The sequence below is a fragment of the Pseudomonas sp. Irchel s3f7 genome (assembly GCF_900187615.1).
Classification (GTDB): Bacteria; Pseudomonadota; Gammaproteobacteria; order Pseudomonadales; family Pseudomonadaceae; genus Aquipseudomonas.
Genome location: NZ_FYDO01000004.1, coordinates 114,029 through 171,699 on the forward strand (window position 1 = coordinate 114,029; position 57,671 = coordinate 171,699).

The window sequence follows — 57,671 nt, forward strand, 5'->3', positions numbered from 1 at the left end:
GGCCCACGCCTTCCGTGCCCTCTCGCGACAAATGCCGCTGGACGATGCCGTCGTCGGAGTGGTCGATGGGGACACGATGATGCTGCCCGGTTGCGTGGGGAACGCGGTGAAGTTCTTCGCCTACCTGCCCAGCGTCGGTGGCATCACCACCAACGAATTCTGCGAAGTGGAAGGCGGCAAACTGGTACGCGAATGGCATTCGCTGCGCTTCGTCCAGCGACACATCAACATGTGCTCGATGTCACTGTCGCGGCGAGTGCTGACCATGACCGGACGGCTATCGTTTTTCCGCGCCCGCGTGATGATCGATCCGGGCTTTATCCGTGACGTCGAATCCGACTTCCTCGACCACTGGCGGCTCGGCCGCTTCCAGTTCCTCACCGGCGATGACAAATCCTCCTGGTTCAGCCTGATGCGCGCGGGCTGGGACACCTTCTATGTACCCGACAGCAACACCGTGACGGTGGAGCATCCGCCAGACAGCAACTTCTTCCGCGCGTCGCGCCAGCTGATGTTCCGATGGTACGGCAATTCGCTGCGACAAAACTTTCGTACCACCAAGCTGTTGGGCTTGCGTCAGTTGGGAGTGTTCACCATGTATGTGCTCTACGACCAACGCATTGCCATGTGGACATCGCTACTCGGGCTGGCTGCCTCAGTCATCGCCGGGCTGGTACTCGGTATGCAGTTTTTTATCGCCTACCTGTTCTGGGTACTGCTGACCCGTACCCTGGCGACGCTGCTGTTCAGCTTCACACAGCACCCGGTCGATCCGCTCTATCCGCTGGTGCTCTATTACAACCAGATCGTCGGCTCGCTGATGAAGGTCTATTCGCTGTTCCATCTCGACCAGCAAAGCTGGACGCGGCAAAAGACCACCCTCAGCTCCACCGGTTCGTCCTTTGATGTCGCCCTTAACCGCTGGTCCTCGAAAACCATGCTGGTTTCTGCGGTTTCGCTGTTCCTTGGCACAGTCGTTCTCCTGCTTGAGATTACTCAACGTTAGCCCCGAGGCCATCGTCCTATGAGCATCGCCACCAGTCTGTCTGCGAACGTAGTCCATGAAGCCACCGACGAACGCCAGTTCGTGCGAATCAAGATCCCGGCCACGGTAATCTTGCAGAGCTGGGAGGGGCCGCTCGAATGCGAAATCCAGGATATCTCGCTGGGTGGCATCAGCCTGCTCTGCGGCAAAGAGCTGAAGATTGGCTCAATGTACTCCGCCAGCATTCGTCTGAATCTTTCGACGATCAATATCAACATTGACGCCAGGATTCGCGTGGTCTCCCAGCGCGCTGATGAAGTCGGCGCCGAGTTCATCGAGCTCGACGCGCAGAAGCGGGACATCCTGCGCTACATGATCGCCGCCTATATGTCAGGCGAGGTCGCCGACTTCAACGGTCTGTTCAACGTGATGCAACGGGAAAACTACATCAAGGAGAGAAAGAAGGTCACCAGCAGCTCGCGCACCGTCTTCGAACGCCTGCAGGCCATGCTCGGCAGCCTGCTGTTCCTTGCCCTCGGCCTGCTGGTGATGAGCCTGCTGGCATACAAAACCTACCTGTTCTTCTTCCGTGTCTCGGCCGCCCACGCACAGGTCAGCGCCGAAGCCTATCAGGTGAACATGCCGGAAAACGGCTACGTGAAGTTCATGGTCGGAGGCGATGCCGGTGAAGTGAAGGCTGGCGAACCAATCGCCACGGTGTCGACCCAACTGCTCACCAACTTCAACAGCCCTGCGGACCTGCAGGCGTTGGCCAGCTTGTCGCAGAGCGATCTGCAGACGCTGCTCGGACGTTCACTGATCGAGACGGTAATCGCCAGCCCCTGCGACTGCTACGTTTATTTTCCAGGACGCAAGCTGGATAGTTACGCCTACAAGACTGACCCGCTGCTGCACCTGATACCCAAGGATCAACCCCTGGTAGTCAAGGCCAGCTTCCCCTTTGACAAGCTCAAAGACATCAACCGCATCCAGCGCGTCAGCCTGCGCGTGTCCGGTATGCCCGGGGCGTTCGGTGGCAAGGTGGTGGGCTCCGCGGTGGATAGCGTCAACCAGATGCTGGTGCTGAGCATCCTGCCAGAGACCACGCTGCCACTGTCGGCGTACCAGCATCCGGTGGCGGTCGATGTGTACCTTGACCTGCCCTTCGACCCAGGTTTCTAGGAGGCTGGTCATGCGCTTGAAGAACGCCTCTGCCTCCCTGATCTACTTGACCCTGGCGCTATTGCCGGGGCTGCCGGTGGACGCCGCGAGTCTGCCGGAGATCCGCTACCGTCTGTTCAAGGACAGCCAGGCCGACGTCGAGGCCGATCTTCGTGAACTGGCGACCCGTGGCGACTCGGCATCGCAAATGCTGCTGGCAGACCGTCTCGCTGCTTCACCGGACGCAGGCCGCGTGCAAGAGGCCGTCGAACTGTATAAGCGTTCATTCGACGATGGCCTCGGGCAGCTCAACGCGCTGACGGGGCTGGCCCGATTGAGCGAACGCAACCCGCGGTACCGCAACCAGAACCAGGCGTTCTTCAAGCATGCCATCGGCCTCTATTCGCACGAGCGAGACTTCAACACGCTGTCTTCGACACTGGAGGTCTTCCTGGCCTACCCGCAGGAGTTCCAGGGCGAGGAAGTGACGCGGCTGATCAACCTCTACGACCAGGCTTGCGTGGAGAACTGTTTCAGCTTGAGCTACCGTGCCGCGCTGGCGGAACTGCGCGGGCAGTACGCGCAGGCCGAAAGCTACTATCGCCGCGCCATGCTCGACGATGCCCGCGCGGTGGACCGTTACTATCGCTTCCTCGGCGAACGCCAGGAGGAAGTGTTCAGGGCCTATGCCAAGACTCTCGAAACCCGAATCCCGAACCTGCCTGTGGACGTGGTGCAGTCCATCGGCAACCACCTGAGCAGCCTCTCCGGCGAAAACGATCCCTCGGTGCTGCTCTGGCTCGACAACGCCATAGCCCGCGGTTCGGAGTCGGCATTGGTCACCAAGGCCAGCTACATGATGTCCTTCGCCGACAGCTACGGCTATGAGGACACCCTGGCCCTGATTGACCGCATCGAGGCCAGTCAGTCGCAGCAGGGCCGCGCTCTGCGCGCCTCCGCCTACATGGTGCGTAACTGGCGCATCCTCGATCCCCACAAAGCCTACGACATCATCCGCGGCCTGCTCGCCGAGGGGTACCAGAACGCCAACCTGAACCTCGGCGAACTCTACAGCATGGGCGGGCTCGATGAGGTCGACCAGCTCAAGGCCATCGAGACCTACGAACGCCTCGCCGATCAAGGCTCGGCCTCAGCCTTCTATCGCATCGCCACCATCTACGGACGCGGGCGCGGCATATGCAACGACAAGATTCGCGCCTATGCCTACGCAAAAATCGCCGTGGACTACGGCGAGCTCGGCGCGATCAAGTACCTGAATGAACTGCAAGCAGAGATCAGTCCGGCAGACATCAGCGCGGCCTTGCAGGCGCGGGTGAACATCATGAAACAGGTCAAGGTACAGCTATGACGAATGGACTCTCCAGCATCCTGTTTCTGTCGCTGCTGACTGGCAGTCTGAGTTCGGTACACGCCGCCGCCGAGGCGGACAACTCAGGCGCTGCGACTGGCGAATCCACTCGGGACGCCACCCAAATACCTCCCGCAGCGGGCACGGAAAACCTCGTCGTGCAGCAGAAACTCACCGTACAGGGTGGCTACGGACCGGATAACTCGACCCTCGGCGAGGATCGCAAGGGCTTCTACAGTCTGCGCTACGAGCCCTCGCTCACCTGGTACTCGCCGGATCGCCAGTTCCCCACATGGCAGGGTTTCGCACGCGCCTGGCTGAACTACGCCTCGGCGCAGACCACCTCGCCCCTCCAGGAGCCGAACGAGCAACAGCCCGAGTATTTCAGTTCCGAAATGCGCGAGTTCTACCTCAAGCGCAACCTGCTGGGCGGCGACCCGCGCTATTCGCTGAGCGTCGGCCGGCAGAAGTTCGCCGACCACTACGGCATTTGGTGGGACGATAGCATCGAAGCCCTGCGACTGGACTTCGTCGACACCTTCGCCACTGGCTTCGTAGCCGTGGCGCGCAAGTTCCATAACTACAACACCGACAACAACAGCCTGCGCGATAACGACCGTGACATCACCTACGGGATGGGCGAATACGCCCTGCGTTGGAGTGAAAGAAACTGGATCGGCACGCGACTGATGATCGAGCAGGACAGCTCGGGGGACGACCCGGACGATCGCAGTGATTTTCGCGGAGGCCGCCTCGGTCTGTTCGCCTACGGAGACAACTTGCGCGTCTCGCCGCTGTTCAGCGATTACCGCCTCGAACTGGCGGCGCTCAAGGGTCGTCTCGACCTCACCGACAGCGCTGGCGCAACCAGCAATGAACACACCCATGGCTGGGCGCTGATCGGCAACATCGGCAAACGATTCGATGAAACGCCCTGGAAGCCACGGCTTTCCCTGCGTGTCGGACTGACCGACAAGCCGTCCAACGAGAACGAAGGCTTCTACCTCAATAACATCCAGTCAGACCGCGTCACCAACAAGGAGACCTACACCAACGGCTTGCTCAGCTCTTTTCTCAGCGTCGACCTGCACAACCTGGCGTTCTACAGCGTCGCAGTGGAAACCCAGCCCAAGCCGCGAAACAGCTTCGACGTGCGACTTTCCGACCTTTATCTGCGCGATGCCGACGGCGGCATCCCGATCAACGTCGCCGATGACCTGACCGCCACCGGCAGCAAGTCTCTCGGACAGATCCTCGACACCAATTACTACTGGCAGATGCTCCCGATAAACCTGCACGGCCAACAGCTGCATCTCAACCTGCTGGCCAGTGCGGGGTATTTCTGGAGCGGGAATGCCGTCAAGGGCCTGGACGATGACTTCCAGGTCAGTCTGGGCGTGGTGCTGCGCTACTAAACATCATGAGAGGAACACCAACATGGTCTTTACCTCGAACATCTTCCTGTACCTGTTCCTGCCACTGTTTTTGCTGGTCTATTACCTGGCCAGAAACTCCTGGCGCAACTACGTGATAGTCGTCGCAAGCTACTGCTTCTACGCGTGGTGGCGACCGGATTTCCTCCTGCTGTTCGTCGGCATCTCCTATTGGAATTATTGGTTCGGCCTGCGCATCAAGGCGCGGCTGGATGCCGACGACAAGTCCGGCGCCGAACGCCTGCTGTGGCTGGGTATCATCGGCAACCTGTGCACCCTGGGCTACTTCAAGTACGCCAACTTCGGCGTCGAAGTGATAGCTGCAGCCCTGGCGCCGCTGGGGATCAATACCTTCACGCTGGAAACCATCATCCTGCCGCTGGGTATCTCTTTCTACGTGTTCCACGCACTGAGCTACATCGTCGATATCTATCGCAAGGATGCCGAACCGACCAACCGCTTCGTTGACTTCGCTGCCTTCGTCGCTTTGTTTCCGCATCTGGTTGCCGGTCCGATCCTGCGTTACAGCCTGCTGGCCCCGCAGTTGCGAGAACGCACCCACTCGCTGGAGCTGTTTTCCCTCGGTGTTTGCCGCTTCATGCTCGGTTTCGTCAAGAAGGTACTGATCGCTGACTCGCTGGCGCCGATGAACACCCTGTTCATGGCCGAGGGTTCGCCGCAGTTCATTGACGCCTGGTTTGGCGTGTTCGTTTCGCTGGTTCAACTGTACTTTGACTTCTCCGGCTACAGCGACATGGCCATCGGCCTGGCGCTGATGATGGGCTTTCGCTTCGCCGAAAACTTCAACCAGCCGTTCCTGTGCAAAAGCCTCACCGAATTCTGGCGGCGTTGGCACCTGACCCTGGCCGACTTTCTACGCGACTACGTCTACCTGCCGCTTGTACGCTCGCGCAAGGTCGGCGGTGATACCGCACTGTTCATCACCATGCTGCTCTCCGGTTTCTGGCACGGCGCCAGCTTCGCCTTCATCTTCTTCGGCCTGTACTTCGCCGTGATCATGGTGCTGGAACGCCGCCTGGGCATCGCCACCAAGGTCAACACACCGTACAACTTCTGGCACAACATGCGCGCGCTGCTCTTGTTGCTGCTGTGCATGCCTCTGTTCATCACCGGCAATCTGAGGCACTCGCTGGAGATCTTCTCCGGCCTGTTTGGCCTCAACGGTCTGGGCAGCCTGGACATGTACTTCCTCGGCACCTCCAGCCTGAGCATGTCCTTCGTGCTGCTGGCGGTTGTCTGGCTGGTGGTTGCCGGGATGATCAACAACCGCTTCTACCTGCGCAACCAGGAGCCCTACTTCATGCAGAGCGTCAGCGGGTTGACTGCACTGATGCTCTGGGCCGGCTTCGGCATCTCGGTCACGCGGCTCGCCGCGAATTCCTTTTCCCCCTTCCTGTACTTCCAGTTCTGAGGAGATCGCCATGTTCCCCGTCATGAAGAGCGCAAGCAAAGTCAATGGCATCGCTTTCTGCATCCTGCTCGCAGTGATGCTGGTGTACTCCATTCCCAAGGTGGTGAGCTTCCTCAGGACGCAGCCCGATGCCCTCGCGCTGTTCCTTGACGGCCGCCTGCTGCGACAGCTGGAGATGACCTACGACCGCGAGTTCGTCCTTCGTGATACCGCCATCCGCACCTGGGCCGACCTTCAATACCTGGTCTTCGGCGAAGGCAGCAAGGGCGTGGTAATTGGCCGTAACGGTTGGCTGTTCACCAACGAGGAGTACATGATCCCCAATGACTATTCGCACGCAGTCGCCCAACATGTGCGGAACATCGCCGAGATCGAGGAGCAGCTACGCCAGCACAACAAACGGCTGATCCTGATGCCGGTGCCGATGAAGCTCGACATCTATGCCGAGTACGCACAGCGGCGCTTCGATGCGCGCACCGCGGGTATCTATGATGACTTCGTGGCGCGCCTCGCCGAGCAGAAAATCGAGACGGCACCGGTTCGTAGCGCGTTCCTCAGTGCCAAGGACAGCACGCAGCTGTTCCTGAAAACCGATACCCACTGGTCGCCCTATGGTGCCAACCTGGCGGCGCACGAAGTGGCGCGCCAGCATCCCGAACTGATTGGCAAGGCGCCCTACGCCACACAGCATGTGGCGCAAAAGGGCTATCACGGCGACCTCCTCAACTTCATCCAGGTCAGCGACTGGCTGGTCCCCTGGCCGTTGCTTGGCGACAACATCCCGGTGTTCGAAACCATAAGCCGCAACCAGTCGCTGGATGATGCCTTTCTGTTCGACGACCAGTCAGAGTCGATCATGCTGGTCGGCTCCAGCTACACCAAGATCGACGACTGGAACTTCCCCGGTTTCCTCAAGGAGTCGCTACAGAATGACCTGCTTACCACCGCCGTGGAGGCTCGCGGGCCCTTCCAGGCGATGGACGACTTCCTTGCTGGAAAGCAACTGAGGAACGACAGCATCAAGACCGTTATCTGGGAGTTCCCTGTGCGCACCCTGCTGGCGCAGAAGCCCAGTTCCAATAGTTGGCAGGCCACCATGAACCAGTTTTTCTAGGCACGGCCTTTTCGCCCCCCCCCCCGAAACATGGAGATGACGACGATGAAAACCACGTTCCTTGGTAGCCTGCTCAGTTTGGTGCTGCTCGTCCCAAGCCCCGCCCATGCCGCCGACGGTAACGGTGGCCTCTATGCCAGCCCACCGCCGCCCGGTTCGGCCTTCGTGCGCGTGCTCAACCTGGCCGGCGCCCCAGTGGACGTTCATCTGAAGGGCAAGAGCAAGGCCCAGAAAGTCAGCGGCGGCCACCTGGGCGGCTACCTCTACATCACCCCCGGCAGCCAACAGTTGACGGTGGACAAGACCAGTCTGGACCTTGGCCTGAAATCCGATTCGGCAACCACTGTGATCTACGACGGCAAGGCGCTGAAGCCCATCGTCGACACCTATAGCATGGACCCGACAAAAGCTTTGGTGGCGTTCTACAACCTTACCGAGAAGCCATTGGCGCTCAAGACCCTCGATGGCAAGCATGCCATTGTCGACAACATCGCGCAGAACCAGATGGGTACGCGCCTGGTGAACGAGATCAAGATTGGCTTCGCCGCCTATAGCGGCGAGCAGAATGTAGCGAAGTTCGACGAGCAGTTTCTCAAGAAAGGCGGGTCCTACAGTTACGTGGCCATCGCTCAGGGCGGTCAGGTACGGACCCTGAGCCTGGCCAATTCGTTCGACTCTTTGCAGTGAAGCGACATGCCCGCCCGCCAACCCGAAGCCTGCGGTGACCTATGAAGCACACCTTCCGTACAGTCTGCACCTTACTGCTCGCCTGGATTGCCGTTGGCCTGCCGGCGAGCGCGCAGGAGAACTGCGACCTGCAGTGTCTGATTTGCCCCGAGCTACACGATCCGCAGCAGTACGCCGAAGGAATCATGAAGTCGATGAAGGAAGTGACTCCGGGCAAAGACAAGTGGCTGTTCCGCTCGGAAGTCGACCTCTCCAACGACTTTTTCATCCCCAAGGAAATGCAGCCCGAATATGCCCGGCTGATGGCGACCTTCGCCGCCAGGCAGATCAAGGTTGTGTTCGCCGTGCAGCCGACCCGCGGGCTGATGCACCGCGACAAGATTCTGCCAGAGCGCAGCTTCGGCTTTTCCTACCCCACCGCCTCGCGCAACCTGGAAAACTTCCTCGGCCAACTACGTGCTCCAGGTGCCCTGGTGCCGGACGCCATGGTGCTGGTGCGCAACCCGCCCAAGGAAGAGTATTTCTTTCGCCGCGATCACCACTGGACACCCTCCGGTGCCCAGGCCACGGCAAAGATCGTCGCCGCAGAAATCAAGCGACAGCCCTTCTACGCCGGACTGGCCAAGAAGAGCTACCGCACCGAGGCCGGGATGATACTGCCCAAGGACGGTACCATGAGCCGGGCGCTGAAGAAGATCTGCGGCAACAACTACGGCTTCCAGTATGTCCGCGGCTTCCAGACCGTCCCCGCGGCCGACGATGCCAGCGCACTGTTCGAACAAGCCGCCGCCCCCGAAGTGATACTGGTCGGCACCAGCAATTCGGCAGCGCGCGACGACGAAATGAAGAACTACAACTTCGATGGCTACCTGAAAGAATTCCTCAACGTCGACATCCTCAACTTCGCCCTGGCCGGTGCCGGCCAGGACGGTTCGCTGCTGCAATACCTGCAGTCCGACAGCTACAAGCCGGATGCGCCACCCAAGATGATCATCTGGGAGCTGCCGGCCAGCTTCCACCTGGAGACGCCGCTGATGTACCGCCAACTGATCCCGGCGATCAACGGCGGCTGCGCCAAATCGCCGCAAGTGCTCACCAGTAACAAGCTCGAGCGTGCATCGCTGGTGCCCGGCCAGCGCATCGAACTGTTGAGTAATAGCGGCACACGGCGCCTGGCAATGACCGGAAAGTACGGCTTCCTGGACATCAAGCTGTCGGACAAGAGCGTCAAGGACTTCTACATCATCACCTACTACGACAACGGCGCCCGCGATAAAGCCTGGTTCCGTCGCGAGGCTATTGTCGACGGTGGTCAGTTCTACCTGGAACTGAGCTCCGCCGCAGAGTTCAGCAACGCAAACCTGCTGTCGGTGTTCCTCGAACCGGTGCAGCCCCTGGACACGCCGATCTCGATGGATGTGAAACTATGTCTCTGAGATGCCTCCCCCTGCTCCTGCTCGCAGCGCTGCTACCAGTGACCCAACCCTCCAACGCAACCGCAGGCGGCACCCGGTCGATCTGGAGCCTGCCGACGAGTGTCACGGCGCCCTCCGTGCTGCCCGACTATCACTCGCTGGTATGCCCCAAGCCGGTGATAGAGCCCTTCACTGGCGCCCTGCTGGTGGACAGCAAATACGACCAGAGCGACCCGACCAAGTCCACACTGGGCAAGGGCCAATCCCAGGAGTCCCAGCGTATCCACGACAGCGTGGCCAGCTATGGCAAGATGCTCAGCCTGTTCGCCGACTATTACGCCAAGGCGCAAGACCCGCCGCACGCCGCTATGGCTCTGGCGTGCATGGACCAATGGCTGGAGGCCTGGGCCGCCGCCGGAGCCCTGGAAAACCGCGAAGCGAACAAGACGGGTATCGCGGTGCGCAACTGGGCACTGGCGGCAATCGCCTCCAGCGTTCTCAAATTGCAAGCCCTTAGCGGCAACCAACTGCAACTCAGCGAGCGGCAGAAGCAGTGGCTGGACCGCCTGGCCGGCATCATCATCGAAGAGTACGATCCGCGCCTCGCCCCGTCCTTCGGCTATTTCAACAACCACGACTACTGGGCCGCCTGGTCCATCGGCTCCACCGGCATGCTGCTCGGCAAGCAGAGCCGCATCGACTGGAGCGCCAAGGTGTTTCGCCGCGCCATGCAGCAGATCACCCCGTCGGTCGGTGGCGACTATGCCTATCTGCCCAATGAACTGGCGCGCGGGACGCTCGCCGCCAACTACACCCACTACGCTCTGGTACCGCTGACCCTCGTCGCCGAAACCCTGCGGCTCAATGGCGCCAGCGTCACCGCCGAAGACAGCCGCAAGCTCGACCTGCTCGCCAACTTCGCTGCCCGGATCGTGCTCGCCCCCAATGGCCTTCCGGAGTTGCAAGGGCAAAAGCAGCAGAAGGTGCCGCCGTACAAGATGGCATGGCTGGTCCCCTTCCTGAGCCACAACCCGCAGCACGTTTTGGCACGCCAGTTGTACGGCGCCGAACACGGCGATGTGGACGGCTACCGGCAGATCGGCGGACACATCAAGCCTTTCTACCCTAATGTCGAATAACCCAGGCCCAGGTGAAGCCCATGCCCAGATCGCTCCCCCCATCCGCTGCCCATGCCCTGCTCTGCTTCCTGTGCTGCACACTGCTACCACTGGCACAGGCGCAGAGTCTTCTGCGCCACCAGCTCAGCGACGTACCGGCCACCGAGCAACAGCAGGAAATCGAGCGCGTGCTGCAGGCCGCCGACCAGGGCGTGGACGCTAATCAGGTGCGCGAGTCGCGCCCCGTCGGGCGCGCCTCGGTGAGCCTGAGCAGTCTGTTCTCCTCGCAGGAGGGCAGCTGGCCCTTCGAACCCTTCGTGCACAACGGTCTGTTTCGCGTCATCGCCAGCTACCAGACAAATCACCCGCTGGTGGTGGTGGTACGCGGCGGCGGCATCGGTCTGGCGCAGTTGCACCAGGCACTCGGCGACGAGCGCGTGATGAGCCGGCACAACGACGGCTACTTGCTCAGCTACCCACTGCTGATCGCCCCCGGTGCAGCACTCAACATCGTGGAGAGCACCCTCTACCTTCGCACCCAGTCCGGCACTGCACTGATCAACCAAGGCGATCTGACCCTAAAGCACGCCACCCTGACCAGCTGGAGCGACGGCCAGCCTGCCGAAATCAAGCAGCCGTTCCGTCCCTTCGTCATGGCCTGGGCCGGCAGCCGCACCCGCATCATCGACTCCAGTCTCAGCCGCCTCGGCTACAACGCCCACCTTTCCCGCGGCCTGACGCTCGCGCGCAGCACCGAGCAAGCTCTCGGCCTGGCGCCGGCAATCCTGTTGATGAGCGGCAGTCGGATCAGCGAGCTGTCCAGCGGTGTCGAATTGCAGAAGGCCGAGGCGCGCATCGAAAACAATCGTTTCGACGACCTGCAACAATACGCCCTCGACCTGTTGGACAGTCGCGCCAGCCTGGTTGGCAATCATATCGCCACCGTGAAAAACCAGAGCGCCATTCGACTGCGCGGCACCAGCAGCGGCGTGGTGGAACGCAACGTGATACTCGGCGCTGGCAAAGCTGGTATTGAGGTGCTGGACCAGCATGGCGAACTGGTGCTGCGACAAAACATGATCGGCGCTACGCAAAACGGCATCTTTCTTCGCCAGCTTGTCGATAAAAAGGACACCCCTCTACTGCTCGCGCAGAACTACATCGCCAACACCGCCAGCAGCGGCATCGACGGCGAAGCGATCGGCACCGTCTATGTCATCGACAACCGCATCAGCACCACGCCGGAATACGCCATCAGCATGCGCAATCCGACAGGCCAGCCGTCGCGCCTGGTGCTGGTGGCTAACCGACTGGCCAATGCCGGCAAGGCGATGATCCGCACAGAGGGCATAGATCGGGTGGTGCTGGGGGACAACCACTACCAGATGGGACAGACTGATCAACAGTTGATGGCTGGCGACCTGATGCCCGTGCAGAGTCTGCTGGTGGAAGCCACGGTGATGAACCCTTGTATCGTCGAGGTATGGATCTGGGCCGAGGCCGGCACCAGCCCCCCCGCCAGTCTGCCCGGCAACTGCCTGCGCGGTAATGAAACCGGGGATCGAGGCGAGTTCCTGCGTCTGAGATCAAGCAGCGGAAACTGACGCAGGTCTGCCGAAAGGTAGGCAGTGCAGCAATGTATATCAGGCTGGATTCAATTTGGATTCAGCCTGATACGACCAAGGCAAGGTGCACAGGTCATCCTGTGCACCCTCGTTATCTAGCCTTTGACAAGCACCACGCCCCCTGGAGCAGCGGAAGGCTTGCCCCGAGATTCGTGTGTCCTCCCGTAGGCATCCTCCAATCGTTCGATATCGTCCTCGCCCAGATAACTGCCCGATTGAACTTCGATGATCTCCAGCGGGATTTTGCCGGGGTTGGCCAAACGATGCACCGAAGCGACCGGGATGTAAGTGGACTCATTTTCGGTGAGCAGGAAAACCCTGTCGCCGCAGGTTACCTGAGCGGTACCGGACACTACGACCCAGTGCTCCGCTCGATGGTGATGCATCTGCAGGGAAAGTTGGGCGCCCGGCTTCACGGTAATGTGCTTGACCTGATGACGGGTGCCGCTGTCAACCGAGTCATAGGCACCCCATGGACGATACACAGAGCTGTGGTTCTGAGTTTCCTGACGGCCATTGGCATCCAGGATACCGACCAGCTTTTTCACACTTTGCACGGCACTCTTGTGCGCGATCATCACCGCATCCTTGGTTTCTACCACCACCACATCGTCCAGTCCCAGCAGCGTCACCAGCTTGCCGCTGCTATGGACGAAACAGTTGTGACTGTTGTGGCTGACCACGTCACCCTTGAGCACATTGCCGTCTACGTCTTTCGCATGCACGTCCCACAAACTCGACCAACAACCCACGTCGCTCCATCCAGCGGCCAGCGGCACTACGCAGGCACTCTTGGTACGCTCCATCACCGCATAGTCAATCGAATTGTCCGGACAGCACTCGAAGGTCCCTGCATCAATGCTGATGGCCGCATCGCTACTGCGGCTTCGCTCCAGGGCCAGTACGCAGGTCTCATGAATATCCGGCTCATGTACGCGCAGCTCTTCGAGATACCGGCTGGCGCGGAACAGGAACATGCCGCTGTTCCAAAAATATTCACCGGACTGCACATACTCGCCGGCTTTTTGCAGATCCGGCTTCTCCACGAAGTGTTCGACCCGAAAAACGCCTTCGGGCAGATCGGGGCAAGGCTCTGCGAACGCCCCCTTTATGTAACCAAAACCGGTCTCCGGGCGTGTCGCGGGTATGCCAAATAACACCATGCCACCCTTTTCAGCGGCGGCCTGCGCCTGCTGAAGTCCAGAATGCAAGGCCGCCCCATCCGTGATCACGTGATCGGCTGGCAATACCAGCAGCAGTTCGTCACGCCCCTCGGCGAGCAGTTTAAGGGCCACCAGAGCGACTGCCGGAGCAGTGTTGCGGCCGAAGGGCTCCAGCAACATCGCCTGGGCTGTGCAACCGATGGCAGCGAGCTGCTCGTTGACGATGAAACGATGTTCCTGGTTGCAGACAATGATCGGCTTTTCCATGCCATCGAAAGTCAACCGCTGCAAGGTCTGCTGAAAGAGCGTGCGCTCACTGGTCAATGCCAGAAACTGCTTGGGATACAACTTTCGCGACAGGGGCCAGAGCCGCGAGCCGCTGCCGCCGGACAAAATCACTGGAATCATTTTTGTTTCCTCCGAATCTTTCATTGTCGATAGATATGAAAGCTCCGCTGGGATCGCATCCCGAAAACCGGAGGACTGCCCTTCTCTGTTTTCACCTGCAAAAACGTCCGACGGCGCTATCGCTCGAACGTCTGGATGGCGTTGTCGTGGTCCCCGTTACCAGCAGATACCTTCCGACTCGTGGTTGCTCGAATGGTCCATGAAGCCCACCAGATCGACGACTTTCTTGCCGGGTGGTACCTGTCGCGCCACGGCATCGAACATCTCGTCGCCGTTACCCAGGACGATGATGTCCGCATCCTCCACTATCTGAGTCAGGTCGGAGCGCAAGAGTGAGGAAACGTGGGGGATCTTCGACTGGATATACTCTTTGTTCGCACCGTGGACACGGGCGTACTCGACGTTGCGATCGAATATCTGCAGGTCATAGCCCTTGCCGATCAACATCTCGGCCAATTCCACCAGCGGGCTTTCGCGCAGATCATCGGTTCCAGCCTTGAAACTCAGGCCAAGCAGGGCGATCCGGCGTTTTCCATAACCGGCAATGAGGTTGAACGCCGTCTGCACCTGCACCGCATTGCTGCGCATGATCGCAGCCAGAAGCGGGTGTTCTACGTCCAGTTGACCGGCACGGTAGGTTAGCGCACGCACATCCTTGGGCAAACATGATCCCCCGAAGGCAAACCCCGGGCGCATGTAATAACGCGACAGGTTCAGCTTATTGTCCAGGCAGACGACGTCCATCACTTCACGCCCATCCACCCCGACAGCCTTGGAGATATTGCCGATCTCGTTGGCGAAGCTCACCTTGATGGCGTGCCAGACGTTGCAGGTGTACTTGATCATTTCCGCCACCTCGATGCTCTTGCGCACGATGGGCGCTTCCAGCTCTTTGTAGAGCGCTTCGAGCATGTCCGCGGTACGTTGGTCGAGTTCACCGATAACAGTCATTGGCGGGTGGTCATAATCCTTTATTGCCGTGCTTTCCCGGAGGAACTCCGGGTTGACGGCAACGCCGAAATCAATCCCCGCCCTCTTGCCCGAACAGCTCTCCAGAAGCGGGATCACCACGTTTTTCACCGTGCCGGGTAGCACCGTACTGCGCACGACCACCGAGTGCCAGGCGCTCTTGCTGCGCAAGGTCTCTCCTATTTCCCGGCATACCGACTCGATATAATTGAGTTCAAGGTCGCCATTCTTCTTGCTTGGCGTGCCAACGCAGATAAACGAGATTTCCGTATCCATGACGACGGACTCTACATCGGTAGCACCTCGCAGGCGCCCCGAACGCGCGCCCAATTCAAGCAAGTGCTCTAGGCCCGGCTCGACAATGGGCGACTTACCCTGATTGATCAGATCGATTTTCACCGCAGAGATATCCGCCCCGACCACGTCATGGCCGCGGGCAGAGAGACAACCAGCGCATACAGCGCCCACGTACCCAAGACCAAAAATGCTAATGCGCATTTGTACCTACTCCTCTCACGCCCCTAACAAAGAGCGGACTCTCGAGCATGGGAAACATGCTTGAAGTTCGCCCGCCACAGCAAGACAGTCAGGTACGGCTCGGTCCTGAGCCCACATTCGAAAGCGTCACGAATGCTGTACGGCATACTTCACATGGGCGCTGTCCCTGTAATTAACGGTGTTGCATCGGGTTAAACTCGACCCTTCAGCAGAAGCAAAGTAAATGCCAACAAAATAAATGCAGCCTATTTGTACAACATCGAAAAAAGTTATCCATAGAAAACAAGCAATTATAAACACCCCCACACCATCAATTTAATTACGCCACTTGACGACAGCACTAAAAAGAAGCAATAGATTTTCATGACGCATTCTAAGCGCGCACAAGAACAATCAAATATCAGCACAAGCAGACAATCTAATTAGATACGCAAGCAATTGATAAACAAGTATATTTATTAACAAACAGAAACACGCCAACATTCAGACGCCAATATAATGATGCGCGACCTGATCGGCTCGCTTATCGACATCGACAATAATCCTGAAATCACCCGTGCATTGAGTTTTCTGCAGTGTCCAGGTCGCTTCAAGAGGCAAACTGACGGAGTCGTCGAAGGACGTGGAGTTGGCAGACGTCAAACGGTCAGGCCCGGCAAAAGGTCTCGCTCTGCGCCTGCGCCATGCGTTGTATCGCAATGAGCAAAGTGCAGCCTCGACATTCAGAAGCGACAACGAAAAACGGATCAACATCAACTGCACGCTTAAGGTCTGGTGACCGACGGAAGAAACCCAAGGCTCATGACCAAGTCACCCGACAGCGACATCCATGTAACAGGATGTCGGTGTCCGGTTTTTCCTGCTGCAAGGGTCACATTGCAGCGCGCCGGCTACTGGCGAACGCACTCGTGCCGAGCCAGCGCCACAAATTTTCCGCATCCTGCACGGCGCCATCTACACGCAGCTCTCGCGACTGAAGAACCTCCTTGGGTGTGCGGTCGCCCGCCCACACCTCGGTCAACGCGCGCACGCTGGAGTCCACGACGAGCGTCAGTTCGCGTCCGGGGTCGTCGCGGCACAGATCTGCCACCCCCTCTTCGACCACCAGCCACCACGCTTGCTCGCCGGAGCGGGCGTCGCGGAACCTGAAGTGGATGATCACCGGCCGGGACGGGAACATCTCGATGCGCGCGAACCGGCGCACGTCCCACATCAACAGGCCCGCATCGAGTTCGTCATCGCGCAGGCGACTGCCGATCCAGCGTGCGCCCCAATGCCCCAGCGCCATGATGATGGGGCGCAAATCCTCGCCCGCCTCGGTCAGGCTGTACTCCCAGACTTTGCCGACGGCCTTGCGATGGACAACGCCGATATCTTCCAGATGGCGCAGCCGCTGCGCCAGCAGACTGGTGGACATCCGGGGTACGCCGCGGTGCAGCTCATTGAAGCGCTTGCTGCCGCAGAGCAATTCGCGAACGACCAACGGTGTCCAGCGCTCACACAACGCTTCAGCACCGCGGGCGACCGTGCAGAACTGACCGTAACTTTCGTCCATCGCCTGTCCTCCGAACCTGCAACGCTTCAGATTCTGCACTAGTCTCGCGACTTCTCCACGCGCACGCTGAAGCCTTCGAAAGCCAACCGCCACAGGAGAACGCCATGACCAAGATAGCCATTATCCAGCGCCCGCCCGTGCTGCTCGATCGCAGCGCGACGATTGCCCGGGCCGTGCAGTCGGTCGCTGAGGCCGCGGCGGCGGGCGCCTCGCTGATCGTTTTGCCCGAACAGTTCATTCCAGGTTACCCGTCATGGATCTGGCGGCTGGCGGCGGGAAGGGACGGGGCTTTAATGGGACAGTTGCATGCGCGGCTGCTGGCCAATGCCGTTGATATCGCGAATGGTGACCTGAGCGAATTGTGCGAGGCCTCCCGGGTTCATGCCGTGACGATCGTGTGCGGCATCAATGAATGCGACCGGCGCCATGGCGGCGGCACGCTCTACAACAGCGTAGTCGTTATCGGCGCGAACGGCGAAGTGCTCAACCGACACCGCAAGCTTATGCCAACGAACCCCGAGCGCATGGTCCATGGTGTCGGTGATGCGTCAGGGTTGCGTACGGTCGATACACCGGTCGGCCGCATTGGTGCGCTAATTTGCTGGGAGAGCTATATGCCGCTGGCACGCTATGCACTGTATGCCCAAGGAGTGGAGATCTACATCGCCCCCACGTACGACAGTGGCGATGACTGGATCTGCACGATGCGCCACATTGCACTTGAAGGCCGTTGCTGGGTGCTCGGCAGTGGCACCTTGCTGCGCGGCAGCGACATCCCCGATGACTTTCCGGCTCGCATGCAAATGTTTCCGGATCCGCAAGAGTGGATCAACGACGGCGACTCGGTGGTGGTCAGCCCCCAAGGCCGGGTCACCGCCGGCCCACTGCACCGGGAGGCAGGCATTCTGTATGCGGACATTGACGTCTCACTCGTGGCCCCCGCGCGACGGGCGCTCGACGTCACCGGGCACTATGCGCGCCCGGACATTTTCGAACTGCAGGTTCGGCGCACGCCGGCGACAGCGGTGCACTACATCGACAAGTGAAACCAGACAACGTTGAGGCGATGCCTCCCATCGGCGGCGGTATCGCGTAATCCCTGATCAAGGAGTCATCTCATGAGCGCTCAAAGGTCCTACACAGGCAGTTGTTTCTGCGGTGCCGTCGAGTTCACCGTCAGCGGGGAGCCCGCCGCGATGGGCTATTGCCATTGCGAGTCGTGTCGGCATTGGTCGGCAGGACCGGTCAATGCCTTCACGCTGTGGAAGCCCGAGGCGGTGCAGGTCACTCGGGGAGCTGACAGCATCGGCACCTACAACAAGACCGAGCAGAGTTACCGCAAATGGTGCAAACATTGCGGAGGCCACCTCTTCACCGAACATCCGGGGATGGGGCTGATTGATGTGTATGCCGCCGTTATCCCGGACCTCGCGTTTTTGCCAGGCGTTCACGTCCACTATCAGGAGACCGTGCTGCACATCAAAGATGGATTGCCCAAGCTCAAAGACGTCCCCAGCGAATTGGGAGGGTCGGGCGTCGGCGTGGAGGAATAGCGCATTATCAATCGGCGTACCTGGCATGAAAAAGAGGGATTTGCTTAAACCCTCAAGACAAATAGCCAAGTGACTGCCCCATCAGATCGAATGGGGTTTGTTTAGAGTGCACTTAGTTGAAAATCAACTAAGTGCGCCGAACATCTACTTATGCACCGAAACAAAATAGGCCTCATACTCAACCCTCGAGTTACTTGAGCAATACGCTCACCGCAGAGCAACTCGATCAAACGCCAGGATCTGGGTATCTACGTGGGTGGGGCCTGTGTGCGGACGCATTACATTGCAACCAGGCGAAACACTTAAGGCGGCAGACGTCCTCGAGTTCTGAGTGCCTGCAGCGCAATCGGCCTGAAGTAACGTAGTAACTTCGGCGTCGAGTGTATCGGCGGCGTTACAACTTATACCAATATAGTTGCAATCGCAGTAGCGTGCCAGTTTTGGCCAGTTCGATTTCAAGCACAATCAAACTGGCCAATACGCGCTCACATCGGCCGCGAGTGCCCGCAACCCCCATGAAGAAACTGTACTCAGCGCAGGAAGACACTCATGCACACCATTCGTAATACGTTGGTGGTAGTGGATTCGCAGCAGTCCAGGGATCTGATCTTGAACAGGGCAAAAATGATTGCCGGCGCTACCCGGTCGCACTTGCATCTGCTGGCGTGCGAAAAGGGAAATCACCACGGTGCCTACCTGAGCGACATACAAGACGAATTGCTACAGGAGGGTTATAGCGTCAGCGCTCAACAAGCCTGGTACGGGAGTTTTCACAAGACCATCATCGCGACCCAACATGAGGAAGGATGTGGTCTGGTGATCAAGCAGCACCTTCCCCAGACGCTGATGAAGTCCTTTCTCACCCCCGACGACTGGAAGTTGTTGCGATACTGCCCCAGCCCGGTACTGATCGTAAAAACCGCCAGACCGTGGACCGGAGGCAACATTCTTGCGGCCATTGATGCCGGTAACGGTGACGTCGAGCACCGCGTGCTGCATTCCGGCATTGTCAGCCACAGTTACGACATCGCCGCACTGGCGGGCGGCACGCTCCACATGATGAGCGCCCATCCCTATCCCCTGTACTCGGCAGCCGACCCCGTGCTCCAACTCAAGGAGAGCATTCAGGCGCTGTATCACGAACTGTGCAAAACCCTCCAGGACGAATTCGACATCAGCGACGACCGCCTGCATATAGAAGAGGGCTCAGCCGACGTGCTGATCCCATACGTCGCGCACAAACTTGAAGCCGCGCTCACGGTGATCGGCAGCGTGGCCCGTACCGGGCTGTCGGGAGCATTGATCGGCAACACCGCCGAGATGATTCTGGACACGCTCGACAGCGACGTACTGGTGCTCAAGCCGGACGACATCATCACTCACCTGGAAGAGCTGGCCGCCCCACCCCACAGCTCACCGGACAATGACGGTAGCGCGATATCCGCTTGGCCGTATAACCATCACAATCATCGACCACACTCGTAGGAGCACGTTAAATGCCTCCCGGAAAATCAATGGCCGTGCCCCCATCAGGCCATTCATGCAGACGCACTTCGTGAGTGCGATCGGCTGTCCATTAGCCGCTTTCGGCGAGCGGAAACACCTAAGACACATTTACTTACAAATGCGACCTTTGCTAAAAACCTGCTTTCTAACTATAGGTGATAGGTTACGCGCCTCGAATGGGCCAAGAGATGCCTAGCCTTAAGATGCGCATCAAATTCCCCAGTATTCCTGCCCTCGGTGCTTACCTTGCACTGACCTCCCTTTTTGCGGCCGCATGGTTCCTCAATCCTGGCCACACGCACTCTTCCTTTGCGTTGATGAATCCAGTGAAGGCCGTGGCCGACCAAGTGGCCAAGCCCATTTATACCAGCCGTTTCGCCTCTTCCGGGCTGGTGGACTTCGTGCATTCTTCGGCGGTAACCGCCCTGCCTGACGGTTCCTTGATGACCGTCTGGTTTGCCGGCTCTCGCGAAGGCGCCGCCGATGTGCAGGTACGTTCCGCCCGTTTCGACGTGAAAACCGGCGAGTGGGGGTCTGAACAAGTCCTGGCGACGCGGGATTCGACCCAACAAGGAACCCAAAGATACATCCGCAAACTGGGCAATCCGGTGATTGCCCTTGCGCCGGATAATCGCCTTTGGTTGTTCTACGTGTCCGTGTCCATGGGCGGCTGGGCCGGCAGTGCGGTCAACGTGATGGTCTCAGACGACTTCGGTGGAAGCTGGTCCGCTCCGCGCCAACTGATCACGTCCCCCTTTCTGAACATCAGCACCCTGGTCCGCTCGGCACCGGTGTTTCATGCCGACGGTTCCATCGGCTTACCGGTCTACCACGAATTTTTGGGCAAGTTTGCCGAGTATCTCTACTTGAGCGCAGACGGGAAAGTGATCGACAAGTACCGCATCAGCCACGGCATGAACTCGTTGCAACCCACGGTGGTCCCGCTGGACGGGCAGCGCGGCATCGCGTTGCTGCGTTATGCCGGCAACACCCATCACCGCGTTCTGGCGACCCGTACTGAAGATGCCGGGCAAACCTGGAGCGAGCCTTATCCGCTCAACCCATCGAATCCGAATTCCTCGCTGGCGGCCGTCGCGACCCCCGAGCACGGACTGCTGGTAGCGCTCAACGACCTGCAAGAGGGGCGTTTCAAGCTGAGCCTTTATGGTACCGACGCAAAAATGGTCGATTGGCGCTCGTTGAGTGATCTGGACAAGTCGCCTGATCCTGAAGGGGACCCGATTTCACCCCAGGTCTACAAGGAAATCATGGGGCATGAGTTCCGCGGTTCCAGTGGTGCGCTACGCCAACCGCTGGAGGCGCAATTCCTGAACAATCTCGACACCCGTGTCTGTACCGTCCGCGGGTGCGAATTCGAATACGAATACCCCTACTTCATCCGCAGTCCCGACGGCATGTATCACCTGGTTTATTCCTGGAACAACACTTTCATCAAACACGTCACCTTCAACGAGGCGTGGCTTTCCGAGCGTCTCAAATGATTAGCCTTTGGCAAGCCCACGTCAGCTTCGCAATGATCACCTTCCTGCTGCTGCCGGCATTTGGCTTGAACAGGGCTTTGCGCATCGCTGTGCTGTTCGCCTTGCTGGCCGTCAGCTTCATTCCCGTGGACGGGTTGTCGCTGGCCACGTATCTGCGTAGCCACATTGATGACCTGGCGATTACCTCAATGGTATTGATGGCGTGGGGCTGCTTGCGACGTCTGGGCGTCCTGCCGCCAGCGCAGCAAAGCAAAACCTGGGTGTTGATCCTGTTCGCCGTGTTGGCCCTGGTGCTGTATCCGGCAACGATGGGGTTGAGTGATCTGGACCCTTATCGGTTCGGCTTCAACCCGCGTCCGATGTTGATTTTCTTCGCACTGCTCACGCTAGGCCTGTTTTACCTGCGCAACCTGCTTGCCGTCGTGATGCTGGCCAGCGCGACCCTCGCCTTCGTCGCCGGGATAAAACCTTCGCAGAACTATTGGGATTACCTGATTGATCCGCTGCTGGGCCTGTATTGCTTCGCGTCACTCCTGATGCTTGTCATGCACTGGATGTATGGTTTGCTGATCAAGCGGCACCGTTCACCGCCGAATCGACCCGCTTGATTCAGCGAGATTCTTAACAGGGGAAACATAGATGGGTTGGCTGCATTCAAGACGTTTGCATTATTGGCTAGGCGCAACGGCGATTCTGTTTGCGCTGTTTGCCCTGTTGCGGGGTGTGTTCTTTTTCGGCTTTTCCGGTTTCGACGCCAATGCCCTGCTCAACGACGATGCCGTCCGGGAAACCTTGGGCATCGGCTTTCGTTTCGATCTGCGCCTGGCCATCCTGGTAGCGTTGCCGCTGGCAATACTGGCCTGGATTCCTCGCTGGAACCTGATCACGAGCCGCTTGCTTCGCCGCATCGCACGCCTGTACATCGTCACCGTCCTGAGCGCACTGCTGCTGATCTACATCATCGATTTCGGGCATTACGCGTACCTGGGCATGCGGATCAACGCCACGGTCCTGCGCTTCCTCGACGATGCACAAATTTCCCGTGACATGGTCTGGCAAACCTACCCGGTGATCTGGATTTCTCTGGGTTGGCTGGTAACCGTCGCGTTGATGACACTGGCCCTGGTACGCCTGGAACGCGTGACCCTCGACCGTCGCCGCAAACCGATTCACCGGCTCTCCGCCCTATGGGGTGGCACCGCGATGGTCATCGTGGTTTTGCTGGGTATTTTGGGTCGTGTCGAGAACATGAACTTTGAGAACCCGGTCCCGTTACGCTGGAGCGATGCCTTCTTCTCGGGCAACAACCAAACAGCCGCGCTGGGCCTGAACCCGGTGATTTTCCTCTACGACACACTCAAAGTCGGTCAGTCCCGCTATGACGAAGCGCAGGTGCGCGAGCACTATTCCGTCATGGCCAACTACCTGAGCGTTGACCAGCCTGATCCGCAGACTCTTAATTTTGTTCGCCACCAGGCACCACAACCCTACAAAGTGCCGGGTTCACGACCGCCGAACGTGATGTTTGTCATGCTTGAATCCCTGGGTACCAGTGCTGTCGGGGCTTACGGCAACCCGATCAATCCGACCCCGAATATCGATCGCCTGGCCACGCAGAGCTGGTTCTTCGAGCACTTCTATGTGCCGGTGACAGGTACTGCAAAAACAGTATGGGCCAGCATTAGCGGGGTCCCGGACGTGACGCGCCAGGAGACTGCGACGCGTAACCCGTTGATCACCCGACAGCACTCCCTGGTCAATGCTTTCACCGGGTACGAGAAGATCTACACCATCGGCGGCAACTCCGGTTGGGCCAATATGAACGCCTTGATCCGGCAAAGCATCGACGGCGTTCGCTTGTACGAAGAGCGGGACTGGAAGTCCCCGGTGGTGGATGTCTGGGGCATTTCCGATCTGGACCTGTTCAAGGAAACCGACCAGATCCTGCAAGCGCTGCCCAAGGACAAACCGTTCTTTGCCTATGTACAGACGGCCGGCAACCATCGCCCTTTCACGATTCCCAAGACCAACGACGGATTCGAGGTCAAGCACCCGACCCTCGAGGAAGTCCAGGCCGCAGGATCGCGCAGTGTCGAGCAATACAATGCCGTGCGCCTGCTGGACTTCAACATCGGACGCTTGATGGAAATCGCCAAGGCCGGCGGTTACTACGACAACACCATTTTCGTGCTGTTTGGCGACCATAACACCCGTATCGCGCAGATCCCTTACCTGGCACCGGCTTATCAGCAACTGGGTCTGGAAAGCAATGCGGTGCCGATGATCATTCACGCCCCGGGTCTGCTCGGGACGCGCAAGGTCGAAGAAGCGGTTGGCCTGGTGGACTTGCTGCCCACCGTGGCAGGCATGGCCGGTCTTGAGTTCCGCAACAGCGGCATGGGCCGTGACATCCAGCAACCCGCGCCCGAGGGTGAACGCGTTGTACCGCTGGTATTGCGCGAGGGAACGTTCCCGTTGATTGCCGGCGTGACTCAACACTACATGGTGCAAATGGAGCACGACGGCAGCTCGCCAACGCTCCACGACCTTGCGTCGAAGACCCCGCTGGACAACGTGGCTCAGCAAAACCCGGAAGAGTTCAAACGTCTGTCGGAGTTGACCCGCGCCATGCATGAAACCTCAAGGTTGATGCTGTATCAGAACGTCCGTCAGTAACCGTCTGTAGCAACCACCGCGCCTATCGTTCGATAGGCGCGGCCCGCCCAACCTCCCCGCCCTTCCCCGCAAAATTCTTTGAAGACCATTGCTTGCACCGAGTTTTTTTCAAACCTCGGAGTCAACCTGTGGCCCCCTATTTTGACATTCACGGGATCACTCGGGATCAGGCAGACGCCAAGTGTTTGTTAAAGTTTCACATTTGCGTTCAATTCGTATTCCGAAACCAGATGCACATGCGTATGATATCGATTCTCAAATAACACAAATTAAATGTGAGTTCGCATGTCCGCCCCCACCCTTCTGTGTTCACAAATCGCCGTTACCCCACGCTCGCCTTTGGCAATGCGCCCTCTGGCCCTGGCAGTACACATGCTTGCGGCCGGTATCGCCATTTCTGCGCCCACGCTGCAAGCGGCGGAACCGACTGAACAGACCGAGAAGGGAAGCTCGGTGGTCCTGAGTCCTATCGCTATCACCGAGACCGCCACCGCTGGGCAAGTCGGCGTTACCGAAGGCACCCACTCTTACACAACGGACGCAGCGCGCACGGCCACGCCGTTGAGCATGTCTTTGCGGGAAACGCCGCAATCGGTCAGCGTCGTCACTCAGCAGCGCATTCAAGACCAGGACCTGAAAACCATCCTCGATGTGGTCAACAATGCCACGGGCGTGTCGGTCAACCGCTACGAGACCAGCCGCGCACAGTTCAACGCCCGTGGCTTTGAGCTCAACTCGCTGATGATCGACGGTGTTCCCACCATCTATGAGCAGCCTTGGAGCTCGGGAGAAATCTTCAGCAGCCTGGCCATGTACGACCGCGTCGAAGTGGTCCGTGGCGCCAACGGATTGATGACCGGCGCCGGCGATCCTTCCGCGTCCATCAACATGGTGCGCAAGCGCGCCTACAGCACGGACCTGAAGGGTTCGGTAGAACTGAGCGCCGGCACATGGGACACCTATGGCGTCGAGGCCGATGTGGCCACGGCACTGAACTCGGAAGGCACTGTGCGTGCGCGATTGGTCGGGGAGACCAACGAGGGCGACACCTGGATCGACATGAACTCGACCAAGCGCCAGACCCTCTACGGCACAATGGATATCGACCTGACGCCCGACACCACGCTGTGGTTCGGCTTGAGCCATCAGGAAAGCAACGCCGACTCGCCGATGTGGGGTGGCCTGCCCGTCTGGTACGCAGACGGTAGCCGGACAAACTGGAGCCGCTCGAAGACGACTTCCGCCAACTGGAGCAAGTGGGACACCACCTACGATACCTACTTCGTCAACCTCGACCACACCTTCGCCAACAACTGGCAACTCAACCTCAGCTACAACCGTGGCGAGCGCACGAGCGACTCTTCCCTGCTGTACCTTTCCGGCAATCCGGGCCAGAACGGCAGTTCCGGCATGTCTTCGTTCCCGGCGACCTACAAGACCGAGACCACCCAGGACGACTACGGCATCCGCGTCAACGGCCCGTTCTCACTGTTGGGCCGTGAACATGAATTGGCCTTCGGTTACGTGGACAGCAAGCAGGAATTCGACGCCGATGCACTCAACGCGCAATCCGGGTTTGGCGGCGTTGCCAACTTCGATGCCTACAACGGCCACTTCCCGGAACCGATCTGGGGCCCACGGTCCGACTACGGCTATAGCGAGACCCGGCAGAAAGGGCTTTACGCCGCCACTCGCTTGAACGTGACCGACGATTTGAAAGTGATTCTTGGCGCGCGTGAGAGCTGGTACGAGAAGACCAGCGACGACATCTACTCGGAAGTGAGCAAGATCGATGTCGATCACGAACTGACCCCTTATGCAGGCGTCGTCTACGACCTCACCGACAACCTCTCGGCCTATGCCAGCTACACCGAAATCTTCCTGCCGCAGTCGGTCCGCGACAGCAGTGGCCAGCAATTGGAGCCGATCGTTGGCGAGAGCAGTGAAATCGGCTTGAAGGGCGAATACTTCGACGGCCGTTTGAACGCTTCCGCGGCGATCTTCCAGATCAAACAGGACAATCTGGGGCAAAGCACCGGCGTGCTGATCGATCCTTCGAACCCCGTCGGCGGTTATGCCTACGAGGCCAGTGAAGGCGCGACCAGCAAAGGCTTCGAGCTGGAAGTGTCCGGCGAACTCGCGACCGACTGGAACGCAACGGTGGGCTACACCCAGTTCACCGCCGAAGATGCCAACGGCGACGACGTCAACACTCTGTACCCGACCAAGTTGCTGCGTACCTTCACCACCTACCGCCTGCCCGGTGCATTCAACAAGCTGACCATTGGCGGCGGGGTTAACTGGCAGGACTCGATTTACACCTACGCCACCAACCCGGCAGGCAACTCCGAGAAAATCCAGCAGGACGCCTACGCCCTGGTCAACTTGATGGCTCGCTACGAGATCACCGAAAACCTGTCGGCTCAGGTCAACGCGGACAACGTCACCGACGAGAAGTACTTCGACATCTTCGATGCCTACGGCGCCCTCACATACGGTGCACCGCGCAGCATTACGGCGTCGGCGAAGTACCGCTTCTAACGCCCCCCACCCAGCGTAAACGATGCAGAAAGCACAACGCCGGCCTTGCGCCGGTGTTGTGCTTTTCGTCGATTGAAATTAGTAGCGCCTGTGAGAATCAGGCGAATCAAAATGTTATAGTATATCAACAAACCACCCGTTCAATCGGGATTGATCTTCCCTGCCAGCGACGTCCGAATGACTACCAACCAACGCCTTTCAACTCAAGCGAAATCAAGCCAGCGACTGTTGTCCATCGATGCCCTCAGGGGCCTGGTCATTCTCTTCATGCTGCTGGACCATGTGCGTGAGACGTTTTTTCTTCATCGCCAGGTCTCTGATCCGATGAACATCGACACCACCGAGCCAGCATTGTTTTTCAGCCGGACCCTGGCCCATCTCTGCGCGCCGGTCTTCGTGCTGCTCACGGGCCTATCCGCTTACCTGTTCGCAGAAAAGCATCAGGGCAAAAACGATGCGTCTGCCTTCCTGTTCAAACGGGGACTGATTCTGGTGCTGCTGGAAATCACCCTCGTGAACTTTGCCTGGACGTTCCAGTTCCCGCCCACCGTGATCTATCTACAGGTGATCTGGGCCATCGGGGTCAGCATGATTGCGCTCGCCGCGCTGGTCTGGCTGCCACGTTCGATTCTGTTTGCGGTCGCCGTGATCATCATTGCCGGGCACAACCTTCTCGACTCATTGCACGTTGCGCAAGGTTCGGCGATGCATGGGGTTTGGGCGATTCTGCATGATCGCGGCTGGATCGAACTCTCGGACACTGTGCGCCTGCGCACGTCGTATCCCGTATTGCCGTGGATCGGGGTGATCGCTTTGGGGTACTGCATCGGGCCATGGTTCAGCGGCACCACGCCCCCTGAACAACGTCGGCGAAAACTTTGGCTGGCGGGCGTCGGTGCCCTGCTCGGTTTCTTCGCACTGCGCTTGCTCAATGGTTATGGTGACGCGCACTGGACGAGTTACGACAGCACCACATTCACCGTGATGAGTTTTTTCAACATCACCAAATACCCGCCTTCCCTGCTCTTCCTCGCCCTGACGCTGGGCATGGGCCTGTTATTGCTCCTGAGTTTCGAGCGCAGCCGCCAGCGTCATGGGATCAGCGTTCTGGCCGTGTTCGGTGCAGCGCCGATGTTCTTTTACATCCTGCACCTGTACGTATTGAAAGTGCTGTACCTGGCCTGCATAGCGATACTCGGGTTGAATCAAGGCAGCTTCTTCGGCTTCGATGGCGTCGGGATGGTTTGGTTGACGGCGGTATCACTCGCCGTGGTGCTTTATTGGCCGGTGCGCTGGTTTGCGGCCCTGAAGGCGCGGCGTCGCGATATCACCTGGCTCAAATACTTCTGATCCGGCGTCAGGGTTTGCTTTGCAGCATGAGCCATCGGCTGCCGGCACGCTCGCCAGCTATCCTTTCTATTCAACCCATAACGCCGGACAGCGAAATGCCCGCCCCCGAAACCACCCTCCTCCAAAGCTGGCAGCGCAACGCCCAGGCCTGGATTGAAGCGATCCGCACCGGGACCATCGCCAGCCGCCAGCAAGTTACCGACCAGGCCATTTTGTGGGCAGTGCTCGGTTGCCAGCCCGAGCGCGTGCTCGACCTGGGATGCGGCGAGGGTTGGCTGTTGCGTGCGCTGGCTGCTCGGGGCATTACGGCGGTCGGCGTGGACGGTGATGCGACACTGGTCCACGCCGCACGGTCAGCAGGTTCTTCGCCGGTCCATCTGGCAAGCTATGAAGCTCTGGTCGAGGCGAAAGTAGACATCGGCCGCGACTACGACCTGATCTGCGCCAACTTCGCCCTGCTGCACCAGGACATCATCCCTTTACTCGCAGCGATGAACGCCCTGCTCGTTCCCGGCGGCACGCTGCTGATCCAGACATTGCATCCATGGACCGCTGCGGCGGGCGACTATCAGGACGGTTGGCGCGAGGAGTCCTTCGCCGCGTTCGAGGGCCAGTGGCAACCGATGCCGTGGTACTTCCGCAGTTTGTCGAGCTGGCTCAATGCGCTGGACATGGCCGGATTCCAACTCACCGCTTTGCAGGAGCCGCAACACCCGCAGAGCCCGGTGCCGCAGTCGTTGCTGCTGAAAGCAACGCGACGGGGCTGACTTCGCAGCCCAACGGGGGCAAGCCCCCTCGCTGCAACCGCTGCCGGAAGCCAATACCCCACGCGCCGATGGTGAAGTCGATGTAGACACCCTGCGCAGCGAGTGGTCGCAACTCAAGGACACCCACGATTTCTTCATGCTGCTCAAGCGCAACGACGTGGCACGTACCCAGGCCCTGCGCCTGGCCGGTCAGGAATGGGCCGAGCCTCTGGCCACCGTCGAGCTGACCCGCATCATCGAAGAAGCGGGCAAGCGTGAAGTGCCGATCATGGTGTTCGGGGGCAACAAGCATTGCATCCAGATTCACTCCGGCCCGGTCAGCAACCTGCGCTGGATGGACACTTGGTTCAACGTGCTCGACCCGATGCTCAACCTGCACCTGAAAACCACGGGGGCGACTGAACTGTGGCGTGTGCGTAAGCCGAGCGTCGATGGCATCATCACCAGCTACGAAGGTTTCGATGCCGAAGGCGAACTGGTCATCCAGTTGTTCGGCGTGCGCAAGCCGGGCATTCCTGAGCGTGACGACTGGCGTGCCCTGGCTGAAACCGCCACCCCTCTGATCGGCTAAGGAATAGTCCCGATGCGTATGAAAACACTGCTGGCCTGTGCCAGCGTGCTCGTCAGCCAGATGGCCGTCGCCGACGCCCTGCCCCAGCGCTGGGTCAGTGCCGGCGGCGCTTTCAGCGAATGGGTGGTCGCCCTCGGTGGCGAAAGCAAACTGGTGGGTGTCGACAGCACCAGCCAGTACCCGCCATCGCTGCGCAGCCTGCCCGGCGTCGGCTACCAGCGTGCGCTGGCGGCCGAAGACATTCTGACCTTGAAACCGGACATCCTGGTGGGCAGCGTCGAAATGGGGCCACCGCCCGTGCTGGAGCAACTCAAAGCAGCCGGCGTGCGCATTGAGTTGCTGTCGGCCAAGGCTGACGTACCCGCCCTTCAACATAACCTGTCCGAGCTCGGGCAACTGCTGGGCAAAGAGGCCGAGGCGCAAGCGTTGATGGGCGGTTACCTGACGCGTCTGCAAACCCAGGCCGACTGGGTCAGACAGGCACAGCAGCAATCCCCGGCACCGCGGGTGTTGATGCTGCTCAGCCATTCCGGCGGCAACCTGCAAGTGGCAGGCAAGGACACATTGGCCGCCTGGATGATCGAACAGGCCGGGGGCAAAAGCCTGGGCGAGCACAACGGCTACAAGCCGGTTTCCAATGAAGCCATGCTGGCGCTTGATCCGCAGGTGATCATCTTCGCCGGTGCTCGTCTGGAAGGCGACGCGGCGGGCAAAGCCCTGCTGGAGCAGAACCCGATCCTGGCACAAACCCGGGCCGGGCGTGACGGCCGGGTGCTGGTGATCGATCCGACGCTGCTGGTTGGCGGCCTGGGTCCACGCGTGCCGGATGCGTTGAACCGTCTCGCCACCGCGTTCTACCCGGACGTCAAAGTGCAGACCGCCGAGATCAGCCAATGACGGCCATTTTTCGGCCGCGTCCGACGTTGATCTGTTTGCTGTTGTTGCTGGTTGTCGTGTTCTGGCTATCCCTGGCCCTCGGGCCGGTCAGCCTGCCGCTGGGCGATACGCTACTGGCCGGAATGCGTCTGCTCGGTTTGCCGCTTGAAGGCGGCGACACGCAACAGGCGGAGCTGATCCTGGGTCAGATCCGCCTGCCGCGCAGTTTGCTCGGCATTGCCGTCGGTTCGGTACTGGCGCTGTCAGGTGTGGCGATGCAGGGGTTGTTTCGCAACCCCTTGGCAGACCCGGGCCTGGTCGGCGTCTCTGGTGGTGCAGCGCTGGGTGCCGCTTTCGCCATTGTCGGCGGCAGCATGCTCGGTGGAATGCCGCCGGCCGTAGAGCCCTATCTGCTGTCGGTCAGTGCCTTTGTCGGTGGCTTGATCGTGACGGCGGTGGTGTATCGCTTCGGTCGTCGCAACGGGCAAACCGACGTCGCCACCATGCTGCTGGCGGGTGTGGCGATGACGGCGATGGCCGGTGCCGGTGTCGGTCTGTTCACCTATCTGGCCGACGATGCGACCTTGCGTACCCTGACGTTCTGGAACCTGGGCAGCCTAAACGGCGCCAGTTATCCGCGGTTGTGGCCGCTGTTGATCGTCACCGTCGGCGTGGCGCTGTGGCTGCCACGTCGTGCGGCGGCACTCAATGCGATGCTGCTGGGCGAGTCGGAAGCCCGTCACCTGGGCTTCGACATCGAGCGGATCAAGATGGAGCTGGTGTTGTGCACAGCCCTGGGTGTGGGTGCCGCCGTCGCGGCTGCCGGGTTGATCGGTTTTATCGGTCTGGTGGTGCCACACCTGATGCGTCTGCTGGTCGGGCCGGATCATCGAGTCTTGTTGCCCGCCTCCTTGCTCGCCGGTGCCAGCCTGTTGCTGCTCGCCGATCTGGCTGCGCGCCTGCTGTTGGCGCCAGCGGAATTGCCGATCGGGATCGTCACGGCACTCATTGGCGCGCCGTTCTTTCTTTACTTGCTGGTACGAGGGCGTTCCTGATGCTGCGGGCAAACAACTTGCTGGTACGCCGGGGCAGCCGCACGGTACTGGCGAACATCGATATCGAATTGCGTCCGGGGGAAGTGCTCGGCGTGCTGGGGCCGAACGGCGCCGGCAAAAGCACCCTGCTCGCGGCCTTGTGCGGTGAATTGGCGGCCAGCGAAGGCAAGGTCAGCCTGGACGAGCGGCCACTCGCCGACTGGCCGGGCCAGGAGCGGGCCAGACGGTTGGCGGTGCTACCGCAAAGTTCAAGCCTGAACTTTGCGTTCACGGTCAACGAAGTGGTCGGCATGGGGCGCCTGCCCTACGCCAGTGGTCGCGTGCGCGATGCCGAAATCGTCGCCGAAGCACTGCGTGCCGCCGACGCTCTGCATCTGGCTGGGCGCAGTTATCTGGCGCTGTCCGGTGGCGAACGCCAACGTGTGCATCTGGCGCGGGTGCTCGCTCAGCTTTGGCCGGGGGCCGAAGGGCAAACCCTGCTGCTCGACGAGCCGACGTCGATGCTTGATCCGCTGCACCAGCACACCATTCTGCAAGCCGTGCGCGACTTCGCCGGACGCGGTGCAGCGGTGCTGGTCATCTTGCACGACCTCAACCTGGCGGCACGTTACTGCGATCACTTGTTGCTGCTGCAACAAGGCCTGCCCCACGCCTACGGCCCACCGGCAGAAGTCCTGACTGCCGAGGCACTGGCCGCGGTGTATGGATTGGAAGTGTTGATTCATCAGCATCCGGAACGCGGCCACCCGTTGATCATTGCGCGCTGATACCCGCCCCCTCCTCTCACAGTCGAGGGGGCCTCTGTCTATTAAGGAAAACCCATGCGCTTTCTGTTGCTCTGTGCATTCAGTCTGCTGGCTGCCTGCCAAACCCATCACGTCACGCCACCGCCGGCGCCAATCGCCCCGCAAGGACGTGATCACACCGACTTCGGCGTTATCCGCGAGCTGTCCACCGGCCAAACGCTGACACCCCAAGAACTGGTCTTGCGATTGGCCGTCGCGCCTCGCGTACTGGTCGGCGAACAGCACGACAACCCGGATCACCACGCCCTGCAATTGTGGCTACTGCGTGAACTGGCGGCCCAGCGCCCACAAGGCAGCTTGCTGATGGAAATGCTCACCCCCGATCAGCAGGCCAAGGTCGATGCGGCACAAGCCGCCACTCGCGCCGGACAACCACCGGCCGACCCGTTCAAGGCGCTGGCCTGGCAGAAAAATTGGGACTGGAGCGTCTATGGCGCACTGGTGACCTACGCGTTGCGTCAGCCGTATCCACTGATGTCCGCCAACCTCGATCGTGCGCAGATCATGCAGATCTACAAACAGCGTCCGGTGCTCCAGGGTGAAGCGTCCACCACCCAACAGGTGCAGGCGACGTTGCTCGACGATATTCGCGAATCCCATTGCGGCTTGCTTCCCGAAGCGCAGATGCCCGCGATGCTCGCCGTGCAGCAACAGCGCGACCGACGCATGGCCGAGCGCTTGATGGCCGCGCCGACACCGGCGCTGCTGTTGGCCGGGGCGTTTCATGTGCGTAAGGATTTGGGCGTGCCGCTGCACCTGAAGGACCTGGGCGCGGGCGAAGGCAATGCGGTGCTGGTTCTGGCGGAAGTGGGCAAGACCGTGACCGCCGACAGCGCGGACTACGTGTGGTACACCGCCGCGCAACCCGAACAGGATCACTGCGCAAAGCTGCGTCGTTAATCCCAACTGATACCTTTGTGGCGAGGGAGCAAGCTCCCTCGCCACAAGAGCAATCCGATCTCAGATGAGCGGCGCGACACTATGTCACGCCTCCCCACCGGTCCAATGGTCGAATCCAATCCTCCAGCACCGGCACAGTTTGCTACCATCCTCGCGTTTTTTTCGTCTGTACAGTCATCACGCTGTCATTTCAGCCTGTTCAACAGGATGCTTTTCCATGAGTACTTCGTATACCCGCCGAACTGTCCTGCAAGGCATGGGCTTGTTGAGCCTCGGCCTGCTCGCCGGTTGCGATGGCAGCAGCAAGCTGTCGTTCCAGTACGGCAAGGACCTCAGCGACAAGATCATGGGGCGTAATTTCAAGCTCAAGGACGCCCAGGGCGAAACGAGAATGCTGGGCAGCTATCGCGGCATGATGCCGATGATTTTTTTCGGTTTCACCCAATGCCCGGCGGTGTGCCCGACCACGCTGGCCCGTGCGGCACAGGCCAAGAAACTGATGGGACGCGACGGCGAAAGGTTGCAGGTGATCTTCATCACCCTCGACCCCGAGCGCGACACACCAGAGATGCTCGACAAGTATGTGAAGGCGTTCGACCCGAGTTTCGAAGCGCTGTACGGCACGCTGGAAGAAACCGCCGCCACCGCCAAAGAGTTCGGCGTGTTCTTCGAAAAAGTCCCGAGCGGCGATACCTATACCCTTTCCCACACCGCGACCAGTTTTGTCTTCGACTCCCGGGGCAATCTGCGCCTGGGCCTGTCCGCGTCCCTGACTGCACAAGAGTGCGCAGAAGATCTGCTCACCGTGATGGAGGTTTGCTGATATGACTACCCCACAGGCTAAAATCCGTTTCGCACAACGTTGCAAGCAACTGGCGCTGGGCTTGTCTCTGGTCGGTCTCGCCTGGCAGGTGTCGGCTCAGACCCAGGTTGATGACGCCTGGGTGCGTGCCACCGTGGCTGGCCAGCCATCGAGCGGTGCCTTCATGACATTGACGGCGAGCAGCGACAGCAAGCTGCTGAGCGTGCAATCACCCGTCGCCAAGGCAGTACAGATCCATGAATCAAGCATGAAAGACGATGTGATGAAGATGCAGCAGGTCGAATCTGTTGCACTGCCGGCGGGCAAAGCGGTGAGTTTTGATCCCCACGGCTACCACATCATGCTGATGGACCTGACCGCCCAGATCAAGGAAGGCGATCAGGTACCGTTGACCCTGACCGTCGAAGACGCCAAGGGTGAGAAAGAGATCATCCAGGTCCAGGCCATCGCCAAGGCACTCGGTACGATGGACCACAACAAGATGATGCACGACCACAGCAAGATGAATTAATACCCCGCCTGACGCTGCCCCCTCCTATCAGGTCTTGGTGACGCTTTCGTTTCATCACCAAGACCTTTTCAATATCAGGCTCAAATGAGCTTGAGCATGACGGTGATGTTAGTTACTTACGCGCCACTTTGTAGCTGACGCAATCTTCATAAAAAATCTTCCGTACCGCTTCCGGCTTCAGTCGTGAAGGGCTGTCATACGTTTGCTCGGTGATTCCCATGGCCATCATGCGCATCCATGATTTCGCGAACTTGTAGGCCTGGATTTTCTGGCGGGCGGCATATAACGAAACCCCTGAAAGCTTGAGTTCCTGTGCTCTTGCGGCCGTTCCGCCGCCCCAACTGCACATGTAATGATCATTGGAATTCAGATCCTTGCCGTGGACTGAACTCACAATTCCGGCCAAAAACAGCGGAAGTAATCTAATCCCTTTCTTGCACATTTCGACCTATCTAACCCACTGAAAACAAAGTAATTCTGAAGAGGACTTTGGACGTCATGGGCCAGCATTGTGCCTTTTCTTCAAAATCTATAAAAAAAGCTAATGGATGAGCTCAATTTCTTGCGAGTTTTCAAACCTTTGCTATAGATAACTCTCTATCTCGCCAACTAGTGAGGCAACGAAATGTCAGTCGCAAAAAAAATGAGTGTGGGGCAACTGACGATGTTGACCGCCGTCAACATGTTGGGCTCAGGGATTGTGCTACTACCGACGAAACTCGCCGAGGTCGGTGCAATTTCGATTCTTTCCTGGCTGGTGACAGCCACCGGTTCACTCGCTCTGGCCTACGCCTTTGCGCGATGCGGGATGCTCAGTCGAAAGACCGGCGGCATGGGCGGCTACGCCGAATATACCTTCGGTAAAGCCGGCAACTACATCACCAACTACACCTACGGTCTCTCGCTGTTGATTGCCAACGTGGCGATCAGTATTACTGCGGTGGGTTATATCCAGGTGTTGTTCGGGATAAAACTTGATTCACTGCAAGTGGGTCTGGCAACTATCGCACTGCTGTGGCTCACCACCTTCGCCAACTTTGGCGGCGCGAGCATCACCGGCCGTATCGGTGCCATTACGGTGTGGGGTGTAATCGCGCCGGTCGTTCTGGTGTCCACCATTGGCTGGTTCTGGTTCGACAGCAGCGTTTACGCCGCTGGCTGGAACCCGCATGACAAGGGATGGTTCGAAGCAGCCGGCGCCTCGGTGGCGATCACGCTGTGGGCCTTCCTGGGTCTTGAATCGGCTTGCGCCAACACCGATGCAGTGGAAAACCCAGAGCGGAACGTGCCAATCGCAGTACTGGGTGGCACCTTGGGGGCGGCGGTGATCTACATCGTTTCCACCAACGTCATCTTCGGCATCGTCGGCAACGAAGAGCTGGTCGCTTCCACTGCGCCGTTCGGCCTGGTGTTCGCCAAGATGTTCACCCCAATGGTCGGGGACATCGTGATGGCCGCGATGGTACTTGCCTGTATCGGTTCGCTGCTGGGTTGGCAGTTCACCATCGCCCAGGTGTACAAAAGCTCGGCGGACACCGGTTACTTCCTGTCGATCTTCGCCAAGGGTAACAAGGCTGGCACTCCGATTGTCGGCATGCTGGTGCTGTTGGCTGCGCAGACCGCGCTGGCCCTGCTCACCATCAGTCCTGACTTGAGCAAGCAATTCGACACGCTGGTCAACCTCGCGGTAGTCACCAACCTGGTGCCTTACATCCTCTCCATGGCCGCGTTGATGACCATGCAAAAAGTCTCCAATGTGCCGGAAAGCAAGGCACTGGCGACCAACGTTATTGCCTTGATCGCAGCGGCTTACAGCTACCTGGCACTTTACAGTTCCGGTGAGCAGGCAATGATGTTGGGCGGCGTGGCAACCATCTTCGGTTACACCCTGTTCGGCTTCGTCAACAACCGTCTGATCCGCCTTGAAGCACTTAACAACAGCGTACCGACGCAAACCGTCAGCGCGCAGCACATTACTGGCGAGCCTGTTCCAGTGAACAGCTTGTAATCGACTCTGGAGGATCAATCATGACGGAATATAAACACTCACTCGGGATGCTGGCGCTACTGGTCAGCAGCCCGGCGGACAAGCGCACGGTGTTTGGCCGTGCCCTGGATCAACTGATCCACGACGTAGAGAGCCGAGGCGTCAGCGTACTCGCCTCGGAAAGCCTGACCGACGCCGCGTCGATCCTGCGCTCGGACCCTGCCATCCAATGCGTGATCATCCGATGGGAAATGGACACCAGCGAAGACCACGCCGACTGCACCAAGTTGCTGGTCAAGCTGCGCGAGCGCAACACACGCGTACCGGTGTTCCTGGTCAGCGACCGTACCACCGCGTCGACCATTCCGCTGTTGGTCATGCAGCACGCCGACGACTTCATCTGGCTGCCGGAAGACACCTCACGCTTCCTCAGCGGGCGCATCCTGGCGGCCATCGAGCGCTATCGTCAGGCCGCACTGCCGCCGATGTTCGGCGCGCTGGTGAAGTTTGCCCGCAACTATGAATACTCGTGGCACACCCCCGGCCATGCCGGCGGTACAGCGTTCCTGAAGAGCACCGCAGGGCGTGCGTTCTACGAGTTCTTCGGTGAGAACCTGCTGCGTTCCGACCTGTCGATCTCGGTGGGTGAACTGGGCTCGCTGCTCGATCACAGCGGCCCGATCGGTCAAGGCGAGCGCTATGCCGCCAAGGTCTTCGGTGCCCACCGCACCTACTACGTGACCAACGGTTCGTCGATGTCCAACCGCGTCATCCTCATGGCCAGCGTCACGCGCAACCAGATCGCCCTGTGCGATCGAAATTGCCACAAGTCCGCTGAGCATGCGATGACCCTGTCGGGTGCGATTCCGACCTACCTGGTGCCGACCCGCAACCGCTACGGCATCATCGGCCCGATCCTGCCGCAAACCTTGAGCGCCGAAGGCGTGAAAGCTGCCATTGCCAGCAACCCGCTGGTCAAGAAAGGCATCGACCCGACGCCAGTGCACGCGATTATCACCAACTCCACCTACGACGGCCTGACCTACAACGTCACCCGCGTCGAAGATCTGCTGGGCGAGAGCGTCGACCGCCTGCACTTCGACGAAGCCTGGTACGGTTATGCGCGCTTCAACCCGCTGTACAGCGGTCGCCATGCCATGCACGGCAACCCGTCCGATCACGACAAGTCCAAGCCGACCGTGTTCGCGACCCAGTCGACCCACAAGTTGCTGGCCGCGTTGTCTCAGGCATCGATGATCCACGTGCGTGATGGCCGTAACCCGATCGAGCATGCGCGCTTCAACGAGTCGTACATGATGCACGCCTCGACCTCGCCGAACTACGCGATCATGGCGTCCTGCGACGTCAGCTCGGCAATGATGGAAGCGCCGAGCGGGCAGATCCTCACCAACGAATCGATCGAAGAAGCGATCAGCTTCCGCCAGGTCCTTTCGCGCATGCACAACGAGATGCAGAGCAAGAACGACTGGTTCTTCACCTGCTGGCAGCCGCCGACCGTGCAAGTGGGCGCCTCGACCGTACCGTTCCACGAAGTTGACCCGGTGCAGCTGAAAACCGATCCGAACTGCTGGGTCTTGCACCCGAATGCGGTTTGGCACGGCTTCGGCGACATCGAAGACGGTTACTGCATGCTCGACCCGATCAAGGTCTCGGTGCTCAGCCCGGGCATGGGCGACGACGGCAACCTGCTTGCCACCGGTATTCCCGCTTGCGTGATTACGGCGTATCTGGGACGTCAGGGTATCGTCGTGGAGAAAACCACCGACTTCACCATCCTGTTCCTGTTCTCCATCGGCATCACCAAAGGCAAGTGGGGCACGCTGCTCAACGCGCTGCTCGACTTCAAGCGTGACTACGATGACAACGCCGAGCTCGAGCTGTGCCTGCCGGACCTGTACAACGCTCACTCGCAACGCTATGCCGGCATGGGCATCAAGGATCTGGCCGACGAAATCTTCGCCGCCATGAAGAAACACAAAACCACCGCCAACATGTCCCAGGCTTTCGGCACCCTGCCCCAAGCCGAGTTCAGCCCGGTGGAAGCCTACGAAAAACTGGTGCGTAACGAGATCGAACTGGTCACCCTCGACCAGGCCGCGGGCCGTCTTGCCGCCACCGGGATCGTGCCGTATCCGCCGGGCATTCCATTGCTGATGCCAGGTGAGAACGCGGGGCCGATCGATGGCGCGCTGCTGGCGTACCTCAAGGCACTGGAAGCTTTCGACCGCTCCTTCCCTGGCTTCACCCATGACACACACGGGATCGAAGTCGAGGACGGTGTCTATCGGATGCTGGTACTGAAGTAAGTTAAACAGGCTTCACCGCAACACCTTGTGGGAGCGAGCCTGCTCGCGATAGCGATTTTTCAGTCGACTCAATGCTGACTGACATACCGCCATCGCGAGCAGGCTCGCTCCCACATTGCTTTGCGCCCCCCCAAAAAACCCTGTGGGCAAACTCAATCACAGCGCTCTATGATTGATCCTCATGACCACCACTGCTGCGATCCGCTCACCCTGCCCACCCGGCGCCTGCGACTGCGGGCGTGACCCGTTGCTGGAAACACCGGGGGCAGACCTGCGCATCCTGTTTCTGACCCGTGCCGAAGAAAAACGTCTGATCGAACGCCTGGAAAACATCCAGAGCCTGAGCGATCTTGCGCATGTGCAGCGGCGCATGTTCGAACAGTTGGGCATTCGCCTGGACATCGCCCCCGGCTTCAACGAAGTGCGCACCATGCGCGGCATCGGTATCAACATCGACGAACTGCCGGGGTTATGCCGCAAAACCCGCGCGGCCATCCCCGCCGCCATTCGCCGTGCCATGGAAAAACGACCGGAAATTGCCTACGACCTGCTTAACGCCAACGACCTGTTGCGCGATGCCTGACGGGCCGAAAGAAAACCCGTTAAAAAAACCAGCATTCATCGGTAAGTCTTACTGGCGATTTTGTCGTAAAAATCTACGCTCACTGCGGGGGACAACACATTTGATGCGTTGTCGGTAATTGATGCTTGGGGGAGCAGACGCCATGCAGAAGAAAACACTCGCATTGCCCGTCTTCACCCTGCTCGCCCTTTACGGCCAACACGCCTGGGCGGGCGGCATCATGCTGTATGAAATCGGTACCGATAACGCAGGCCTGGCCAACGCCGGTGCCGCGGCCCGCGCACAAGGCCCCTCGACCATCGCCAGCAACCCGGCGGTGGTGCCCAGCTGGGGCTTCGGCGCCAATGTCGGGGTGATCTTTGCCCCGCAACCCGGCACACGCATCGGTCTGGCGTACACCCGCCAGGTCGACCTGGATTTCAAAGACAAACCCTACGTCAAGGGCGATGGCCGATTGCTGGAGCGCGTGAACAACACCAATACCGAACTTGACACAAAGGTGCCGCAAACTGTCACCCTGAGCCTGTTCCAGCAGCTGGATCCGCAATGGGCGTTATTGGCCTCGGCCAACTGGCAAGACTGGTCGGAATTCGGCGACATCGGTGTCCAGGTCGACACCACGGCATTGGGTTCGCAATCGAGGTCCGTCGATGCCGGTTTCAAGGACACTTGGCATCTGTCGCTGGGCGCGCAATACCAGGCGACCCAACAACTGTTGTGGAACGCCGGCGTGGCCTACGACAGTAGCGCTGTCTCGGACAGCGACCGCAGTGTTATCGTGCCGATGAATGAATCCTGGCGTATCGCCACCGGAGCCACTTATGCTCTGAACAAGGATACCGATGTCAACGTCAGTTGGGCCATGGTGTGGCTGGGTGACATGCCGGTGCAACAGACCAAGGCGTCGGGTAATCAGCTTTCCGGTCAGTTCGACAATGCATGGATTCAAGCCTTGACGGGTAACATGACCTGGCGACTTTGATGCGTTGCAAACCTATAAGAACGTTTTTTCCATGGAGTAAACACAACTATGATCTTGTCCCGAAAATTGCTTGTCGGCGCCACAATGGCCGGGCTGTTGCTTGGTGGTTGCACCTCGAAAGTCACTCAAACCGAGCAGTACTCGGGTTACCTGCCCAACTACAACAACCTGCAGGAAGTCGAAACGCCGAGCGGCGGCAAAGCGATGCGCTGGGTGAGCCCGTCGTGGAACCCGAATGCCTATGACACGGTGGTGTTCAACAAACTGGAACTCTATCCAGCCCCCAAGCCGGATGAGCGGGTCAACCAGCAGACGCTGACCGACATCCAGAACTACATGACCACCAAGGCCAAGGACACTCTGGGTCAGAAGTACCGCGTAGTCACCAGCACTTCATCCTTGCAGAAGGGTTCCAAGCCCCTGCTGATGCGTGCGGCGATCACCGGGGTGAATGCCGAAAACGAAGGCATGAAATGGTATGAAGTGGTACCCATCGCTGCAGTGGTAGGGGCAACACAGGCCGCCACTGGCCACCGCGATCAGGACAGCACCTTGTTCATCGAAGCCGAGTTTATCGATGCAAAAACCAACCAGACCGTAGCCAAGGTCGTGCGTAAAGTGTTTGGCTCCACGCTGGAAAACGAAAGCCAGAAGATCACCGCACAGGACTTCAAAGCGGCGATCGACAAGCTGGGCACTGACATGCAGGCGTTCATCAAGTAACAACGTACTTGTGGCGAGGGAGCTTGCTCCCGCTCGACTGCGTAGCAGTCGCAAAGCGGTCGACCGCAATTGGGGCTGCTGCACAGCCCAGCGGGAGCAAGCTCCCTCGCCACACAGTTTCTCGCCGGTCTCAGGATTTCGCCATGCCGATCCGCCGTCGCATCTCGGCAGTAATCGCCTGGCGCGTCTTGCGCAGGTCCGCCCACGGCGCATCCCCCACCTCTGCCAGCCGTTCATGCACGTTGTGCACGTTCCACTGATTCCCTCCCTCCAGTTCTTCCACTTCCTCCCGAAAGATCGGCACCGACACCGGCAGCCCTTCGCGAGTGCGTACGGCGTATGCGCAAATGGTGGTCGCGCCCAACCCGTTGCGCAGGTAATCGATAAAGATCCGCCCTACCCGGTTCTTCGGGCCAGACACCGCCGAGAATCGCTCCGGCAGCAACGAGGCCATATGGCGGACAATCGCGTGGCTGAAGTCCTTGACTGCGTCCCAACCCAGCTTGCGGGTCAACGGCACCACGATGTGAATGCCCTTGCCGCCGCTGGTTTTCAGAAAGGCCTTTAGCCCCAGCTCATCCAGTACCGAAAGCGTCAACTGGGTCGCTTCGACCATGAGCTTCCACGGCAACGCGGGGTCCGGGTCGAGATCAAGGATAAAACGGTCCGGTTTGTCGAGATTGTCCGAGGTTGCGTTCCAGGTGTGCAGTTCCACGGTGCTCATCTGCACCGCACCGATCAGTGCTTCAGCGCTGTTGATGATCATGATCGGCTGGCCGGTGAGCGCTTTGTCCAACGTGGTCATGCCGGGAATCGCGAGGCGCTCGGCGTTTTTCTGAAAAAACAGTTCACCCGCGATGCCGTCCGGCGCACGGACCAGTGCCACCGGGCGGTCCTTGAGTTCGGGCAGAATCCATTCGGCGACGCTGGCGTAATACTGCGCCAGTTGCACCTTGGTGGTGCCGCTGCTGGCGTCAATCACCCGATCGGGGTGGGTGATGCGCACCTTGCCTTCGTCCAGGCCGATTTGTGACGGCGCGGGGTCGACTTTGCGGCTGGCGGCTGCTGGTTTGGTGGTACTGGTTTTTTTCGCAGAGGACGTTTTCACGGCGGTCGGACGCTCCTCGGTGATGTCTTCGGCAGGTTTGTCATCGCGCAGGCCATGGAACACCGCGTGGCGCACAGCCCCGTCCTTGGTCATTTCGGCGAAGGCCACTTCGGCCAATAATGTGGGCTTGAGCCAGTGCACATCCTTGGCTTCAAAACCGCTCGGTGGATTGACCACGGCCGGTTTTTTCGTTTTCAGAGGTTTGAGTTGCTGATGAACGCTGCGCAGGGTCGCCTCGTTGAATCCGGTGCCGACCTTGCCTGCATAGCGCAACTCGCCGCTGTCGCGGTCATGCAGCCCCAACAGCAACGCGCCGAAGGCACTGCGCGAGCCTTTCGGCTCAGTGAACCCGACGATGACGAACTCCTGTCGATGTTTGCATTTGAGCTTGATCCAATCGCTGCTGCGCCGGGACACATACGCCGAACCCAAGCGCTTGCCGATCAGCCCTTCCATGCGCATCTGGCAGGCACTGTTGAGCAAGGCCTGCGGCTCTTCGGCAAAGGACTCGGAGAAGCGCAGCAACCGGTCGTCACTGGGCTTGAGCACCGTTGCCAGCGCCGCCCGGCGCTCTTCGACGGGCACTTCGCGCAAGTCCACGCCGTTGAGGTACGGCAGGTCAAACAGGTAATAGACGATGTTACCGCTGCGACCGGAATCGAACGCGTTTTGCAGGGCCTGAAAGTCAGGCACGCCCTGCTCGTCCGCCACCACCATTTCGCCGTCGAGCCAGGCTGACTCAAGGCCCAGCGCGGCCAACGCCTCGGCCTGTTTCGGCAGTTTGTGGGTCCAGTCGTGGCCATTGCGCGTGATGAGTTTGACTTGGTCGTGATCGATGCGAGCCATGACCCGGTAGCCGTCGAACTTGATCTCGTAGCTCCATACGCCGTCCGGGACTTTTTCCACCAGCGTGGCCAGTTCAGGTTTGATCTGATCCGGTATCTTGGCCTTTCGCGCGCCGGTCAATCGGGGGGATTGTTCTTGGGCAAGACTCGCCTTCGGTTTTTTGATCGGCTTGGGCTTGCTCGCCGCTTTCGGCTGTTTGCTGATGAGGGTGCGATCACTGAGCACGCTGTCGGGTTCGGCAACCAGCACGTCATAGTCGCTTTGCGGTCTGGCGGCGCCATCCTGATGCTTGATCAGAAACCATTGCTCTTTCTTGCCCGGCATGTGCGTGCGCACCAGGTTCCACTGGCCGCCAAGTTTCTCGCCCTGCAATTCGAACTTGAGCCGGCCCTTGGCATAGGCCTCGGCGGGATCGTCCTGGGGAATCCAGACGCCACGGTCCCAGACGATCACGTCGCCAGCGCCGTAATGTCCTTCGGGGATGTTGCCCTCGAAGGTCGCGTACTCCAGCGGATGATCTTCGACATGCACGGCCAGGCGCTTGACCTTGGGGTCCAGCGAAGGCCCCTTGGGCACCGCCCAACTTTTCAGGGCGCCATCGAGTTCCAGGCGAAAGTCGTAATGCAGGTGCGATGCGTCATGCTTCTGGATGCAGAACTGCAACGCATGGACCTGGGCGGATTTCCTGCCTGTGCGCTTGACGGCGGCGGGCTCGGACGTCGCCGAGAAGTCGCGCATGCGGTTGTAGTCATCGAGGTTTCGGGTCATGGCTCACCTGCTGCTTGCGCCAAGACGTTGAATCAAAACGTCTCTCCTAAGCAGCAGAGCAAACCCCGGGAGCAATAATTCCATCGGCGTTGAAATTGCCCGGACAGACGGGCCTGTGGGGGGAAGTCCGTCCGGCGCCTGCAGACCTATACTCAACCCCTGCAGCCCCTTCCGTTGGAGAGCCGTCATGCGCCAGGTCCACGTCATCGAAGCCGGGACAGTCCCCCGCCCCGTCATTGTCGTTGGCGAGACGATTACCGTCCTTGCCGGTGGGGACTTGAGCAAACCCTTTGAGGTGCATATCCAGGAAGGCGTGCAAGGAGGCGGACCACCGCCCCACTTTCACCCGTGGGACGAGGCGTTTTATGTCGTTGAAGGCGAGGTCGAGGTGACCGTCGAAGGCCAATCGACCACTGTCTCGGCCGGGGGGTATGTGCATATCCCCGGCGGGGCCATTCACGCTTACAAGAACATCAGCGGCACCGCAAAAATGATCGGCGTAGTGTCTGATTCCCGCGGCGGCCAACTCTTTACGGCGCTGGACCGACTCAAGGTGCCGGAAGACTTGCCTCGGATACTGGAAATTGCCGAGAGCTTCGGGGTTACGTTTCTGGCTCCCAAACCTTCCCCGTAGGAGCTGCACCGCCCTTGGCCTGCTGTTCCAGATGCACTTGCAGATCCGGATCGATGTTCAGCGCCGCTGCCAGCTCATCCAGATAATTGCGTTCCGCATCCTGCTGATCGTCAACCAGCATGACGCTGGCCAGGTACATTTCCGAGGCTATGCCCGGATCCGTTGCCGACTGCGCGACGTCATCGGCGTCCAAAGGTTTGGCGACTTCATCGTCGAGCCATTGCTGCAGGTCCGGGTCATCGGTATGGCGGCCGATTTCGGTGCTGATCATTTGCTTCTCGGCAGGATCGATCCGGCCATCGGCTTTAGCCGCCGCAATCAATGCCCGCAAAATCGCATGGCTATGTTCTTCAACTTCCGGACCGGCCAGCAGGTCAACGGTGCGCGGCGCCTCCTGTGGGGCCGACGCCTGGCTGCGTTGCCAGGCCTGATACGCCTGGAACGCCATCATCCCGAGGGACGCCAGCGCTGCGTAATTGGTGCCACCACCAGAGCGGGTTTGCGGCGCCCTACCCATCGGCGAACCGCCGCCGAGCAAGCCACCGAGCAAATCGCCCAGACCTCCACCGCTGCTGCCGCCCGTAGCGCCAGTTCCGCCGCCACCCAGCAGCCCGCCGAGCAATCCACCCAGATCGCCGAGCCCGCCTTGAGCCGACGCGCCACCGCCGCGCTGTTGTGCTATCGAGCCTTGGCCAGCTCGCAGTAGTTGTTCAAGCAGATCACTGGTGTTCATGACTTCGTCCTCTTTGAAGGGATTGATCCAGTCAGGCAACGATAGTCCTCGCCGGCAAATGTGCCACCACCGTTGGGCCGGGGTGCTTTTTTGCGCAGCAGCCAGGATTCAGACGGTGAACCTTACCCCCGGATATCCGGTCGATACCTGCAACCCGACCGGTTTGCCGCCGCCCCGCTACAAAGGGTGATAACTGGCTTGCTTCATTTTCTGGAGAACGCCCCCGTGATTTCGACTCTACACATCGCCAGACTCAAAGCATGGGGCGCCCATGGCTTCACCGCCACAGGCGTGGTCACAGCCTTCCTCGCGACGTTAGCCCTGCTCGACAACCAGCCGACCCACTGCCTGCTGTGGCTGGGGGTTGCGCTGATCGTCGACGGACTGGACGGTGCCCTGGCGCGCAAGGTCAATGTGCAGTCGGTGTTGCCGAGTTTCGATGGTTCGATCCTCGACCTGGTGATCGATTACCTGACCTACGTGTTCATCCCGGCGCTGTTCATCTATCGCTATATCCCGTTGCCGGATTACACCCTGTTGCTGACCGTGTCGCTGATTCTGGTGTCGTCGCTGTTCTGCTTCTGCAACGTCAACATGAAAAGCAAAGACAACTACTTCCAGGGCTTTCCTGCAGCCTGGAACGTCGTTGCCCTGTGCCTGTACATCATCGATCCGTCGCCGTGGATCACCTTTCTCAGCGTTATTGGCCTGGCCCTGCTGTCGGTCACCCGGATGAAGTTTCTGCACCCGTTCCGCGTTCGCCGTTTCATGCCGATCAACATTGCCGTGACCGCCATCTGGCTGTTGTGCAGCTTGTCACTGGTGATCAACCATCCACTTATCAACCCGCTGGTAATGGGGCTCTGGCTGTTGATGTCGGGCTACTTCCTCGGGATCTGCATCTGGCGCACAGCACTGGAGTGGTTCGACGAATCGCCAAAGGGATAACCCTATGACTATCCATATTGTCCAACTCGGCTCTCCCCGCCGCCCCGATGAAGGTTTGCGACTGGGCACGGTGCGCCGCCCACCCCGCGGCGTACCGAAAACCGAATTCGCCAGCCGGGATTTCTACGATGTCTGGCAACCGTTGCTATCGCCCAGCGCGGACCTGGTGGCGGAGGCAAAAACCGCGCAAGACGCCAAGGCCTGGGAACATTTCAAGCGCAAGTTCAAGTCTGAGATGAACCAGCCTGCGGCCAGCCAGATGCTTGATCTACTGGCCGCACTGTCACACCAGACTTCATTCGCGGTGGGCTGCTATTGCGAGGATGAAGCGCATTGCCATCGGTCGGTGTTGCGTGAGTTACTGCAAGTAAGGGGGGCGCAAGTTTTATAAAGCGCAACGAACGCCCAATGACCGCTTTAACATTCGGTGCACTACACCTCATCAGGATGACTGAGGTATGCCGCATTTCTTTCCTTGATATTTATATTGAACAACAACGGCCTCGCCCCCTTGTTGGCTATGTACACATACGGAGATTCGATTCTTCTTTGCACATGAAGCAAACCCTCGTCCCTGGGCCGAAGATATATATTTGACCAATCGGATTTTATTGCGCTCAGGGTCACAGGAATGCCACGCTCGTTGATCAGGTCAAATGTGCTCGCCCCCTCTGACTCGTAAGCGCCAAAAAAGTCTTGATCGCTCATGCTCAGACACTTGCCGTAGTAAGGTCCCGGACTTCGGATGTAGAGCCTGTATGCCGTCCCGGTAAACCTGAAGTACAACGTGAGTCGCGGCCTGGCGTCCACCGGAACGTCCGCCCGCAATCCAAGAAAATGCGAGTCATCTCGGGTTTGCGGCCTTCCCGTAAAAAAACCGCCACTGAAATCACTCACGCTAACAATCGCTGGCCTTGCATGTATGTAATCCAAAAAGTGCAACAGTGTGTTGGGGGTGCCAATGGTCGCAATAAAAGATTGCTGTCGATCCGTACTCATCCAGTACCTCTTTATTATCCGATATGAAATTTATTAACGATGGCGCAAGCAACACATAAAAAGCTGCTATTGCCATATCAGAATAAAAGGAGAGAAGAACACAAGAACAGCAAATTTTATAATCAATATATTCAGATTATTTCCCACGTTACGTGAAGCACTATTCAAACTACAAACACTGCCTACAACAGCATTTTTATTCGCTGGAATACCGCCTGCGAGCGCTGACCGCCGCAGGCAGCATTTTTTATTTCACTGGTCTCAACGCCGAGTTATCACCACCTCCAGATATTCACTGGGCACCACCAGCGACTGGTCCCCCGCCCGGTTCAGCCGGTTCAACAGCTCCGTCAAATCCGCCTCCAGAGCCGTGGCACCCTCGGGCGGAAGGGCCGCGAAGGCCTTGTGCACCGGGCCGTACCATTCACGGAAGGTGTCGATGAAATGCGCGGCCGAGCGATAGCGGAAATTGAACGTGCGGCGCGTGACCTGAAGCAGAAACTCACACTCGTCAAAATGTTCGTGCAGCCAGGCTTCGGTGCCCCAGCGTGAGGGCGGCTGTGCGCCTGGTGGGGGTGGCAGGTGCTGGCCAAGGGTCTTGAACATCTGGCCGACGAAACCTTCGGGCGTCCAGTTGGCCAGGCCGATCCGGCCTCCCGGCCGACAGACCCGCGCCAGTTCTGACGCTGCTTTGGCCTGATCAGGGGTAAACATCACGCCGAAGGTGGACAGCACGGCATCGAAACTGCCGTCCTCGAAGGGCAAGGCTTCAGCGTCAGCCACTTGAAAGCTGACATCCAGGCGCTCCGCCCTCGCCCGCTCTTCACCGCGTTCAAGCAAGGCGCTCACATAGTCCGTAGACGTAACCTGGCAACCACGGCGCGCCGCGGCGAGTGTCGCGTTGCCGTTGCCGGCGGCGACGTCCAGCACGCGCTCGTCGCACAACAGGTCGCAGGCTTCGGCCAGCTGCTCGCCGACAATCTGCAAAGTGGTACCGATTACCGCATAGTCGCCGCTGGCCCAAGAGGCCATTTGGCGGGTTTTCAGGGCAGTCAGATCAATGGGTGTGCTCATGGCGACGATCTCTGCGTGGAAACATGAATCGAAGATGACGGGGTCTATTCCGCCGTTGTGGGATCGATGATGTTCATGACCTGGGAAACGCGGCTGGCGGGAAACCCGCGTTCAATAACGAACTTTGGCATGGCAACCTCTCATTATTGTTATGGATGACAGGACCGGCATGACCCTGTAGGCAAACTATCGCGCCGCCACGGGCTGGCGTCCTGTCCGATCGTCGGCCAACCCTGCCCGATCGTCCGGAGATTTCACGTGGCGCCGCGACGCGCTCACAATCGAAGATCGCCTGCACGGGAACCGGATCGTCGGCGCGGCCCTCAATGCCCTGCACAAAAAGCCCTGTCACGCCTGGACGCTTGAAGAGCTGGCCCGCACCACCGGCACGTCCAGATCCCTGCTGGCCGAACGGTTCCAGCAATTGGTGGGTGTTTCGCCGATGCAGTACCTGACGCAATGGCGCATGTTGCTGGCGACCAAGGGCCTGACGGTTTCCCACGGTGATGTTCGGGTTACCGGAAATTTCAGCGGCGAATCTCGGAACAGGCCTACAGCCAGCACGAGACCTCTTCAGTAACGTCCAGCGACTTCAACTTCAGGATGAACAAAGACGCTGATGGCTCGCAATTGGATTGGCGGAAATGGCAGCGCTACGTCACTCATCAGTCGACTGGGCGGAACGTTGACCACCGCACCGACGGACTTGAAGATTCTCGCCGCGGTACTCATACCCGACCCGACCTCACCCGACCGCGCGCGATACACCCCTGATCAGTACGCCACACTCACTACCGCCCGCACCCGGGTACGTGTTCACGTTGAGCGTCTTGCGGATGATTCGATCCGCGCCTATGGGTTCTACACAGGAAAACACAGGGATTGGGAAAATATCCCCGTCGTCGCGGCCATCGCTGAGGGCGAGCAGTTTGTCGCGCAATTGGGTCAAGGCATCAAGCTGATCCTGACACCTGGCACCACGCCAATCCCAGTCCTGAAAAGCACTCATAGACAGCACAAAAACGGATGTTGATCACCTGAGCCACTGTTCAGAAGACTGGATAAATCCTTAGTCACGAAAAATGGCTCAGCGTGCAAACGCTCTGAGCCATTGATCTTGCGTGCTATGCAGCGTCGGGTGCCGTGGCGCCTTGCCTGGCCTCCTCCAACAACTGCTGAATCATCTTCTCCTGTTCGTCATAACGGCCCTCGCCGAAGTGGCAGTTGATGCAGTCGAAAGTCCAGAAGTCCACCAGCGCCACTTTGCCTTTGAGCGATTCGTTGGAGAGCGCTGGCGAGTTGAGCCATTGCACGGCGCCGGCCAACGACGGCATCGCGCCACGAGCATTGTCCCCGGCGCTGTCCGCCTTGACCTTGCTGACGATGTAATTGACAACTTTCGGCACGGTTTCCAGCACGCCATTTTTGACGCGGCCGATCCCTTCAGAAGAAGTGTTGGCCAGCAGCACGTCGCCTGCACCTGGCTGGCCGTGAGAATCGCCATCCGCCCCCACGCCCTGCGCCGGGTATTGGTCAACCTGACGGACAACGCATTGAAGTTCGCTGGCGCCGCTGAGCTGAACGTGGAAACCCGATCCGACGGCAGCCTGTTGATCACCGTCATGAACCGCGGCCCTGGGATTGCCGAAGAAGAATTGAAGCAGGTCATGCAACCTTTCTACCGCGTGAAAAATTCGCGCAACCGCAGCACCGGCGGCACGGGGTTGGGGTTGGCGATTGGTGGGGCGTTGACGTTGAGCCATCGTGAGGGTGGCGGGTTATGCGCAGAGCTCAAGCTTGTGTTGCGTAACTGAAGTTATCACTCTCGACCACTGATCACCCCTGTCAGATCTGACAGTAGCCAGATCCCCCTTGCTGTTGTGCAATGTCCCCCCACAGCATCAACGAGACACGCCAATGAACCTGCTCGAATCAGTGACCCGAGCGTGCACGCGACTGGCGCCAGGGGGATGGCATTCGTTGTTGCTCAATCATGGCCTGGACATTTTGGCCCAGCCGCTCGACGTCGAACTGAACAAGCCGTTGACCATCGATCGTCGTCTGCCAGGCTTTGAGGATTTCTCCAGTGACGGCATCCGGGCGATTGAATCTGCTCAGCCATCGCGTAGTTTGCTGTATCACGCCCTCGCCTCTCCCGGAGTCACGCTCGACGCCGGTGGCCTGCCTCTGCAACGGTTTCCCACGCCTGCCGAAATTGAAGCTGTTCTCAACTTTGTCTTCGGCGTAAATCCACCCACACTCGAAGATCTCCGGCAAAAAGCCGATGGTGCTCCCTTGGCGCTGGCGGTGTTTGCCAGCGAATACCGCTGCGCCGCTGACACTGTGCACGGTCAACACGCCGACTTGTGCTTCTCCCGCACCGGCATCGCCCGCGTGGGTACCGCTGACGCACGCTACGATCCTGAACTGCGCAGCTTCCTGCCCTTCGTCGAAGATGACGCGTACGGTATCCGGGTCATGCCCGTGCGTTACAGCGCCTATATCGCCATGCAACACAAGGGAGACGCCGAACGTTTCGGGCCGATGGATTTACAGGACGGCATTGATCACGAGCTGGACTTCTGGGTGCCGCTGCACAAGGTGTTCGAAGGTCCGCAGTGCCTGGCCGGGATGGATTTGATACTTGAGCTGGATACTCATCACATCAACGAAAAGCTACGGCACATTCATCTACGCCATAACGACACGGGCTGGCAGGAACCGGAAATCAGCCAGCCGCCATTCGTCATCACCGAAGGCCTGGCTAACTGGGCGATACAAGCAGACCTTGGGCCGGGCTTGCTGCTGCCACAGCCCAAACCCCGGCTGGTCGAACCGGTCTTCCACCAAGGCGAACCCTTGTCTTTCCAGATGCCGCCGGACACCGGCGGCATGATTCATGGACGCCATAAGGTAGGTGAGGATGGAAGCATCGAGGATTTGAATGACCGGGAAGATGTGGACGGAATCGTCAAGGCGGGCGGCTATCGTGCACTGCACTATCATGACGGTACGGCGGACGGTTGGGTCCGGGCTCGCAGCCCTTCACTGGAGATTTTCACTCCTTCGGTAGCGGCCTATTCGGTCATTGGCGCTCCGGATTTCTTCCCGTTCTGCAGCCAGCGTCAACTCAAACGCTGGGCCGATCGCGTCCTGCCCGGTGAAGCGATCTGGCATACCAGGCTGGATGCATTGTCGAATGTGCGGCATTGCGCCAACTTGAATCTGAAGGATCAACCGTTTTCGACGGAGGATCGCGGGGTCACGGCAATAGTGGGATTGCCCCGTGAAGCGGGCTCGACATCGACAGCAAACATCATCGCGACTGTTGCCCGCCCCTCCTCGTTGCCGGATGCCGCGGCCGGCGTCTTCGGCCCGGGCTGGGAAGTCGGAAACGATCGCCAACAAAGCGGAACAAACGACCGGTCACTTGTGGGATACAAGATGGCCAGCCCGTTTACAGAAGATGCGCGTATCTGCGCGGCCCTGGGCTCCTACTGGCCAGGTGTGGCTCCGGATTCGGCGCGTACCTTTGAGCCGCGGAGGAGCCTTCATTCCATCATCCCGTTGACAGACGAGGAAAACGGGGAAAAAGGCATAGCCTGGGATGGGCAGCGCGGGCCGCAGTTGATCAATGATGCGGGCCACTGGATCGCTCAATACTTCGCCTACGATTACACCGACTACACCCGGGTGGCGCTTGATGGGGGTTTCAGCCTGCAAACGACCGGCAACACCACGGCTCAAGCGTACACAGACCGCGTGCTCTCGATGCATCGTGTGTACAACGTGCTGGGGATCAGTGCCAAAGACAAACGCAATTCGTGGCCGTTGCTGTCTTTTATTCTCGTGCAGCGGCCCGATCTCGAACTCGAAGCAGCCCAACAGGAAGCCGGATTGCAACTGAGCGGATGGGTGCACCGCTTTCAAATGTATAAACACGGAATCATTTGGACCCCGGAAAAAAACTTCAAACTGCGCAACGTAGAAATCCTCCGTCAGGTAAGCCTGTTCGTCAGTGCCGGAGCGATCTTGATCAAACACGAGTCGTCGCCCTGGCAGATTGCCCTTGAATCATTTTGATGTGGTGGTGGTCGGCGGCGGCCCGTCAGGCAGCGCGGCGGCGATCAGTTGTGCGCAACGCGGACTGCGAGTGGCGCAGCTCGAAGGTCGATGCTTTCCAAGGTTTCGACCGGGGGAAAGCCTGCATCCGGGTATTGAACCGCTGCTGCGGCAACTCGGGGTGGCTGATCTCCTATGCAAGGATGCGATCCGCTTTACCGGCCAGTGGGTGCAGTGGGACGGTCCGCCTCGCTTCAATGGTTTTGGCGGGGATGACGCCGAGCCCTGGCAAGGTTTTCAGATTACCCGGGCAAGGCTCGACTCTGTATTGCTGCAACAGGCCGTGAGGCTGGGAGTTACCGTGTTGCAGCCTTGCCAGGCCCGGGGCCTGTTGACGCGTAACCGGCGAGTGATCGGCTTGCAATCCGATGCAGGTTCCCTGCTTACACCCTACGTGATCGATGCCAGCGGCGCGACGGGCTGGCTGAACCGACATTACCCGTCGCCGCTGCGTCGCCATTCGCCGTTGTTGATTGCTCGATTCGGCTACCACAAAGGTTGCATCCAGCCCTACGAGCAAGCCCCGCATCTGCTCGCCGACCTCGATGGCTGGACATGGATAGCCCATGTGGAAGATCAGTTGCTGCACTGGACACGCCTGTGTTTCGACAAACGATCACACCTGTTCCGAACCGTGCCTGAACGCCTGCAGATGTTGCCCACCGTGGGGCCGGTTCGTGGGGCCGATGTGAGCTGGCGTATCAGCACGTCGCCTGCCGGTACCGGCTTTTTCAGGGTGGGCGATGCGGCCTGTGTTCTCGACCCCGCAGCTTCGCACGGCGTACTCAAGGCATTGATGACTGGCATGCAAGCCGCGCAGGCAGTGTTCGATTGCCTTCAGCAACCATGGCTCGAAAGCGAAGCGCAAGCTCAGTACAGCCAATGGATCAGCGAGTGGTTCGAGCGTGATCTCACGCAAATGCGCCACTTCTACAGCACGCACCCCCACCCTCCTGATTGGTTGGGCAACACGTCGGGCTGATAACCGGGCCCGACCAACTGCACCGGCCACTCGTACCCTGACGGCCAGGCCAGCGGCGATATCCGCAAGGGCTGATCCAGCAACAACCCGGCATCGGTGGCAGGCAATGGCTCGGCATCGGACTGTTGCAGCGCCATTTCCACCCATTCGTAGTGCGCCAGCTCCACCATGAATGGCGGCCAGGGACCGTCGGCCAAAGCCTGGGGTTCAGCGGCGAGAAACTCGACACACCACAATCCCCCCTGTAGGAGCGAGCTTGCTCGCGATGGTCGTTAACGCTGACGCGTGTCTACTGAATGAACGCAGCGCTCTTGAGTCCATCGCGAGCAAGCTCGCTCCTACAGGGTTCGGTGCCGGTCACGGAACTGTCGCTTTCGTCGCTCCAGCCCGCGCAGTACAACGCCCGAACTAAACTTAAGGCACACAGGACGGGCTTGGCGTCCTGCACATTCCTACGACCACCGCCCAGTGGCGAAGGCCAGGCGAACCATGCCTCTGGACCGTGATCCTGCTAAAGGAGCACACGTGATGGACGAGGCCAGACTCAATGACTTCATGGGCAAACTGGTCAATGACATGGGCGGCGCGGCAATGCTGGCCAATGTCATCGTCGGTGAGGAGCTCGGTCTGTACCGGGCCATGGCCGACAGCCAACCGACCACCCCTGAAGTCCTTGCCGAAAAAACCGGCTGCAACCCCCGACTGGTGCGCGAATGGCTCAGCGCCCACGCCGCTTCCGGCTACATGGAACACGCCGACGGTCAATTCCGCCTCCCCGAAGAACAAGCCCTGGCCCTGGCCATCGAAGACTCACCGGTCTACATCGCTGGTGGTATCGGCGTGGTCGCGTCGTTTTTCCACGACAAGGACAAACTGGTCAGCGCCATGCGCGGCAACGGCGCCCTGGCCTGGGGCGATCACCATCCGTGTATGTTCAGCGGCACCGAGCGATTCTTCCGGCCAGGCTACAAGGCGCACCTGATCGCCGAATGGCTGCCGGCCCTCGACGGTGTCGTGGCCAAACTCGAGGCGGGGGCCAAAGTGGCGGACATCGGCTGCGGCCATGGTGCCTCGACGGTGATCATGGCCCAGGCCTTTCCGGATTCGCGCTTCGTCGGGTTCGACTACCACGCGCCCTCCGTCACCGTGGCCACCCAGCGCGCCGAAGAAGGCGGCGTGGGCAACCGGGCGCGGTTCTTCCAGGGCACCGCGAAAAGCTTCCCCGGCGATGACTATGACCTGGTGTGCTATTTCGACTGCCTGCACGACATGGGCGACCCGGTTGGCGCGGCAAAACACGCCTATGAATCGTTGAAGCCCGACGGCACGGTGCTGCTGGTAGAACCGTTCGCCAACGACTCGCTGGACGAGAACATCAACCCGGTGGGCCGGTTGTTCTACGCTGCCTCGACCTTCATCTGCACGCCGAACTCGCTGTCACAGGAAGTCGGCCTCGGGCTCGGAGCCCAGGCGGGTGAAGCGCGGTTGCGCCAAGTGTTCACCGAAGCCGGCTTTTCAAGCTTCCGCCGGGCCACGGAAACACCGTTCAACCTGATTCTGGAAGCGCGTAAATAACGCCACACTCACGATGGTGGTGGGTCAGCGACCTTGATGTATCTGGTCCATTGCCATCGCGATCAAGCTCACTCCTCCAGGGTCACAGACTCAAGAGAATCGTTGTCCCAGGTTTTCTTCTTTAAGCACATCAAACAACGCCTGTGCCGCCGCCGACAACTCACTTCCTGGCAGCGTCAACACCCCTAGCGCCCGTTCCACCACCGGGTCGCGCAAGGTAATGCAGTGCGCGCCCAGCTCACGCATCTGCCCCGCACACAACGCCGGCACCGCGCTCACCCCCAGCCCGCTGGCGACCATCCGCCCAGCCGTCGCCAATTGATGACTTTCAAACTCCACCGGCAATTTCATGCCTCGCGCCTGCAAGTGCTCTTCCAGCATCACCCGCACGGTGGACGGTCGCTGCAATGTGATGAACGGCTCCTTGAGCAACGTCTGCCAGTCGATTTCATCCAGCTCGACCAACGGCGAGTCCCGAGGCACCACCGCCACGAAGCGATCGACATACAACGGCGTAAACATCAGCGATGAGTTCTGGGTCGGTTCGAACGCCACACCCAGCTCCACCTGTCGGTCACGGACCATTTCCAGCACTTGCTCGTTGATCACGTCGTTGACCGTGACGTTGACGTTCGGATAGCGGGCGCGGAAGGTTTTGAGGATCGGTGGCAGCAGGTTGCCGGCAAACGACGGCATCGCCGCCAGAGTCACGCGGCCGCGCTGGAGGGTGAAGCGCTGGCGCAGATCGTCTTCGGCATTGTCCCAATCGGCGATCAACCGACGCGCTAGTGGTACCAGGGCTTCGCCTTCGGCAGTCAGCGCCACGTTGCGCGTGTTGCGGGTGAACAACCGCCCGCCCAGCCCTTCTTCCAATGCCTTTATGGTCAGGCTCAGGGCCGATTGCGACAGGTGCAGGCGCTCGCAGGCCACGGCAAAACTCAGGCTTTGGGCCACGGCCAGGAAAGCGCGGATCTGCTTGACGGTCATGGGTCGCTTAGCTCCAGAATGAATGAACCACTGAACCTTGTAGGAGCCGGCTTGCTGGCGATTGCAACATGGTAAGCGAAATCGATGTTGGCCTTATCCGCCGCCATCGCCAGCAAGCCGGCTCCTACAGGTCTGCATATTTCATCGCCTGATGAGTTTTATCAATCAATATTCCATAAAAATCAACTTAACAAATTAATCGCACAGAGAGACACTCTTCCCCATACGGCTAGCCAGCCGCCCACAAAGAATAAAAGAGGTGCATATGGCAGGTTTCGACAAGCGCGTGAGTTCCTACGAGGAAGCTCTGGCAGGTCTTGAAGACGGCATGACTGTTATCGCTGGCGGCTTCGGCCTGTGCGGGATCCCGGAAAACCTGATCAACGAGATCAAGCGCAAAGGCACTCGCGACCTGACCGTGGTTTCCAACAACTGCGGCGTCGACGGTTTCGGCCTCGGCGTGCTGCTGGAAGACCGCCAGATCAGCAAAGTGGTCGCTTCGTATGTGGGCGAGAACAAGATGTTCGAAGAGCAGCTGCTGAGCGGCGCTATCGAAGTGGTCCTGACCCCCCAAGGCACCCTCGCCGAAAAAATGCGCGCAGGTGGTGCCGGCATCCCGGCCTTCTTCACCGCCACCGGCGTCGGCACTCCGGTTGCCGATGGCAAGGAAGTGCGCGAATTCCACGGTCGACAGTACCTGATGGAAGAATCCATCACCGGTGACTTCGCCATCGTCAAAGGCTGGAAAGCCGACCACTTCGGCAACGTGATCTACCGTCATACCGCCCAGAACTTCAACCCGCTGGCCGCCACCGCCGGCAAGATCACCGTGGTCGAAGTCGAAGAAATCGTCGAACCCGGCGAGCTGGACCCGGCGCAGATCCACACCCCTGGCATCTACGTCGACCGGATCATCTGCGGCACGTTCGAGAAGCGCATCGAACAGCGCACCGTACGTAAGTGATCCCCTGCCCCCGGACCGAATGAAGGAATAACAACAATGGCACTTTCCCGCGAACAAATGGCTCAACGCGTCGCCCGCGAAATGCAGGACGGCTTCTACGTGAACCTGGGCATCGGCATTCCGACCCTGGTCGCCAACTACATCCCTGAAGGCATGGAAGTCATGCTGCAGTCGGAAAACGGCCTGCTGGGCATGGGTCCTTTTCCTACTGAAGAAACCATCGATGCCGACATGATCAACGCCGGCAAGCAAACCGTGACCGCACGGACCGGCGCGTCGATTTTCTCCTCGGCCGAGTCCTTCGCCATGATCCGCGGCGGCCATGTCGACCTGACCGTGCTGGGCGCGTTTGAAGTCGACGTCCAAGGCAACATCGCCTCGTGGATGATTCCCGGCAAACTGGTCAAGGGCATGGGCGGCGCGATGGACCTGGTCGCCGGCGCAGACAACATCATCGTCATCATGACCCACGCCTCCAAGGACGGTGAGTCCAAGCTGCTGGACCATTGCAGCCTGCCGCTGACCGGTGCCGGTTGCATCAAGCGCGTGCTGACCGACCTGGCTTACCTGGAAATCGACAACGGCGCGTTCATTCTGAAAGAGCGCGCGCCGGGTGTCAGCGTCGAAGAGATCATCGCCAAGACTGCCGGTAAACTGATCGTGCCGGAACATGTGCCGGAAATGCAGTTCGCTGACCAGTGAGGAAATTTTCCATGCAAGACGTCGTCATTGTTGCTGCCACGCGCACCGCGATCGGCAGTTTCCAGGGCTCCCTGGCCAATGTGTCCGCGGTGGACCTGGGCGCTGCGGTGATCCGCCAGTTGCTCGCGCAAACCGGCCTGGACCCTGCGCAAGTCGATGAAGTGATCATGGGCCAGGTTCTGACCGCCGGCGCCGGGCAAAACCCTGCGCGCCAGGCCTCGATCAAGGCGGGTCTGCCCTTCGCCGTACCGGCCATGA

49 protein-coding genes and 5 pseudogenes (2 of these 54 running past the window's edge) are annotated in these 57,671 nt (G+C 59.5%); 43 read left to right on the forward strand and 11 right to left on the reverse strand.

Annotated features, from left to right (window positions below; all coding sequences use genetic code 11):
• The 10 genes in view from CKW19_RS04710 to CKW19_RS04755 are tightly spaced (at most 45 nt apart) and all read left to right on the forward strand, a layout consistent with a single transcriptional unit that may run on beyond the window.
• Window positions 1-1,006, forward strand: the 3' portion of a protein-coding gene (locus CKW19_RS04710) for a glycosyltransferase (RefSeq protein WP_095056940.1). 455 nt of this gene lie to the left of the window's left edge; only the last 1,006 of its 1,461 coding nucleotides appear in the window; its start codon lies beyond the left edge, outside the window; its stop codon occupies window positions 1,004-1,006.
• Window positions 1,007-1,024: 18 nt separating this feature from the next.
• On the forward strand, window positions 1,025-2,167 hold the full coding sequence (locus CKW19_RS04715) for a PilZ domain-containing protein (RefSeq protein WP_095056816.1): 1,143 nt from the start codon (window positions 1,025-1,027) through the stop codon (window positions 2,165-2,167).
• 10 nt (window positions 2,168-2,177) lie between these two features.
• On the forward strand, window positions 2,178-3,515 hold the full coding sequence (locus CKW19_RS04720; protein WP_095056817.1) for a tetratricopeptide repeat protein: 1,338 nt from the start codon (window positions 2,178-2,180) through the stop codon (window positions 3,513-3,515).
• A complete protein-coding gene (locus CKW19_RS04725; protein WP_095056818.1) occupies window positions 3,512-4,930 on the forward strand; it encodes an alginate export family protein in 1,419 nt (472 codons plus the stop codon). Before CKW19_RS04720 ends, CKW19_RS04725 begins: the two co-directional genes overlap by 4 nt.
• A 22-nt stretch (window positions 4,931-4,952) precedes the next feature.
• On the forward strand, window positions 4,953-6,380 hold the full coding sequence (locus CKW19_RS04730; protein WP_256580299.1) for an MBOAT family protein: 1,428 nt from the start codon (window positions 4,953-4,955) through the stop codon (window positions 6,378-6,380).
• Window positions 6,381-6,390: 10 nt separating this feature from the next.
• Window positions 6,391-7,494 (forward strand): alginate O-acetyltransferase, encoded by a 1,104-nt coding sequence (locus CKW19_RS04735; protein ID WP_095056820.1) that lies wholly within the window; start codon window positions 6,391-6,393, stop codon window positions 7,492-7,494.
• A 45-nt stretch (window positions 7,495-7,539) separates the two neighbouring features.
• The gene (locus tag CKW19_RS04740; protein WP_095056821.1) at window positions 7,540-8,181 is read left to right on the forward strand and encodes an alginate O-acetyltransferase AlgF; all 642 of its coding nucleotides are present in this window, start codon (window positions 7,540-7,542) and stop codon (window positions 8,179-8,181) included.
• A gap of 41 nt (window positions 8,182-8,222) precedes the next feature.
• Entirely contained in the window at window positions 8,223-9,617 is a 1,395-nt protein-coding gene (locus CKW19_RS04745; protein ID WP_095056822.1) for an alginate biosynthesis protein AlgX, read from the forward strand.
• Window positions 9,608-10,735, forward strand: a complete 1,128-nt coding sequence (locus tag CKW19_RS04750) for an alginate lyase family protein (protein ID WP_095056823.1) — start codon at window positions 9,608-9,610, stop codon at window positions 10,733-10,735. The genes CKW19_RS04745 and CKW19_RS04750 overlap by 10 nt, the downstream gene beginning before the upstream one ends.
• 20 nt (window positions 10,736-10,755) lie before the next feature.
• Window positions 10,756-12,318, forward strand: a complete 1,563-nt coding sequence (locus CKW19_RS04755; protein WP_095056824.1) for a right-handed parallel beta-helix repeat-containing protein — start codon at window positions 10,756-10,758, stop codon at window positions 12,316-12,318.
• Window positions 12,319-12,434: 116 nt separating this feature from the next.
• Here the strand turns inward: CKW19_RS04755 and CKW19_RS04760 are convergent, their stop codons facing one another.
• The 3 genes from CKW19_RS04760 to CKW19_RS04775 all read right to left on the reverse strand — a co-directional run bounded on the left by CKW19_RS04760 (window position 12,435) and on the right by CKW19_RS04775 (window position 16,932).
• On the reverse strand, window positions 12,435-13,910 hold the full coding sequence (locus CKW19_RS04760) for a mannose-1-phosphate guanylyltransferase/mannose-6-phosphate isomerase (protein ID WP_095056825.1): 1,476 nt from the start codon (window positions 13,908-13,910) through the stop codon (window positions 12,435-12,437).
• Window positions 13,911-14,066: 156 nt separating this feature from the next.
• Window positions 14,067-15,377 (reverse strand): nucleotide sugar dehydrogenase, encoded by a 1,311-nt coding sequence (locus tag CKW19_RS04765; RefSeq protein WP_095056826.1) that lies wholly within the window; start codon window positions 15,375-15,377, stop codon window positions 14,067-14,069.
• Window positions 15,378-16,248: 871 nt separating this feature from the next.
• Complete coding sequence (locus tag CKW19_RS04775; protein WP_095056827.1) at window positions 16,249-16,932, reverse strand: helix-turn-helix domain-containing protein; 684 nt, start codon at window positions 16,930-16,932, stop codon at window positions 16,249-16,251.
• Between the two features lie 104 nt (window positions 16,933-17,036).
• On the opposite strand from CKW19_RS04775, the gene CKW19_RS04780 reads away from it, so the two are divergent.
• The 16 genes and pseudogenes from CKW19_RS04780 to CKW19_RS04855 all read left to right on the forward strand — a co-directional run bounded on the left by CKW19_RS04780 (window position 17,037) and on the right by CKW19_RS04855 (window position 34,369).
• Window positions 17,037-17,978, forward strand: a complete 942-nt coding sequence (locus CKW19_RS04780; RefSeq protein WP_095056828.1) for a carbon-nitrogen hydrolase family protein — start codon at window positions 17,037-17,039, stop codon at window positions 17,976-17,978.
• Window positions 17,979-18,050: 72 nt separating this feature from the next.
• Entirely contained in the window at window positions 18,051-18,485 is a 435-nt protein-coding gene (locus CKW19_RS04785) for a GFA family protein (RefSeq protein ID WP_095056829.1), read from the forward strand.
• A gap of 549 nt (window positions 18,486-19,034) precedes the next feature.
• Window positions 19,035-19,970 carry a universal stress protein gene (locus CKW19_RS04790; protein ID WP_095056830.1) on the forward strand — a complete coding sequence of 312 codons (936 nt, stop codon included), beginning with the start codon at window positions 19,035-19,037 and terminating at the stop codon, window positions 19,968-19,970.
• Window positions 19,971-20,194: 224 nt separating this feature from the next.
• Entirely contained in the window at window positions 20,195-21,493 is a 1,299-nt protein-coding gene (locus CKW19_RS04795; RefSeq protein WP_095056831.1) for an exo-alpha-sialidase, read from the forward strand.
• Window positions 21,490-22,101: a hypothetical protein gene (locus tag CKW19_RS04800; protein ID WP_095056832.1), complete on the forward strand. Its 612-nt coding sequence runs from the start codon at window positions 21,490-21,492 to the stop codon at window positions 22,099-22,101. The genes CKW19_RS04795 and CKW19_RS04800 overlap by 4 nt, the downstream gene beginning before the upstream one ends.
• Before the next feature lie 31 nt (window positions 22,102-22,132).
• A complete protein-coding gene (locus tag CKW19_RS04805) occupies window positions 22,133-24,169 on the forward strand; it encodes an LTA synthase family protein (protein WP_095056833.1) in 2,037 nt (678 codons plus the stop codon).
• Between the two features lie 285 nt (window positions 24,170-24,454).
• Window positions 24,455-26,710: a TonB-dependent siderophore receptor gene (locus CKW19_RS04810; RefSeq protein WP_095056834.1), complete on the forward strand. Its 2,256-nt coding sequence runs from the start codon at window positions 24,455-24,457 to the stop codon at window positions 26,708-26,710.
• A 177-nt stretch (window positions 26,711-26,887) separates the two neighbouring features.
• On the forward strand, window positions 26,888-28,060 hold the full coding sequence (locus tag CKW19_RS04815; protein ID WP_095056835.1) for a DUF1624 domain-containing protein: 1,173 nt from the start codon (window positions 26,888-26,890) through the stop codon (window positions 28,058-28,060).
• A gap of 95 nt (window positions 28,061-28,155) precedes the next feature.
• Window positions 28,156-28,827 (forward strand): bifunctional 2-polyprenyl-6-hydroxyphenol methylase/3-demethylubiquinol 3-O-methyltransferase UbiG, encoded by a 672-nt coding sequence (locus CKW19_RS04820; protein WP_095056836.1) that lies wholly within the window; start codon window positions 28,156-28,158, stop codon window positions 28,825-28,827.
• Between the two features lie 40 nt (window positions 28,828-28,867).
• A pseudogene (locus CKW19_RS04825) lies at window positions 28,868-29,398 on the forward strand (ChuX/HutX family heme-like substrate-binding protein); the annotation flags it as partial.
• A gap of 12 nt (window positions 29,399-29,410) precedes the next feature.
• Complete coding sequence (locus CKW19_RS04830) at window positions 29,411-30,295, forward strand: hemin ABC transporter substrate-binding protein (protein WP_095056837.1); 885 nt, start codon at window positions 29,411-29,413, stop codon at window positions 30,293-30,295.
• Entirely contained in the window at window positions 30,292-31,329 is a 1,038-nt protein-coding gene (locus CKW19_RS04835; protein WP_095056838.1) for an iron ABC transporter permease, read from the forward strand. Before CKW19_RS04830 ends, CKW19_RS04835 begins: the two co-directional genes overlap by 4 nt.
• Entirely contained in the window at window positions 31,329-32,096 is a 768-nt protein-coding gene (locus tag CKW19_RS04840) for a heme ABC transporter ATP-binding protein (protein ID WP_095056839.1), read from the forward strand. The genes CKW19_RS04835 and CKW19_RS04840 overlap by 1 nt, the downstream gene beginning before the upstream one ends.
• 54 nt (window positions 32,097-32,150) lie before the next feature.
• Entirely contained in the window at window positions 32,151-33,035 is an 885-nt protein-coding gene (locus CKW19_RS04845) for a ChaN family lipoprotein (protein WP_095056840.1), read from the forward strand.
• A 217-nt stretch (window positions 33,036-33,252) separates the two neighbouring features.
• Window positions 33,253-33,858: an SCO family protein gene (locus CKW19_RS04850; protein ID WP_095056841.1), complete on the forward strand. Its 606-nt coding sequence runs from the start codon at window positions 33,253-33,255 to the stop codon at window positions 33,856-33,858.
• A gap of 1 nt (window position 33,859) precedes the next feature.
• A complete protein-coding gene (locus CKW19_RS04855; protein WP_095056842.1) occupies window positions 33,860-34,369 on the forward strand; it encodes a copper chaperone PCu(A)C in 510 nt (169 codons plus the stop codon).
• Between the two features lie 112 nt (window positions 34,370-34,481).
• Here the strand turns inward: CKW19_RS04855 and CKW19_RS04860 are convergent, their stop codons facing one another.
• Window positions 34,482-34,811: a hypothetical protein gene (locus tag CKW19_RS04860; RefSeq protein WP_095056843.1), complete on the reverse strand. Its 330-nt coding sequence runs from the start codon at window positions 34,809-34,811 to the stop codon at window positions 34,482-34,484.
• A 183-nt stretch (window positions 34,812-34,994) separates the two neighbouring features.
• On the opposite strand from CKW19_RS04860, the gene potE reads away from it, so the two are divergent.
• The 5 genes from potE (at window position 34,995) to CKW19_RS04885 (ending at window position 40,971) form a co-directional block, all read left to right on the forward strand.
• On the forward strand, window positions 34,995-36,377 hold the full coding sequence (potE, locus tag CKW19_RS04865; RefSeq protein ID WP_095056844.1) for a putrescine-ornithine antiporter: 1,383 nt from the start codon (window positions 34,995-34,997) through the stop codon (window positions 36,375-36,377).
• A gap of 20 nt (window positions 36,378-36,397) precedes the next feature.
• Complete coding sequence (locus CKW19_RS04870; RefSeq protein ID WP_095056845.1) at window positions 36,398-38,683, forward strand: Orn/Lys/Arg decarboxylase N-terminal domain-containing protein; 2,286 nt, start codon at window positions 36,398-36,400, stop codon at window positions 38,681-38,683.
• Between the two features lie 181 nt (window positions 38,684-38,864).
• Entirely contained in the window at window positions 38,865-39,266 is a 402-nt protein-coding gene (locus tag CKW19_RS04875; protein ID WP_095056846.1) for a hypothetical protein, read from the forward strand.
• A gap of 142 nt (window positions 39,267-39,408) precedes the next feature.
• A complete protein-coding gene (locus CKW19_RS04880; RefSeq protein ID WP_095056847.1) occupies window positions 39,409-40,248 on the forward strand; it encodes an OmpP1/FadL family transporter in 840 nt (279 codons plus the stop codon).
• A 48-nt stretch (window positions 40,249-40,296) separates the two neighbouring features.
• On the forward strand, window positions 40,297-40,971 hold the full coding sequence (locus CKW19_RS04885; protein ID WP_095056848.1) for a DUF3313 domain-containing protein: 675 nt from the start codon (window positions 40,297-40,299) through the stop codon (window positions 40,969-40,971).
• Between the two features lie 130 nt (window positions 40,972-41,101).
• On the opposite strand, the gene ligD is transcribed toward CKW19_RS04885, so the two are convergent.
• Window positions 41,102-43,693: a DNA ligase D gene (gene ligD, locus CKW19_RS04895; protein WP_095056849.1), complete on the reverse strand. Its 2,592-nt coding sequence runs from the start codon at window positions 43,691-43,693 to the stop codon at window positions 41,102-41,104.
• Window positions 43,694-43,880: 187 nt separating this feature from the next.
• Between ligD and CKW19_RS04900 the strand changes: the two genes are divergently transcribed.
• Window positions 43,881-44,327: a cupin domain-containing protein gene (locus tag CKW19_RS04900; RefSeq protein ID WP_095056850.1), complete on the forward strand. Its 447-nt coding sequence runs from the start codon at window positions 43,881-43,883 to the stop codon at window positions 44,325-44,327.
• Here the strand turns inward: CKW19_RS04900 and CKW19_RS04905 are convergent.
• A complete protein-coding gene (locus tag CKW19_RS04905; protein ID WP_095056851.1) occupies window positions 44,296-45,060 on the reverse strand; it encodes a tellurite resistance TerB family protein in 765 nt (254 codons plus the stop codon). The genes CKW19_RS04900 and CKW19_RS04905 overlap by 32 nt on opposite strands.
• A gap of 225 nt (window positions 45,061-45,285) precedes the next feature.
• On the opposite strand from CKW19_RS04905, the gene pcsA reads away from it, so the two are divergent.
• Both pcsA and CKW19_RS04915 read left to right on the forward strand, forming a co-directional pair.
• Window positions 45,286-46,008, forward strand: coding sequence for a phosphatidylcholine synthase (gene pcsA, locus CKW19_RS04910; RefSeq protein WP_095056852.1), 723 nt, complete (start codon window positions 45,286-45,288; stop codon window positions 46,006-46,008).
• Between the two features lie 4 nt (window positions 46,009-46,012).
• On the forward strand, window positions 46,013-46,399 hold the full coding sequence (locus CKW19_RS04915; RefSeq protein WP_095056853.1) for a DUF488 domain-containing protein: 387 nt from the start codon (window positions 46,013-46,015) through the stop codon (window positions 46,397-46,399).
• Window positions 46,400-46,440: 41 nt separating this feature from the next.
• Here CKW19_RS04915 and CKW19_RS28290 read toward each other — a convergent pair whose 3' ends face one another.
• Both CKW19_RS28290 and CKW19_RS04925 read right to left on the reverse strand, forming a co-directional pair.
• Window positions 46,441-46,716, reverse strand: a complete 276-nt coding sequence (locus tag CKW19_RS28290; RefSeq protein ID WP_143500293.1) for a hypothetical protein — start codon at window positions 46,714-46,716, stop codon at window positions 46,441-46,443.
• Between the two features lie 552 nt (window positions 46,717-47,268).
• Window positions 47,269-48,081 (reverse strand): class I SAM-dependent methyltransferase, encoded by an 813-nt coding sequence (locus CKW19_RS04925; RefSeq protein ID WP_095056855.1) that lies wholly within the window; start codon window positions 48,079-48,081, stop codon window positions 47,269-47,271.
• 298 nt (window positions 48,082-48,379) lie between these two features.
• Here CKW19_RS04925 and CKW19_RS04930 point away from each other — a divergent pair.
• Both CKW19_RS04930 and CKW19_RS04935 read left to right on the forward strand, forming a co-directional pair.
• A pseudogene (locus CKW19_RS04930) lies at window positions 48,380-48,592 on the forward strand (AraC family transcriptional regulator); the annotation flags it as partial.
• A gap of 108 nt (window positions 48,593-48,700) precedes the next feature.
• On the forward strand, window positions 48,701-49,114 hold the full coding sequence (locus CKW19_RS04935) for an S-type pyocin domain-containing protein (protein WP_095056856.1): 414 nt from the start codon (window positions 48,701-48,703) through the stop codon (window positions 49,112-49,114).
• A 91-nt stretch (window positions 49,115-49,205) separates the two neighbouring features.
• On the opposite strand, the pseudogene CKW19_RS04940 reads toward CKW19_RS04935, so the two are convergent.
• A pseudogene (locus CKW19_RS04940) lies at window positions 49,206-49,562 on the reverse strand (hypothetical protein); the annotation flags it as partial.
• A gap of 15 nt (window positions 49,563-49,577) precedes the next feature.
• On the opposite strand from CKW19_RS04940, the pseudogene CKW19_RS04945 reads away from it, so the two are divergent.
• The 3 genes and pseudogenes from CKW19_RS04945 to CKW19_RS04955 form a co-directional block, all read left to right on the forward strand.
• A pseudogene (locus CKW19_RS04945) lies at window positions 49,578-49,895 on the forward strand (ATP-binding protein); the annotation flags it as partial.
• A gap of 103 nt (window positions 49,896-49,998) precedes the next feature.
• Window positions 49,999-52,164 (forward strand): hypothetical protein, encoded by a 2,166-nt coding sequence (locus tag CKW19_RS04950; RefSeq protein ID WP_095056857.1) that lies wholly within the window; start codon window positions 49,999-50,001, stop codon window positions 52,162-52,164.
• Window positions 52,151-53,185: an NAD(P)/FAD-dependent oxidoreductase gene (locus tag CKW19_RS04955; protein ID WP_095056858.1), complete on the forward strand. Its 1,035-nt coding sequence runs from the start codon at window positions 52,151-52,153 to the stop codon at window positions 53,183-53,185. Before CKW19_RS04950 ends, CKW19_RS04955 begins: the two co-directional genes overlap by 14 nt.
• On the opposite strand, the pseudogene CKW19_RS04960 reads toward CKW19_RS04955, so the two are convergent.
• Window positions 53,161-53,412, reverse strand: a pseudogene (locus CKW19_RS04960) (DUF2063 domain-containing protein); the annotation flags it as partial. The gene CKW19_RS04955 and the pseudogene CKW19_RS04960 overlap by 25 nt on opposite strands.
• Window positions 53,413-53,713: 301 nt before the next feature.
• Between CKW19_RS04960 and CKW19_RS04965 the strand changes: the two are divergent.
• Entirely contained in the window at window positions 53,714-54,760 is a 1,047-nt protein-coding gene (locus tag CKW19_RS04965) for a class I SAM-dependent methyltransferase (RefSeq protein ID WP_095056859.1), read from the forward strand.
• Window positions 54,761-54,850: 90 nt separating this feature from the next.
• On the opposite strand, the gene CKW19_RS04970 is transcribed toward CKW19_RS04965, so the two are convergent.
• Window positions 54,851-55,747 (reverse strand): LysR family transcriptional regulator, encoded by an 897-nt coding sequence (locus CKW19_RS04970; RefSeq protein WP_095056860.1) that lies wholly within the window; start codon window positions 55,745-55,747, stop codon window positions 54,851-54,853.
• A 265-nt stretch (window positions 55,748-56,012) separates the two neighbouring features.
• On the opposite strand from CKW19_RS04970, the gene CKW19_RS04975 reads away from it, so the two are divergent.
• The 3 genes in view from CKW19_RS04975 to CKW19_RS04985 are tightly spaced (at most 36 nt apart) and all read left to right on the forward strand, a layout consistent with a single transcriptional unit that may run on beyond the window.
• Entirely contained in the window at window positions 56,013-56,711 is a 699-nt protein-coding gene (locus CKW19_RS04975) for a CoA transferase subunit A (protein WP_053160351.1), read from the forward strand.
• A 36-nt stretch (window positions 56,712-56,747) separates the two neighbouring features.
• Entirely contained in the window at window positions 56,748-57,413 is a 666-nt protein-coding gene (locus CKW19_RS04980; RefSeq protein WP_095056861.1) for a CoA transferase subunit B, read from the forward strand.
• An 11-nt stretch (window positions 57,414-57,424) separates the two neighbouring features.
• On the forward strand, window positions 57,425-57,671 hold the start of the coding sequence (locus tag CKW19_RS04985; protein WP_095056862.1) for an acetyl-CoA C-acetyltransferase. It continues 935 nt past the right edge of the window; 247 of the gene's 1,182 nt are visible here — the first part of the coding sequence; its start codon is at window positions 57,425-57,427; its stop codon lies off the right edge, out of view.

Coding starts and splice junctions, on each gene's coding strand:
- CKW19_RS04715 (WP_095056816.1), top strand. CDS start 1,025: ATGAGCATCGCCACCAGTCTGTCTGCGAACGTAGTCCATGAAGCCACC.
- CKW19_RS04720 (WP_095056817.1), top strand. CDS start 2,178: ATGCGCTTGAAGAACGCCTCTGCCTCCCTGATCTACTTGACCCTGGCG.
- CKW19_RS04725 (WP_095056818.1), top strand. CDS start 3,512: ATGACGAATGGACTCTCCAGCATCCTGTTTCTGTCGCTGCTGACTGGC.
- CKW19_RS04730 (WP_256580299.1), top strand. CDS start 4,953: ATGGTCTTTACCTCGAACATCTTCCTGTACCTGTTCCTGCCACTGTTT.
- CKW19_RS04735 (WP_095056820.1), top strand. CDS start 6,391: ATGTTCCCCGTCATGAAGAGCGCAAGCAAAGTCAATGGCATCGCTTTC.
- CKW19_RS04740 (WP_095056821.1), top strand. CDS start 7,540: ATGAAAACCACGTTCCTTGGTAGCCTGCTCAGTTTGGTGCTGCTCGTC.
- CKW19_RS04745 (WP_095056822.1), top strand. CDS start 8,223: ATGAAGCACACCTTCCGTACAGTCTGCACCTTACTGCTCGCCTGGATT.
- CKW19_RS04750 (WP_095056823.1), top strand. CDS start 9,608: ATGTCTCTGAGATGCCTCCCCCTGCTCCTGCTCGCAGCGCTGCTACCA.
- CKW19_RS04755 (WP_095056824.1), top strand. CDS start 10,756: ATGCCCAGATCGCTCCCCCCATCCGCTGCCCATGCCCTGCTCTGCTTC.
- CKW19_RS04760 (WP_095056825.1), bottom strand. CDS start 13,910: ATGATTCCAGTGATTTTGTCCGGCGGCAGCGGCTCGCGGCTCTGGCCC.
- CKW19_RS04765 (WP_095056826.1), bottom strand. CDS start 15,377: ATGCGCATTAGCATTTTTGGTCTTGGGTACGTGGGCGCTGTATGCGCT.
- CKW19_RS04775 (WP_095056827.1), bottom strand. CDS start 16,932: ATGGACGAAAGTTACGGTCAGTTCTGCACGGTCGCCCGCGGTGCTGAA.
- CKW19_RS04780 (WP_095056828.1), top strand. CDS start 17,037: ATGACCAAGATAGCCATTATCCAGCGCCCGCCCGTGCTGCTCGATCGC.
- CKW19_RS04785 (WP_095056829.1), top strand. CDS start 18,051: ATGAGCGCTCAAAGGTCCTACACAGGCAGTTGTTTCTGCGGTGCCGTC.
- CKW19_RS04790 (WP_095056830.1), top strand. CDS start 19,035: ATGCACACCATTCGTAATACGTTGGTGGTAGTGGATTCGCAGCAGTCC.
- CKW19_RS04795 (WP_095056831.1), top strand. CDS start 20,195: ATGCGCATCAAATTCCCCAGTATTCCTGCCCTCGGTGCTTACCTTGCA.
- CKW19_RS04800 (WP_095056832.1), top strand. CDS start 21,490: ATGATTAGCCTTTGGCAAGCCCACGTCAGCTTCGCAATGATCACCTTC.
- CKW19_RS04805 (WP_095056833.1), top strand. CDS start 22,133: ATGGGTTGGCTGCATTCAAGACGTTTGCATTATTGGCTAGGCGCAACG.
- CKW19_RS04810 (WP_095056834.1), top strand. CDS start 24,455: ATGTCCGCCCCCACCCTTCTGTGTTCACAAATCGCCGTTACCCCACGC.
- CKW19_RS04815 (WP_095056835.1), top strand. CDS start 26,888: ATGACTACCAACCAACGCCTTTCAACTCAAGCGAAATCAAGCCAGCGA.
- CKW19_RS04820 (WP_095056836.1), top strand. CDS start 28,156: ATGCCCGCCCCCGAAACCACCCTCCTCCAAAGCTGGCAGCGCAACGCC.
- CKW19_RS04830 (WP_095056837.1), top strand. CDS start 29,411: ATGCGTATGAAAACACTGCTGGCCTGTGCCAGCGTGCTCGTCAGCCAG.
- CKW19_RS04835 (WP_095056838.1), top strand. CDS start 30,292: ATGACGGCCATTTTTCGGCCGCGTCCGACGTTGATCTGTTTGCTGTTG.
- CKW19_RS04840 (WP_095056839.1), top strand. CDS start 31,329: ATGCTGCGGGCAAACAACTTGCTGGTACGCCGGGGCAGCCGCACGGTA.
- CKW19_RS04845 (WP_095056840.1), top strand. CDS start 32,151: ATGCGCTTTCTGTTGCTCTGTGCATTCAGTCTGCTGGCTGCCTGCCAA.
- CKW19_RS04850 (WP_095056841.1), top strand. CDS start 33,253: ATGAGTACTTCGTATACCCGCCGAACTGTCCTGCAAGGCATGGGCTTG.
- CKW19_RS04855 (WP_095056842.1), top strand. CDS start 33,860: ATGACTACCCCACAGGCTAAAATCCGTTTCGCACAACGTTGCAAGCAA.
- CKW19_RS04860 (WP_095056843.1), bottom strand. CDS start 34,811: ATGTGCAAGAAAGGGATTAGATTACTTCCGCTGTTTTTGGCCGGAATT.
- potE (WP_095056844.1), top strand. CDS start 34,995: ATGTCAGTCGCAAAAAAAATGAGTGTGGGGCAACTGACGATGTTGACC.
- CKW19_RS04870 (WP_095056845.1), top strand. CDS start 36,398: ATGACGGAATATAAACACTCACTCGGGATGCTGGCGCTACTGGTCAGC.
- CKW19_RS04875 (WP_095056846.1), top strand. CDS start 38,865: ATGACCACCACTGCTGCGATCCGCTCACCCTGCCCACCCGGCGCCTGC.
- CKW19_RS04880 (WP_095056847.1), top strand. CDS start 39,409: ATGCAGAAGAAAACACTCGCATTGCCCGTCTTCACCCTGCTCGCCCTT.
- CKW19_RS04885 (WP_095056848.1), top strand. CDS start 40,297: ATGATCTTGTCCCGAAAATTGCTTGTCGGCGCCACAATGGCCGGGCTG.
- ligD (WP_095056849.1), bottom strand. CDS start 43,693: ATGACCCGAAACCTCGATGACTACAACCGCATGCGCGACTTCTCGGCG.
- CKW19_RS04900 (WP_095056850.1), top strand. CDS start 43,881: ATGCGCCAGGTCCACGTCATCGAAGCCGGGACAGTCCCCCGCCCCGTC.
- CKW19_RS04905 (WP_095056851.1), bottom strand. CDS start 45,060: ATGAACACCAGTGATCTGCTTGAACAACTACTGCGAGCTGGCCAAGGC.
- CKW19_RS04915 (WP_095056853.1), top strand. CDS start 46,013: ATGACTATCCATATTGTCCAACTCGGCTCTCCCCGCCGCCCCGATGAA.
- CKW19_RS28290 (WP_143500293.1), bottom strand. CDS start 46,716: ATGAGCGATCAAGACTTTTTTGGCGCTTACGAGTCAGAGGGGGCGAGC.
- CKW19_RS04925 (WP_095056855.1), bottom strand. CDS start 48,081: ATGAGCACACCCATTGATCTGACTGCCCTGAAAACCCGCCAAATGGCC.
- CKW19_RS04935 (WP_095056856.1), top strand. CDS start 48,701: ATGGCTCGCAATTGGATTGGCGGAAATGGCAGCGCTACGTCACTCATC.
- CKW19_RS04950 (WP_095056857.1), top strand. CDS start 49,999: ATGAACCTGCTCGAATCAGTGACCCGAGCGTGCACGCGACTGGCGCCA.
- CKW19_RS04965 (WP_095056859.1), top strand. CDS start 53,714: ATGGACGAGGCCAGACTCAATGACTTCATGGGCAAACTGGTCAATGAC.
- CKW19_RS04970 (WP_095056860.1), bottom strand. CDS start 55,747: ATGACCGTCAAGCAGATCCGCGCTTTCCTGGCCGTGGCCCAAAGCCTG.
- CKW19_RS04975 (WP_053160351.1), top strand. CDS start 56,013: ATGGCAGGTTTCGACAAGCGCGTGAGTTCCTACGAGGAAGCTCTGGCA.
- CKW19_RS04980 (WP_095056861.1), top strand. CDS start 56,748: ATGGCACTTTCCCGCGAACAAATGGCTCAACGCGTCGCCCGCGAAATG.